Genomic DNA, 57,671 nt, shown 5'->3' on the forward strand with positions numbered 1-57,671 from the left:
CAATGCCTCTGGAAACCATTTCAGTCCACGCATTACCGGCAAAACTCATTAAACTTTGCCAAAGCTGTTCACTGCTGGAAAATCACCCAAATAAAGAGACAAAGGTAAATAGCAAAAAAACGCTTCTGGACTATGTAAACGATCATAAGGTCAGCCTTGCTGCTAGCAGGGGAGAAATCAGGGTCAATGCGTCCGCATATTTGAAGCGATATAAATACATGCAACAATATATTGAAAGACAGAAAGTGAGTGAGCCGACGTGGCTAGCTGATGTTGTTAAGCAGACATCATCAGTCAGAAAAAGAAGTTTGGACGAGGCATCAGAGCTGTTTACTGCGAAGAAGGGCTCTTTCGACCTTCCGTCTGATCACAGCTTTGCTGCACCAGCTTCATCATTACTAAAATCTCAAGTTTCCAATTCCACCGATAGTTCAGGCTATTGTAGTGCTGACGAACTGATGAATCATCAAACCCACCATAACGGTATACAAAATGTCTTTGAATCAATTGCTTGAACAAATCCGAAACCAGCCAGATCAAGTTGAGTTCCAGACAGTCATAACCGTGATTGCTGATCATTACGATTACACACCCACTTGTTTTACCAATGGCACGCAAATGAATGAAGCAGGCACGAACGAAGGTTCGTGCAAAATTCTGTCATTTGGGCAGCTGAACCAGTTAAGTTCTGAAGAGACTCTGGCCTGCTTTGGCAGCTTCTATCGGGACGAGGTTTTGAATGATCCCGCAGGAACCAGTCACGGGAATATCCGGGCATTTATGGAAACGGGTTGGTCCGGTGTTTCTTTTGATCACCCGCCGTTAGTGCTTAAAGAGAAATGAGTGGTCATCATATTTTAATGTGTCATAATTAATCTAATTTTAAGAATAATTATTCATTATTGCAGTGAGAGTCTACAGATGATCAAAGTGGGCATAGTCGGGGGAACAGGCTACACCGGTGCTGAGCTGCTGCGGCTGTTATCGGTTCATCCTGAAGTTGAGCTGAGCATGATCACTTCCCGCTCTGAAGCTGGGAAATCCGTCAGTGAATTATTCTCCGGGCTGCGTGGTAAGTGCGATATCCAGTTCTCGCAACCGGATAATAAGCTGCTTTCATCTTGTGATCTGGTCTTTTTTGCCACTCCTAATGGTATTGCCATGGAATCCGTTCCTGAATTGCTGGATGCGGGAGTGAAGGTTATTGATCTGGCGGCTGACTTCCGCCTGAGCGACACTGACACCTGGCAGCAGTGGTATGGTGTAGAGCACGCTTGCCCAGATGTTCTCGCAGAGGCGGTATACGGCTTGCCAGAAATGAACCGTGATTCGATTTCCAGCGCACGTTTGGTGGCGAACCCGGGCTGCTACCCCACTGCTACTCAGTTGGGTTTATTACCCCTGATCCGTGAAGGTCTGGTAGACGGAAATGTTATCGTAGATGCCAAGTCGGGTGTCAGTGGCGCTGGCCGAGCGGCCAATGTCGGCACGTTATTGTGTGAAGCCTCTGAGTCATTCAAGGCTTATGGTGTACCAGGACATCGTCATCTACCTGAGATTAAACAGGGGATTTCCCGCATGGCAAAAACGAGCGTTGAAGCATTTACTGGCGAGTTGGTTTTTGTGCCTCACCTGACGCCAATGATCCGTGGTATCCATTCGACAATGTACTGTTCCGTCAAAGATCACAGCATCGATCTGCAAAAGCTCTTTGAAGCGACGTTTGAAACTGAGCCATTTGTGGACGTTCTGCCAGCTGGCAGTCATCCAGAGACCCGTTCAGTGCGTGGCTGTAACCAGTGTCGTATGTCTGTGCATCGCCCGCAGGGTGGCGATACCGTGGTGATTCTCTCCGTCATTGACAATCTGGTCAAAGGTGCGGCTGGCCAGGCTATTCAGAATATGAACATTATGTTCGGCTTTGATGAGATAACTGGTTTGGATTTCCCCGCAGCCATGCCGTGAATAATGACAGAATCAAAATAACAGTATTTTGATTCTGTCATTTCCATGAATTATTTTTTGTTTAATGATATAAGCGCAATGTCTTATACCAATGGCGCTTTTAAATTATGGAGTGAGCAAGTTATTTTGGGTGACTGGTCAATACCCACAGGGCATAAAGGCGAAGAGACAAGTCATAGCCAAAGCTATGGCGAGGAACTTCAACGCAGATCCAGTCGGTCAAAATGGCTGCGCAGCCCATAATTTAAAAGCAGAATTGGTATTACCCAGAGGAACTGTATCGTGGATATGCGCTTGTCCCTGAACGAAACCCGTGTGATTGGCTGCCTGCTCGAAAAAGAGAGCACCACTCCGGATCAATACCCTCTCTCCCTCAATGGCTTAACCAATGCCTGTAATCAGAAAAGTAACCGCGAGCCAGTACTTAACCTTGCAGAATCGGAAGTTCTTAATACCCTTAATCAATTGAAGACTGAACGATTGATCAGTGAAGAATCCGGTTCAAGAGTCAGTAAATACCGCCACCGTTTTTGCAACACTGAATTCGGTAGTCTCCAGTTAACGGATCAAGAACGTGGCATCGTCTGCGTACTTTTCCTTCGCGGCCCACAAACCCCTGGTGAATTGCGCAGTCGTACCGGTCGTCTTGCCGAATTTACGGATGTTCGACAAGTGGAAGAGGTGTTACAACAGATGGCTGAGCGGGAGATGGTGGTGCAACTTCCTCGGGAAGCAGGAAAACGGGAAAGTCGTTATGCCCACTTGTTCTCCGGTGAAATTGATGTGTCGGCAGTGAATCAGAGTGATTTGATTGCTGACGATAAAGCCCGAATCCGCGAACTTGAACACGAAATAGTGATTCTCAAAGCCGAAGTTGAACGATTGAACCGGCTGCTTGAAAGCACTTCTTAAGACAAAAAGCGGATAAATTGATGACTGAACCTTTCTGGCAGAAAAAGACCTTAACAGAAATGACCCCTGAAGAGTGGGAGTCGTTGTGCGATGGCTGTGGTCGCTGCTGTCTGAATAAAGTCATTGATGCGGATACAGAAGAAGTTCATACGACAGCAATAGCCTGTCGTTTGCTGGATCTGGAAACCTGTCAGTGCAAACAATACAAACATCGTCGTAAATTTGTGGATGACTGTATTAAATTTACTCCGAAAACCATGCATGAGCATCTTGTGTGGCTGCCAGATAGCTGCGCATACAACCTGCTGTATCACGGTTATGATTTGCCAGAATGGCATCCTTTGGTGACCGGTGATCCGAACTCCGTCCATGAAGCCGGTTTTTCTGTGTGCGGTAAAGGTATGGTTTCTGAAGAAGAACTTCCGGACCCTTCAGAATGGTTTGATTACATTATTCGCGTGAAGTGAGTTCGCAAACTGTGATTGATGTAAAAACTTGTCAGGCTATAGAAAAACCTTAGACTTAGTGACCCTATGAAAGTTCACAGTTCGCTTTATGGGCTGGTGTTGGCTGGCGGTCGTTCATCCCGAATGGGGGAAGACAAATCCCGGCTGCTCTGGCAAGGCAAACCGCTCTATCAGCATATGATTCATCTGTTGCATAAAGCAGGTATTGAGCAGGTGTTGTTAAGCGGCGCGGGTTTTCCTGAAAAAACCGTGGAAGACCTTATACCTGGAAGAGGCCCCTTAAGCGGTATTCATGCAGCTCTGATGTCGCTGGAATACGGCGATCGCCTTCTGGTTATTCCGGTGGATATGCCGTTGGTGCCACTAGAAGCCATACAAACACTTTGCGAGCAAAGTGATAAACAACAGCTGTGCTGTTTTGACGGCTTCAATCTGCCGGTTGTGATTCCCGTGACGGAAGACTCCAGACGAGTGATTGCAGAGAAAATTCAGAGTGATAACCCCAAAGATTATGCCCTTTGGCGGCTCTATCAGGCATTAGGTGGAAAGACGATTCCTTTGCCTGAGGATAGGATTCAGCTTTTCAGTAATGCGAACACGCCAGAAGAGTGGCGTCGTATAAACCATTGATTGGAGGTAGAGTGGCACATGGCTCATCACCACGTAGACGAGTTTATCCCTGTAAATATTGCGGTATTGACCGTATCAGATACCCGGACTGAAGAAACAGATACCTCAGGAAAGCTGCTGGTGGATCTGTTGGCTGAAGCCGGACATCAGTTGGTGGATAAGGCGATCGTTAAAGATGATATCTACAAAATCCGTGAAATAGTGTCTCGCTGGATTGCCACCGATGGGGGAACGCCTGACTGTGTTCAAGCCATCCTCGTCACTGGTGGCACTGGCTTCTCTGGTCGTGATTCTACACCAGAAGCTCTGCTCCCTATTTTCGATAAGCAGATAGACGGCTATGGTGAGCTGTTCCGTCACCTCTCCTACGCACAGATCAAAACCTCAACCATTCAGTCCCGCACGGTTGCCGGTATGGCGAATGGTACAGTGATCTTCGTGATGCCTGGTTCCAATAATGCCTGCAAAACCGCATGGGAAGGCATTATTCATGATCAGCTTGATAGCCGACATCGCCCTTGTAATTACATTGAACACCTGAAAAAGGCGGGCTGATTGTGTCTCTGACCCATACCGACAGTGAAGGTAAGGCCAGCATGGTAGATGTGGGTGATAAAGATATCACCCGCCGTGAAGCCAGAGCTGAAGGTTATATTTATATGGCGCCAGAGACGCTGGCGATCGTAAAAGACAATGGCCTGAAAAAAGGCGATGTTTTGGCTGTAGCTCGTATTGCTGGTATTCAGGCAGCCAAGCAGTGCAGTCATTTAATACCGCTGTGTCATCCATTGATGCTGAATTTTATTGGTGTCGAGTTTCAACTGGATGTTGAGCATTCAAGAATCCGAATCGAAACCTGCTGTCGTTTAAGTGGCAAAACCGGTGTTGAAATTGAAGCACTGACGGCCGCTTCTGTTGCCGCCTTGACGATCTACGATATGTGTAAGGCAGTGGACAAAGAGATGCATATTGAAGGAATTCGTGTACTGGAAAAAAGTGGCGGGCGCAGTGGTCACTATGTATACGGCACTGAACAGGTGGAAGCATGATCAAGGTGTTATTTTTTGCCAGCTTCCGGGAAAAGCTCAAGTGCGAAGAGCTGCTAGTAGATGAAGGCAGTTATCCCGAGTTACTTTCCTCTCTAAAAAGTCAACTGGCGGAAAAAGGCGACGACTGGCGTGAAGTAATGATGAGTGAAAGAACATTGGTGGCTGTGAATCAAACCATGACTCGAAAAGACGTCAGTTTGAAATCCGGCGATGAAGTGGCTTTTTTTCCACCGGTTACCGGAGGTTAACGTCGTTGATTTCCATACAGGCTGAAGACTTTATTCCCAGTGAAGAATATGCACGACTGGAGGGCGATAAGTCCTCCGGCGGTATCGTCACCTTTACGGGTACCGTTCGTGATATGAATCTGGGTGATCAGGTAGGTGGTTTATTTCTGGAGCATTATCCGGGCATGACCGAAAAAGCGCTTCAGGAAATTATTGATGAAGCGAAACAACGCTGGGAACTGATTGAGGTTCGGGTTGTCCATCGTATCGGGCAAATGTATCCCGGTGATCGTATTGTGTTTGTGGGTGTTAGTAGCGCTCACCGGAAAGAAGCATTCGCAGCTTGTGAGTTCATCATGGATTACCTGAAAACCAAAGCGCCGTTCTGGAAAAAAGAAACGACAGATGACGGGGATCGCTGGATTGAAGAACGTGCCTCCGATCAGGAAGCTGCGGATAGTTGGAATAATAAGTTAGGTTAATAAATAGTTGGATCAATAAGTAGAGGTTGCTCAGGTTGAAAAAGCTTGTTCTGGTAGTATCCCTGCTATTTTTGTCGATAGCAGGCAGGGTGGCTATAGCGGACATATTGAAGGTAGCGGTAGCGGCAAACTTTAAACCAACACTTGAAGATTTGGCTGAAAAGTTTGAGCAGGAAACTGGCCATAGGTTACTGATTTCAGCGGCATCTACCGGCATTCTTTTTAATCAGATAGTGAACGGTGCTCCGTTTGATATTTTCCTGTCGGCAGATCGTCAACGTCCAGAAATGCTGAAGGAAAAAGGTATGATTCTGCCTGGCAGCCAGCACACCTATGCAATGGGTGAGCTGGTGCTCTGGAGCCCGGGCGAGTCGACGACACTGGTCGAATTGAGAGATAACAAGGCGCGTCTTGCCATCGCCAACCCTGCCATTGCACCTTATGGTTTGGCAGCGCAACAGTTGCTGGAAAATCTGGGCATTTGGTCGTATGTTGAATCCCGGTTAGTGAAGGGCGCCAGTATTCAACAAACTTGGCAGTTTGTGGCCAGCGGGAATGTGCCAGTAGGTTTGGTGGCAAAAGCGCAGATGGTTGATGGTGATCAGTATACGGTGATGCCCTATGAATATTATGATCCAATTCAACAGGATATGGTGATACTAAAAAGAACACCGCACCCTGATGCAGCAAAACAATTTGTAGAATTTATCCTGTCAGAGTCTGCACAGTCATTGATTGAAAGCCACGGCTATTTCTCTGTTGTCAAAAAAGATAAAGACGGCTCTCTGATAGAAAAAGCGCTAATAGACAAAGCTCCAATAGACAGAGCTCGAATAGAAAGTGCACTGATAAAGGATTAATTCTAACGTGCTGATCACGGCCATCTGGGTGACTTTGAAACTGGCAACCATTACCACAATTATTCTATTGTTGTTGTCTATCCCGTTGGCTTGGTGGCTGGCCAACATGCAGAGCCGAATCCGCCCGATTCTGGAAGCCATTGTCGGATTGCCGATGGTGTTGCCGCCCACTGTGCTCGGTTTTTATTTGCTATTACTCTTTTCCCCTAACTATGCCGCGGGGCAGGCGTGGTTATCATTGACCGGTTCTACCCTTGCTTTCAGTTTTACCGGGCTGGTGGTTGCTTCTGTTATCTACTCCATGCCATTCGTGGTTCAGCCGTTGCAGCGGGCATTTGAACAGCTGGATAAAGGGCTGCTTGAAGCCGCGGCTATGATGGGCGCCGGCGCAATGGATCGTTTTTTCAACATTGTATTACCGTGTTCCCGAAGAGCATTGGTGTTGGCTGGTTGCATGGGTTTTGCTCATACCATCGGAGAGTTTGGTGTTGTGCTGATGATCGGCGGCAATATTCCCGGGGAAACCCAGGTATTGTCCATTGCGCTATTTGATGCCGTTGAATCCCAATCCTTTGAGATGGCGCATCAGATTGCCGGTGGATTATTGTTGTTTGCCATGGTGCTTCTGGTGTTTCTCTACAGTCTGGATCGCCGCTCCGGAAAAAGCTCAGGTAGCCGTGTATGTTGAATATAAGCCTTCAATTACCACGGGATCGATTTCTGCTGGACGTTGATATCAGTCTTGATGGTGATTCAATCTGGGCAATTATGGGGCGTTCGGGATGTGGTAAAACCTCATTGTTGAGGGCGATTGCAGGCTTGGAATCTGGTGCGAAAGGGAAAATATCTTTTCATGGCCAGGTTTGGTTGGACACTGATACACAGATGTGTGTAGCACCCGAACAGCGTCGTATTGGTTATATCTTTCAGGAAGCGCGATTATTTCCAAATCTTGATGTTATGGGTAATTTGCAGTTTGCTCGCCAACGAGCCTGTCGGCGAGACAATACGTTTTCTTTCTCCCACGTTGTTGAGCAACTGGGTATTGACCATTTATTAGGTCGCCGCATTCAAGCACTGTCTGGCGGCGAAAAACAACGGGTAGCCATTGCCAGAACATTATTAAATACCCCTGATTTATTATTGATGGATGAACCTCTGGCCTCTCTGGACTGGACATCAAAAACCACGATCCTGCCAATATTAAGAAATCTCCAGAAAGAATTTGGTATTCCGGTAATCTTTGTCAGCCATGCCAGAGAAGAGGTGGCAAGATTGGCGGATAACATGCTATTGATTGACCATGGGCGAGTAAAATTGCAGGGTGAGTGTCGTCGATTATTCATCAGTATGGACTCTGACTTAATTAGCGATGATGGTGCATTATCTATCTTAGAAGCTGACGTTACTGATCATGATGAGGATCATGGTTTAACAGAACTGTCTCTTGGCCGTCAGAAGCTATTGGTTAACTGGGTGAATGCGGAAGTCGGGACGCGCCTGCGAATACTGCTACCAGCACAGGAAGTGAGTATTGCAACAGAAGACCTTGATTGTTTAAGTATTCAGAACCGGCTCGCTGTTACGGTTGAGACAATGAAAGAGCTTGGTAATAGAAATGTTCTACTGTCATTATCTACAGAAGGCCAAACCGTTCAGGCGGTGGTTACTTGTCGAGCGGTAGATATGTTGGGAATATCCATAGGCAAACCCGTGTTTGCCTACTTCAAAGCATCGTGCCTGAATGTGGTCTGATTAGTTAGTCGTATGTGTTTCAACACTGTCGTGTTCAGTGTTTTCCATAAGAACTTTGGATGCTTCAGCTACTTTGTTTTCGACATCGTTATAGAGCACCAGAAAACTTCCGGCGGAAAGGGAGTTCTCATATCGTACGATGCTGTCTTTTGGAATCCCCATGCCAGCCAAACCACCGCCAAGTGCAGAAAGGCCTCCCATAACAGCAGCACCTTCCAGGCCACCAACAATGGCGGCCGTCAGAGGGCCTGCAATCACCAGTGGTCCAATGCCTGGAATGACAAAGAACGCAGCGCCGACAAGAATACCCCAGAGACCACCCCAGAAAGCACCGATCTTTCCCCAAGCTTTCATTCGGTCACCAGTGTTGTAATAACCAACAACGTGCTCGTCGGTATGGTAATCATTGCCAACTACCGAAATCTTTTTCATATCAAAACCCGATTTCTGCAACTGTTTAACAGCGTCGTCTGCAGCATGATGGGTTTTATACGTCGCAACACAGGTATTTGGAGTATCCATAGTAGTGCTCCAGCATTTGGGAGGGGAGTTTTCTTAAGGTGTTCCAGGAGCCTGTCGGACTTAGCCGAAAGGCTCCTAGCCTTATAAAAGTAGAAGACGATGATTATCCGTCAAACAATTTGAATATATGGAGTCGTGAAAGTGATGAATTAATATGGGGGAAACGGATGCATAAAAAAAGAGCACCGATGTACTCTTTTTTGGAAGTTCAGGCCAATAGAAAGCTTAAGATCTTTCTACGTTTGCAGCCTGAAGACCTTTTTGACCTTGCTCTACTTCAAAGGTTACTGGTTGGCCTTCAGCTAGAGTCTTGAAGCCGTCGCCAGCAATAGCGCGAAAATGAACGAAAACGTCTGGACCACCGTTGTCCTGAGCGATAAAGCCGAAGCCTTTCTCTTCACTGAACCACTTTACCGTTCCGGTCGATTTAGACATGCATTGTCTCCTAATTTTTCTATAAAAATGCGCTATACACGCGTTAAGCCAAAGGTGTAGTCACATCTTCATAATTCTATTTAAGAGTTGAGCATTTAGAGCAAACTGTACTTAAAATAAGAAGTGGTGTGACGATCAGGAAGCACTAAAAAAGCTGTACGATTTTCGTTCTTCTCTTTGATGGCTAATAGGAACTCTAATAGCTGTCACAAGGGATGTCAAAGAAATTATCAAGATTCACAAGGCAAAAAAATGCGTTAACAAATGGTGGTTTCAATCGCGGGATTTACTAGCACGAACATATAATCAATTCATTGATTTACATGCAGCTTTCTATACAAGTAGTTAATCGGAAAGTCCTTTTTTGAGTAATATTTCTGCAATGATTTTCTGGCCAATATAAACAATGCCCACGACTGAAATGGTCGTTCCTGCCACCATCAGAATCATGGGCAGATTATTTTGTGTTGGGTGTTGGAGCAAATACACCAAGTCTCTGGCCTGAATGCCAATCCAAAGTGAAGCCAGTGTTCTTGGTAACATTCCAGCTAAACCCGCAATGAGGAATACCTTAAGGGGGACTTTGATCGCAGGCAAGATGAGATTCATCAGTGAAAATGGCAACACCGGAGATATTCTGACCAAAACCATCATCAACCAATGATGATTCTTTAATTCCACAAGCGCTAACCGGGCATTTGATTGAAGCGGTAACGAATTAATCAGTTGGCCATTATCCAATTGTTTACCAAGCATAAAGCCAATCAACGAGGCAGTGGGGTAGGAGAGTAATATATAGAAGAGCGCTTGCCATCCAAGAAAGTAACCGCTAATTAACGCAATCAATGTTGATGGCGTCAGCGCCATGCTCATGGTGAATGTACTGGCTAGAAAAAGTAAGCTCCATTGAGCAATCGTCAGATTATTCAGAGCACTTTGAAAGTGAATCGCCATGGTTGTTACTAATGTACTTCCAAATAGGGAAGCGATACTGACCAAACCCATCAACGAAAAGATGCGCCGGTTTTTGCGGATAAAAGCGCGCTGTGAAAAAAGGGTTTTGATCGAAAAATATTTCACGGTCAGACGTTGTTTATGAAGTTACGACATCCTAGTAGGTTTTATGAATAAATAACAACCACTCTTACACTCTCTTAACATGCATATTTTAAGAGCTGCAAAGCCCAGGTGTAAAGTGGCTGTGTTTGTACGACTGCGTGTAGGTAATTTCACTAACTTGCTGATTTTTATGGTGAAAATAATTCGAACGCTCATATAATAATTTTGAACGAACGTAGTCGTTCTTTATTCCACCATTGAGCCATTCGAGTTTGTAATGACCACTGCGACCCTTGAAGCATCTCGTCATCTCGTTGATTCCCAATGTCCGCCACCGGAAAAAACCGGATGGATAGAACGTCACTTTCAACTGCAGGCGAATGGTACCCACCTTCGTCAGGAAGTGATGGCGGGCATCACTACCTTTATGACGATGGCTTACATTATCTTTGTGAATCCGCAAATCCTGTCTGCTGCAGGGATGGATGCACAGGCCGTGTTCGTCACCACCTGTTTGATCGCCGCCATCGGCAGTATCGCCATGGGCGTAGTGGCGAATCTGCCCATTGCCATGGCGCCGGCCATGGGGTTGAACAGTTATTTTGCTTTTGTGTTAGTGGGTGGTATGGGGCTGGCCTGGCAAACAGGCATGGCAGTGATTTTCTGGGGCTCCTTATTGTTCGCTGCGGCGGCGGTATTTCGAACCTACATTATCACCAGCATTCCACTGAGTTTGCGCATCGGCATTGCCACGGGTTGTGGCTTGATGATTGCTCTGGTCGGATTACACAACGCTGGCATTATTGTTGCCACGCCCAGCACGATGGTGACCATTGGGGATGTGCGTTCTATTCCTTTTGTGTTGGGTTGTGGCAGCTTCTTGCTCATGATGGTGCTGGTTCAGCGTGGGTTTAAAGCCGCGGTGCTGATTTCCATTATGGCGATCACCTTTATTGGCTGGTTACTTGGCGACATTGAGTATCAGGGAATCGCTTCGCTGCCACCGAGCATTGCACCTGTTTTTGGCCAACTGGACTTAATGGGAGCACTGGATATCAGTCTGGCTGGCGTCATTATTTCCGTTATGTTGGTCAGCTTGTTTGAATCTGCCGGCACCTTTGTTGCTGTGACCGATAAAGCGGGTCTGGCTGATGAAACAGGCAACTACCCTAATGCGACAAAATCATTGTTTATCGACAGCCTCAGTTCTGCCGCCGGTGCTTTTATGGGAACGTCTTCCGTTTGCCCGTATGTAGAAAGTGCAACAGGTGTCGTAGAAGGCGGCCGTACCGGATTAATGGCCGTGGTTGTGGGTGTGCTGTTTCTGCTGGCCATTTTCTTCTCACCATTAGCAGGCATGATTCCGGGTTATGCCACGGCGGGCGCATTGATTTATGTCGGACTGTTGATGACCTCCGAGTTGACCCGGGTGCAATGGCACGATCTCACCGAGGCTGTTCCTGCGTTTGTCGCCACCGTCATGATTCCTTTCAGTTTTACCCTGACGGAAGGCATTGCTACCGGTTTTATTACTTACGCGATTTTAAAGTTGGCTTCAGGACGCAGAAAAGAAGTGTCCCCCGTTTGCCTGTTACTGACTGCGGTATTTATAGCTCGTTACGCTTTTTTATAACAAACCACTCTACGTTTTAAGACCATTTAAGTTGAGCAAACCATGATTAAAGAAAACCTGCGTGACCTTATTGACGCTGGCGCTGCCCGTATCCCTGCTGATCTGGTGATCAAGAATGGACAGCTGGTGAATGTTACCTCTTCTGAAATCTATCCTGCGGACATTGCCGTTTATCGCTCCAGAATTGTGGCGACAGGTGACGTGGAAGCGTATATCGGTGACAACACACAAATCATCGATGCCGAAAATAAGTATCTGGTACCGGGCTTGATTGATGGTCATCTGCACATTGAGTGCAGCAAAATGTCCATGACCAGTTTTGCCAAAGCCGTTGTGCCCTGTGGCACGACCAGCATTGTTTCCGGTCTGGATCAGTATCTGGTCACCGCTGGTTTGGAAGGCGTTCGGGAAGTACTGGATGAAATCAATGAAGGCCCTTTAAAGGTTTTCTGGGGCTTGCCATTTACCACGCCTTATACACTTCCAGAATCCACCGTTGGCTTTAATGTCACGCCGGACGTGCATCAGGAAGTGCAGAAATGGCCAGAAGTATTTGGTGTATGGGAAACCGTTTCCGAGTTTGTGGAAAACAAACACGACGGAGTGATGAAAGCGATCGAATATGCGGGTGAAAACAATCTTCCTGTCTTCGGTTGTGCGCCCATGACGACGGGCACACGTTTGAACTCTGTACTGTGTGCCGGCGTTCGTCTGGATCACGAAAGTTATGACCATATTGAAGCTATGGAAAAAATCCGCAAGGGCATGTTCCTGCTGATTCGTGAATCCTCTATTTCTCACTTCCTTAATGAAAACATGAAGGTCGTGACGCACATCAACCCACGGGTTACCCGTCGCGTCAGCTTCTGTACCGATGATGTGATTCCTTCAGAAATTCTGGAAAACGGGCATATGGATAAACTGATTCGTATGACCATTGCCGCTGGTGTTGATCCAATCACTGCCATTCAGATGGGCTCGTTAAACAGTGCTGAAGCGTATCGGATTGATCACCTCGTCGGTTCCATCTCTCCAGGAAAAATTGCCGATATTCTTCTGGTAGAAGACCTGCGCAAGTTCAATATTGATAAAGTGATTGCCAAGGGCAAGCTGGTGGTGGATGGCGGAAAAATGGCCGTTGATCTGCAGGCTCCTGCTCGCAGCGATATTCTTTCTTCAAAGCTGAAAATCCCGTCCATCACACCGACAGATATGAAGGTGTATACCGACCTGAAAACGGACAAGGTGAATGTCCTGTCCATGGAAGTGGACTTTGATGTGCCATTTGTTCGCCGCCGTCGTGATGTGCAGCTGAAGGTTGAGAATGGTGTCGTGCTTCCGGATGTGGAAAACGACGTACTCTATGCAACAGTGGTTGAACGATTCGGCAAAAATGGCAACAAGCCAGTTGCCTTTGTGTCAGGCTGGAAGCTGACTGCTGGCGCTATGGCCAGCTCCAAAGCGCCAGACGACAACAACATTGTTTGTATTGGCACTAACTCAGAAGATATGTCCATCGCTATTAACTATCTTGCAGAAAAAGGCGGTGGTCAGGTGATTGTGAAAGACGGTGAGGTAGTTGATTTTATCCATCTGCCTATCTGCGGTATTACGTCTGATATTAGCCCCGAAGACATGGCAGCGGCAGAATTGAAAATGAAAGCTGTGGCTCGTGAACTGGGCTGTGATTTGCCGGATCCGGTGTTCTACATGTGCTGTCTGGAGATTACTGCGATTCCTGATTACGCCATGACCGACCTTGGAGCGGTCAGCTTTGCCGATCAGGCGGTGTTTAACCCTGTATTGAGTACTGCTGAATAGTCCTTGTGCATTCGTTCCCATGCTCCTGCGTGGGAACGCATACGACATCTATACATGCATTCCCACGCAGCAGCATGGGAACGAGAAAACAGTCAAAATATGAAACAATTGATTGATATGGCGGCTGGCCGCACCCCAGTAGATACGCTGATTATTAACTGTCAGGTCGTTGACGTCTTTAACCAGCGGTTGGTGGATGGCCCTTTGGCGCTTGGCTTGGGAAAAGTCATTGGCATTGGTCAATACGAAGCCAAAGAAGTGATTGATGCCCAGGGCGGTATCGTCATGCCGGGTCTGATAGACAGCCATGTTCATATAGAATCATCGTCTATTACTCCTCCTCAGTTTGCCCGTATAGTTTTGCCTCACGGCACCACCACTGTAATTGCTGACCCCCATGAAATTGCTAATGTCTGTGGTTTGGATGGCATCCGTTACATGTTGGATGCCTCTAAAGATCTGCCATTAAACGTCAAAATCATGCTGCCATCCTGCGTACCGGCCACACCGTTTGAAGCAGCAGGCGCAAAATTAATGGCGGAAGATCTGGCAGAACTGATCAGTCATCCGGATGTACTGGGTGTTGGTGAAGTGATGGATTTCCCCGCAGTGATTAATGGTGATGAAGCCATGTTGGCCAAATTGAAGTTGGCTCATGATTACGGCTACATTGCTGACGGCCATAGTCCGGGGTTAAAAGGTAAAGACCTGCAGGCTTATGCCATGTCGGGCATCAAAACCGATCATGAATGTTCCAGCGTTGACGATATGCTGGCTCGTATTCAAATGGGAATGTACGTTCAGATTCGTGAAGGTTCGGCCTGCAAAGATCTGGTTGAACTGGTTAAAGGTGTTAATGCTGGTAATGCACGACGTTGTCTGTTTTGTACCGATGACCGTGAGCCTAAAGATATTATTAATGGCGGGCATATCAATAAAAACCTGCGTCTTGCGGTAGCAGAGGGCATTGATCCGATCACCGCCATTACCATCGGCTCTTTAAATGCAGCAGAGTGTTATGGGTTAAAGAAAAAAGGGGCGCTGGCTCCAGGCTATGATGCGGATGTGGTGATTGTTGAGGACTTAATCTTATTTAATGTGCGTCGTGTCATCTGCGCAGGTCGTGAAGTCGTCCGTAATGGCGAGTTGTTGGTGGATATTAAGGACTATCATTGTCCATCTGTTTTGAATACCGTCAATTTGGCGCCTATCAGTTTTGAGGATTTTAAGCTGCCATTGACGTCTGAAAAGGCACGAGCCATTGGTGTGCTGCCAGGCGGAGTATTAACCCAGGCGCTTGAAGTGAGTGTGTTGTCTGATAAGCACGGTCTGTTTGATCCAAAACTCAATTCAGGCCTCAATAAGCTGGCAGTGATTGAACGTCACAAAGCATCTGGCAATATGTCCATGGCTGTTCTGGCTGATTATGGTTTAACCAATGGGGCGATAGCGACTACGGTTTCTCATGATTCCCACAATATTGTGGTGGTGGGTGATAATGATGAGGATATGCTGCAAGCGGTTAAGCAGGTGGAATCCATTGGCGGCGGGTTTGTTCTGATTCACAATGGTGAGGTAATTGGTGAGCTGCCATTACCGATTGGTGGATTAATGTCCGATCAGAATGCCGAATCTGTTGCGAAGACTATGGGTGAATTATTGGAAAAAGCACGAAGCGTTCTAAAAGTGAATGCGGATATCCAGCCAATAATGACGCTGGTGTTTATGAGTTTGCCAGTTATTCCTGAACTAAAGCTGACGTCAAATGGATTATTTGATGTGCGTAGTTTTTCGTTTACGGAAACAAATATTTAATTAGCAATACTAAAAAAGGGAGTTAGTTTGATGGCTAACTCCCTCTGTAGAAAAATCTGTAAGTACCCGGCCATATGGAATCGAATATTTCTGGCTTGTTGATCAGGTTCTCTGCAAGGCGCAACGGCGGGAGCATAGCGAGCTATGTGACCAGAGTTGCAACGCAGTCAGAGGGTCTGATCAATGAGTCAGAAAATATGATTTCATATGGTTGGGTACTTAATTAAACAGCAACTTTCACTTTAGTTGCTGTTTCTACTCCAGCGGCTTCTGCTGATAGTTCACCATCCTTATTGAACAATCCTTCCAGCATCAGTGTAATAGCGCCGTCGCCTGTTACGTTACAGGCTGTGCCAAAGCTATCCTGCAGTGCAAATACCGCAAGCAGCAGAGCAACACCGGCTGGATCAAAGCCAAGTACGCCAACAACGATACCCATGGAGGCCATGACCGTACCGCCAGGCACGCCAGGTGCGCCCACCGCAAAGATACCGAACAGAACAATAAAGACGATCATGGTGCCGAAAGATGGCAGGCTTCCGTAAAGCATCAGGGAGATAACCATGCAGAAGAAGGTTTCTGTCAGCACAGAACCACAAAGGTGGATGGTGGCGCCCATGGGAACCATGAAGTCTACGGTTTCTTTACTCAGCACTTTAGATTTGCGGGCACAGCTTAACGCAACCGGCAGAGTGGCGGCACTGGACATGGTGCCAACAGCGGTCAGATAGGCGGGGCCATAATGCTTAATAACTTCCAGAGGATTCTTGCCAGAAATAGCGCCGGCAATGCTGTACAGAACAAACAACCACACCGCATGACCCACCAGCGCCAATACGACAACTTTCAGGAATACTGGCAATTGTTGAGTCAGCGTACCTTCGTAGGCAAGGCCGGCAAAAGTAGTGGCAATAAAGAATGGTAGTACAGGGATGATCATATTTTTTACGACCATCATCATCATATTTTCAAACTCAAACAGCGCTTTTTCGATGGCTTCTGCTTTTGTTGCCAGCGCGGTTACACCCAAAACAATGGCGGTCACCAGCGCCGTCATGACGGACATAATAGGCGGTATATTTAGCTGAAATGCAGCTTCAGGTACATGGCGCAGAGTTTCCATGGACGTAGGAACGGACATGTGAGGAATGATCAGAAGACCCGCCACGAATGCCATGGTGGCAGCGCCAACAGCTGACAAATAGGAAATAGTTAAGCCAGCCCCCAGCATTTTATTGGCATTCTGTCGTAATTTGGTGATCGCTGGTGCAATGAACGCAATAATAACCAAAGGAATGGTATAGAAAATAAATTGACCAATGACGTATTTTATTGAGCTGACAACGCTCATTACTTGTTCATTGGCAATCAGGCCAATAACAATACCGACCACAATACCAATCAACAGTTTGTTGATCAGGCCCCATTCGCTTTTTGATGTATTTTCACTCATAACGGCATTCCTGAGATAAATGAGTGCTAGATGAATAATTAATGATCAGCTGAACAGTGAAAAGTTGATCACTATATTATGCTTGAGAGTATGGCTTGGTTTTTTAACGGGGGGATATTATATTTTTGTAAGTTTTAAGTGTTGATAAATGTCAGTGTTTTGAAAGCTTCTGTGAGGCAGCCATATTTAATTTACTCTATTTTTTGGTTTAACATATATTTGATTATTATTTAGATGTTTTTTATTTGGATTTTGAATTTCCAGTTGATTTTACTCTTTTGTCAGGTGAGTGATTATTCTCACCTGATTCACTACGTTTCAGGGTTTGATGCCCGTCTCAATATAACAGCTAGGTTTCTGTATTACGCGAGAATTTATAAAAAAGGTTAGGTTCGCTGAGGATGTAGATGTTCCCATCATCATCCATAGTGACGCCTTCGGCTTGAGGTATGAACGCTTTGAGGCCGTGCCAGCCAGTATCAAGTTCCAGAAAACTCAGCTGTTCACCATTGCTATTAACTTCGGTCAACAAGCGGGACTCGTGGCTTAATACCAGCAAGTGGCCGGATTTCTGATCATAGTGTAAGCCAGAAAGGTCATTGTTATAAGCTTTGGCGGCTTCACTGAGAGCGTCTGACTTTTCTATACTGATGACCGGTGGTTGTGAAGGGTTGGTCAGTCCTGCAACTTTATAGAGACGCATTGGGTCGCGTTCTCGGACAACAAAAATGCTGTCGTTTTCCAGGTCCCACGCAACGCCTTCAAAGCCTTTGTTATCACCTGCATCAACCCCAAGGGTCACGCTTGGGAAGTCGTCTTTTTTGAGAGATTCCGTGTTGGGTGTGATGGTTAATTGAATCAGACTTTGCTCTCGCTCATCGGCGACAACAAAATGGTTGCCGCCAACCCAGGTGATGGCTTCTACATCCCGAAAGCCTTTCATGGGTATGCGACGAAGTACATCACCATTGTTGGAGAGTTCTACAACCTGATTAATGCCATTCAGTACAATAAACAGTGAGTGGGTCAGAGGGCTCCAGGTGATGCCTGAGGCATCGTCTTCAATCCCTTCCAACACCATGGCGTCAATCACAACGTGATAATCCGGTAACCAGATAGATTCTTCACGGGTGGTTTCTGAGGTGGTTTGCTCCAGATACCAGTCGAATAGGTGATCTTCAACGTCCAGCTCTCTGAGTGCTAAGAAGCCTGTTACCAAAATGACAAATAGAATAAGTGTTTTCTTAAAATAAACTGCGTTCAAAATTCAACCCGGAGAAAAGTCATTGATGCATTATAGACAACAGAAGTCTTTTAAAAGTTCCCAGGTATAAGAAGTTGTGCAAATGGAATCGAATATTTCTGGCAGAGTGGATGTCCACTTGGTCAGAAAATACGATTTCATTTAGTCAACTGCTTATGCAACTGAGATAGAAAGGAGATGCTATTTAGGAAATGAAAACCATCGACATGGGTCGATGGTTTTAGGGGGGCAAATCAGGCGGTCAGAAAAATAATGATGCCTGGCAGGATAAAGAACGCAATGAACAGATAACCAAAAGCGTACATTCTGTTTTTTACTGCCAGATCAGACAGCTTGTCTGCCATATAGAGCGGAATCTCTCTCAACCACTTGATACCGTAAATCAGTACAACGGCAGATAAGTTAAAGAAGAAATGAACCATCGCGATGGTTAACGCCGGCAGAGCTGCTGGCCCCGTAATTGCTGTGGCCGCCAAAAGTGCAGTAATAGTAGTACCGATATTGGCACCCAGTGTGAAAGGGTACATCTGTCGTACGGTAAACAAACCATTCGCCACCATGGGAACCATCAGACTGGTGGTGGTAGAAGAAGACTGAACCATCACTGTCATAGTCATACCAGACAATATTCCGCTGACAGGACCACGACCAATCGACTTGTGAAGCGCATCTTTTGCTCTGCCCACCATGACTTTCTTCAGTAGCTTGCCAAGACGAACTACCGAGAAAAAGATCAGAACGATGCCAATACCAATCATCGCGATACCAGACAGAGTACTGTCAGGTAAAACAGTAACGAAGCCTTTGATAATATCTTCAGCCGGTGCTGTCAGTGGCTTGATAAAGTTCAGGCCTTTCATGGACATATTCTGACTACCAACCAGCATACCAGCGACGTATGTTGACATCTTGGTGAGGAAGCCGGTGAACAGTTCCAGAGGCAGAAGGATCAGAACCGCCAGCCAGTTGAAGAAGTCGTGTACTGTAGACGCAGCAAAGGCCTGTTTGAACTCTTTATGGCAGCGAATATGGCCAAGGCTGACAATCGTGTTGGTGATGGTCGTACCAATGTTGGCACCCATGATCATCGGGATAGCCAAATGTACCGGCAGGCCGCCTGCCACCAGACCAACGATAACAGACGTCACTGTGCTGGAAGATTGAACCAGTGCTGTGGCAAGAGTACCGGCTAGCAGGCCCAGAATGGCATTGTTTGCGAAACTAAAAAGCTGTGCTGCCGCTTCACTGCCGCCGACTGCCATTTTAAAGCCGGAGCCAATAATACTAACAGCCACAAGCAGAGCGTAGATCCAGAGAACCACACGTAACCAAATACGACCATAGTGTCGTGTGGTTAGTGTTTCAAAGTCGACGCTCTGTTCAGAAGTTGATGTCATTTCAGACATAGAGTGTGCACCTGGTGCTTGTAAAGATGTGTGTAACTTAGCTTTTGTTTATGACAGTTTTATTACAAAATCTTCATTAAGCTGACATATTTGAGCGGGAGCACGTTTATAAAATATCCGGGCTAATCCTTAACATAAAGGTGGAGTGTTCAGGCAGATCAGCTATTGGTTCAGAAATAGAAAAAGCAGCTGTAAGTCTAAACAGCCGCCTGTTAACAAGAAGTTATTTCAAAAGTTCATCAAACAGCTGAACTTTTACGGTGCTTTCTGCATCAATATTTCCTTCCTCCTCAGCCAGAACAATATAGCAATCTGACTGACTGAGAGTGCTCATCACACCTGAACCTTGATTGCCGGTGGATATGACTTGCAGTGACCCTGCCTGATCTTGAACTAGCTTTCCTCGCTGAAAATCACGGCGGCCAGATCTCTTTTTCAGGCCAGATTGAGAAGTCAGTGTTAATTCCACTGGTTTTTCTGGCGCTTGGTTCATCATATGACGCAGAGCAGGTGCTGTCAGCTGCTGAAAAGTAACAGTTGCCGATACTGGATTACCCGGCAAGCCAAAGAAGACACTGTTCGGTAGCTGACCAAAAGCAAAAGGTTTACCGGGCTTGATCGCCAGTTTCCAAAATCCGGTTTCGCCCAGTTCGTCCAGAATGTCTTTCGTGTAATCAGCATCACCAACAGACACACCGCCGGAGCTGATTACTGCATCGGCATGCTTATCGGCTTTAAGAAATGCGTCTCTTAACTGGGCTTTGTCGTCTGCTATTTTTCCAAGGTCGAGAATGTCGATGTTCATTTTCTGTAACATCGCTTTGATAACAAAACGATTGCTGTCGTAAATATCACCTTGCCCTAATGGTTCACCGGGCAGCTTGAGCTCATCACCTGTGGAAAAAACCGCAACCTTTACTTTGCGATAAACCTTTACAGACGCCACCCCCAAAGAGGCCAGCAAGCCAACGTCTTGTGGACGAATTCTGCGCCCGGGGGTAAATACCAAACTGCCACCGGGGATATCTTCACCAGCGTGACGAATGTTATTACCGGTTTTTTCTGGCTTATTGATGAATCGGATATGGTTGCCAACCGTCTCGGTTTGTTCCTGCATAATCACCGTATCGGCACCTTCAGGGATGCTGGCGCCGGTCATAATCCGGATGCAGCTGCCTGCAGGCATCGCTTCCTTAAAAGGGTGGCCGGCAAGAGACTGTCCAACTAATGGCAGAGTATCATTCGACTGTAAATCCTGAAGTCGAAGCGCATAGCCGTCCATGGCTGAATTATCATGGGATGGCACATTAATGGGTGAGATAACTTCTTGTGCCAGCACTCTGCCCAGACTGTCTTCCAATGAAACGTTGTCGATGTCGGTAACAGGGCGGACACTGCTAATAAGAATATCCAGAGCTTCTTCCAGCCGCATTAATCCATCGGTTGCGCAGCAATCACTCATAGTGGTCCTCGTTGGGATTTTTGTAGGCATTGTTATTGAAAACAGAGCCATTGAAAGCAGAGCCATTGAAAGCGTGACAAAACTGTTCAATAAAGGCAGCAATGTTTGCCGGATTGTTGATGTCCAGCTCCGTAATGGTGCTTGGTAGCGTAATACCGTCGTTTATATCCCAGGCTATCGCAATGATGTTTGGGTCTGATGGAAACAGGTAGGGTTTGTCATAATCACTGCGGTGCAGTTCGATTTTCGGGATGGGCGCTTCACGAAAGCCTTCGACAATGATCAGGTTCAATGCGTCATGATCCAGAAGGTTTAGCTGTTCTTCAAGGCAACGCTCATGGCCTTGAGCGTATTCGGTGTAGCAAATTGAACGACCAGGGGTGCTTAATACCAATTGGTGCGCGCCAGCCTGCCTTAAGCGAAAGCTGTCTTTACCCGGAGGATCCGGCTCAATGGTGTGGTGTGAGGCTTTTACCATCCCGATACGAAAGCCACTATTCATCAGGATAGGAATAAGCTGTTCAATCAGTGTGGTTTTACCGGTTCCGCTATGGGCGGCGATACCGAGAACAGGGATAGTCAGTTTAATCACAGAAGTTGCCATGCAATGTCAGGCTTCACGTTTTCTCAGGTAATGACGTTGTCGCAAAAAACGGTAGGTCGGAAATTCTGAAAGAATTGCCGACAAAGAAAACACACTTCGATGCCAGTTCGTCGGCAACCCTTTGGGTTACCGACCTACGGCGCACTTTGTGCAATATAGCCAATATTGGCCACAGCCAGTCTCCTCTATAACCAGGTGGCAATTGTATAGAAGAATTACGTACTGTACGAACGAAACAATAGCGTCTCAGGCATGGTTTTGCAGCGGATAAGCGGGTAGGATTCGGGGTAAATCGTTTAATCGCGAGCGCCGAGCTTTAGCACCTAAAGAGATGCATTCTTCACAGAGCAGTCTCCATGGACTAAAAGCCGCAGCCTTGGCTGCCAGGGTAATGGAAGAAACTCTATTGCCTCCCGCATTTGGAAAGGTGTTCTATGGAATCTACTTCTCGCTCTATGCCCGAGGGGTTGCAGGATATTCAGGGTCGAACGTTTCCCTACCTGCGCCTGTCGTTGACTGATTTATGCAACTTCCGCTGCAACTATTGTCTGCCGGACGGTTGTGTTGATCATCATCACAATGATGCCCTGTCAGTGGACGAGATTCGTCGTCTGGTAACGGCGTTCGCTTATCTTGGTGTTCAGAAAATACGTCTCACCGGTGGTGAACCGACTTTGCGTCAGGACTTTACCGACGTGGTTCATGCCATACGTCAGGTGTCCGGTATTAAAAAGCTGGCAATGACCACCAATGGCTATCGTATGGATAAAAGGGTTACCAGCTGGATGGATGCTGGCATCAATGCCATTAATGTCAGTGTGGATAGTCTTGATCCCCGCGCTTTTAAAGCCATTACCGGGCATGATCGGTTACGAGAGATTTTGTCAGGCATTCAAGCTGCATTTGATCATGGATTGCCGTCCATTAAGGTTAATGCGGTGGCCATGAAAGGGGTGAATGACGATCAACTGGATGCGTTTCTGGAATGGATACGCAGTCACCCAATCTCTATCCGCTTTATTGAATTGATGCAGACTGGTGGGAATCTGGCGTTCTTTCAACAGCACCACTTTCCGGGAAAAACGATCCAGGAACTTCTGCTGGCGCGTGGCTGGGTGCGGAAGATGAGTGCGGCTGATGCCGGGCCGGCTCAGGAGTATTGTCACAGTGACTATCAGGGCACTGTTGGTTTGATTATGCCCTACAGTAAGGATTTCTGTAATGACTGCAATCGCCTTCGGGTGACCAGCCTGGGGCAGCTACAGCTGTGTCTGTTTGCAGAATCGGGCATTGATCTTAGAGATTTGTTGCAAAGTGATGATCAACAAGGTGCGCTGGTGATGCGTATTCGTGACTCTCTAAGATTGAAAGAAAGCGGCCACTTTCTGGACCAGGGGCTTACCGGTGGAACCCGCAACTTATCTCAGATGGGAGGTTGAACTAAGGAATTATTTAAAGGCTATGTGGTCAATTAAATAAAAGCCAGTGCATTAGCCAGAGGCTTGAATTATACCCTCATTGGAGTTGACCATGGATCTAACAGTTGGACAGGGGAGCTTTGCCCAAGCCGATCATATCAAACATCAACAGAAGGAAATCAAACGCCCCGCAGTATTTAGTGATAAATCAGTACACATTACCAAATCAGAGTGCTTTATCAGTCGTGCGGCTAAAGCTGTTGCTCATGGCGCCAACGTTGCAGTAAAGGCGTTGGTGTCTCTGTTATCCCGAATGATATCTGTGGTTCTCTCTCCTGTTATCTGGCTGGTTGAAAATCGATTGGGTATTGCCAAGTTGTTGGGGCGGCGTTTGTTGCCGAGCCAGAGTAGAGAGGCAGTCGATGCAACTGCACTGGTTAACAGCAAGCAGAAAACGGGAGGTAATCGTTTTGAGGTTATGGATGTCGTCGATGGCTCTACGCGACTGAAAGCCATTATCTGTTACCCGCCAGGCTGGGATAAATCACAAGACTCCATAAGTCGCTGCGCCATATTTAATAACGGTAATGACATGTGCGTCGATGATTCTTTCGATAAAAATGGCGATCTTGATAAACGCAGCCTTCCAGGCTACCTACAGCATGAATGTCAGTGCCCCGTAGTGCTTTATGATTACAATGGTGCAGGCATTAATAAGTCTTCTAGCAGCCCCATGGCAACTAAAGCCACTATTGAAAGAGATGGGCTTGCTGTACTCAAACATGTTCAGAGCAAGTTTGATAAGGTTATCGAAGCTGGGACTTCTCTTGGCGGTGGGGTGGCTACCACCAGTCTGGAAAAACTGTTGAGTACTCATAAAGACGTTCGCGTTGATCGCTTTCAACTAATCAATCATGACTCATTCACTACCACCGCCAGGGTCGCGATGCCAGGTTATCCACGACTGGCAGACGCTCTTGGCGGGCTATTGGGTATCAACTTGAATGCAAAGCACAGCATCAAGAAACTGGCAGGTCAGGATGTTTCAATGATGGTGTTGAATAACCAGAATGATTACTGCATTCCTCAGGGGGCGCGTATGTCTGAATTCGCCAAAGAGCTGAAGAGCAAGCAGTGTTGCACGATTGAAGATCCGCACGGTACTGGGCATTGCCATCTTACAGAGAGGTTTCAACAAGCGTTGAGAGCAAAAAACTGATCTTTTCTATCAGGTACTGACCTAATGTCGGGCTAATATTGACTTGCATACCCGCAAGGAAACGATAGAAATGAAAACAGTATTAGTGACTGGCTTTGAGCCTTTTGGTGGTATGCCCCTGAATCCTGCATTGGAAACAATCAGAGCACTGAACGGCACGCAGATCATGGATGGTTTTGCCGTTTTTCAAAAAGTCTGTGTACCGGCTGTTCATAATAAGTACCCGATCATATGAAATCGAATATTTCTGGCTTAGTGGTTGGTTACTATGCAAGGCACATCGGAGCGAGCATAGCCGTAGCTATGTGATCGTAGATGTAACGCCGCACGACTGCATGGATGCAGGAGGTAGAGCAACGCAGGAGCAGGTTGCCGGGAGTGGCTAACCAATGAGCCAGAAAATATGATTTCATATGGTTGGGTACTTAAGTGCATTCAGAAGGTCTTGGCTGCCATCGACCAGTGTCAGCCTGAATTGGTTCTGATGTTAGAGCTTGCTCCCGGGCGAAAGGGGGTTACCAGAGCAAGCAGTGAAAGGTGATGAACCTTCAATGTCACTGGAACACATTGTGAAAGCAATAAGGGTTTGCGCAGAAACGGCGCTGTCTGTTACAAAGGATATGGTAATTACAGGCACAGAGATTGCCTGAACCTATTCCCCCATAATAATTGCATAAGTTGCCCAATGGGTCGGAGTCTTATGAACAGAATTCCCTTAAATATTTTTTTACATCATTCCAGTCGGATTGCTGCGGGTTGCATGGGTTTGGGCGGAAGCTGGGACGATGCCCCAGTGACTGGCAATGATGTGCGTCTTGCTCATGAGCTGGTGGATCATTCATTGGATTGCGGCATTAATTTTTTCGATCATGCCGACATTTATACCCGTGGCAAGGCTGAACAGGTATTCGGGAACGTATTGTCTGAACGACCAGAATTAAGAAGAGATATTTTTATCCAAAGTAAGTGCGGTATTCGCTTTCAGGAAAATGGTGCACCTCAGCGATACGATTTTTCCAAAGAATGGATTATCAGCAGTGTCGAAAACAGTCTTGCCCGATTAAATACTGAATATCTGGACCTGTTGCTGCTGCACCGCCCTGACCCGTTGATGGAACCAGAAGACGTCGCTGATGCGTTTCAGCAGCTACAGAGAGCAGGCAAAGTGAAGCATTTTGGTGTTTCCAATATGAATGGACACCAGATTAAATTCCTTCAGGGGTATCTTGAGCAACCCATTATTGTGAACCAGCTGGAGATGAGCCTTTCTCACCTGGACTGGGTCGATGAAGGGGTTGTGTTTAATTATCCAGACAGTGCTGCCATCAGCTTTACGCCGGGCACCATTGAGTACTGCCGTACTCATAACATTCAGTTGCAGGCCTGGGGCTGTTTAAGTAAAGGGTTGTTCAGTGGCAAAGACATCAGTGGTGAATCCGAATCGGTGAAAGCAACGGCCCAGTTGGTTGCGAGTTATGCCGAAGAGTTGAATGTCTCGCGAGAAGCGATTGTTCTTGCCTGGCTGATGCGTCATCCGGCAGGTATTCAGCCGGTGATTGGCACCACCAATGGTGAGCGGATTCGAGCCTGCCAGCAGGCGGAAACGATAGAGTTAAGCAGAGAGCAGTGGTATCGACTATTTTTAAGTGCCAGAGGCAGAGCTATGCCTTAATTTAAACTAGAACTCTAGCGGTCGGAGCAATAAGTCACATTATGATCAATACCTTATGTGCAAATTGTAATAAGTTCACCAGTCCGGAGCGAGGGGCGCAGGCAGAATTTCAAACGAAAGTTATTGGTGTGGTAGCCGGTGCTGCAGCAATTGGTTTATCGTCGTGTGCCGCTTACGTCTTTTGCAATTTCAGTATAATTAATATTGACGTGGCGGTTTTACTGGCAGGATGTGCGGCAGCGTGTGCGAATGTTTCTTATGGGGCATTTGCTAATTTATTGGACCGATCTGTGAGTAGTTGTAGCTGTCCCAACAGAATGACCAGTATTTCTCACTGAGAGTAATACCAATGGCGTTTTTTAATTGTGGAACGAGCAAGTTATTTTGGGTGACTGGGCAATACCCGAGGGCATAAAGGCGAAGAGACGAGTCATAGCCCCCTTGTGCCCTGTGGGTATTTACGCCCTGTGGGTGGAAGCTATGGCGAGGAACTTCAACGCAGATCCAGTCAGTCAAAATAGCTGCGCAGCCCATAATTTAAAAACAGAATTGGTATAATACCCTGTTGCTTGAAAGGGTGAGTTAGCTCGAAATAAATAGGTAATGTTCATCAGGGCTGTTGACGCCTTTCTGAGTCACTGAACCTCGTAACGAAACGCCAACTGACCATAGTGACTCAGGTTCTCTGATTCATTGACCTGAGTCATTGAAATAAAAGAGTATTCACTATCCGAAAAACGCGCTAGAATACGCGATCTTTTTCTTGTCCCCTGTATTTTGGCTTTGTTCCACAAGGCAGGGGTGTGTGAGAAGTCCTGGCACTTCGTTTCCTGCATCTCATTAAGTTGATTGTTCGAATCAACGGTTAACCGGCGGATCTGGCTGATGATATAGCCCCGTCAATGCAGGCCAAGCTTGTTTACTCAAGCCTCTTCAAACGCAGTCATGGACCTAACCGGCGATCTGGAATCAGGAGTCATATCTCCTGATCCGGATACCAGCACCAGGAAGTCCATGGCGAGCCACCTTTCCGAACATCTCTCGGTAATGTGCATTGCCATTTTATTTCTGCTTGTTCAGGGCGTCGCCAGCCCAAAGCAGCCGTGGGTCAGAATTGCCTGTGAGCCGCTTTTTTAGTACAGAATTCATTTTTGGAGTTATTAATGACAGATACCAATGACGCGATCACCTTTGCGGATCTTCCCCTGTCAGAAGCGGTACTCAAGGCGGTTCAGGACGTAGGCTACGAAAGCCCATCCCCGATTCAGGCCCAGAGTATTCCTCATCTTCTGGAAGGCAAAGACCTGCTGGGTCTGGCGCAGACCGGTACCGGTAAAACCGCAGCTTTTGCTCTGCCACTGCTTTCCGGTATTGATCTGAAGCAGCGCGATCCACAGATTCTGGTACTGACACCAACCCGCGAACTGGCCATTCAGGTAGCGGAAGCATTCCAGCGTTATGCTCGTCATATGAAAGGTTTCCACGTATTGCCAGTATACGGCGGTCAGGATATGCGTGGTCAGCTGCGTAGCTTGCAGCGCGGTGCTCACGTTATCGTGGGTACGCCTGGTCGTGTAATGGATCATCTACGTCGTGAAAGTTTGAAGCTGAGCGGCTTGAAAACGGTGGTTCTGGATGAAGCCGACGAAATGCTGCGCATGGGCTTCGTAGACGACATCGAGTGGATTATGGAGCAGACACCTGCTGAGCGTCAGGTAGCCCTGTTCTCTGCCACCATGCCTTACCAGATTCGTAAGATTGCTGATACGCACCTGAAGAACCCAGCAACAGTTGAAATCAAAGCGAAAACAGCCACCGTTGATACCATCACCCAGAAAGTCTGCATGGTCAGCGGTTTCCACAAGCTGGATGCGCTGACTCGTATTCTGGAAGTGGAACCTTTTGATGCCATGATTATTTTCGTGCGCACCAAAACGGCCACCGTTGAACTGGCAGAAAAGCTGGAAGCCCGTGGTTTTGCGGCCGCTGCACTGAACGGTGATATGAGCCAGGCATTGCGGGAAAAAGTAGTCGATCGTCTCAAGAAGAGCTCTCTGGACATTCTGATCGCTACTGACGTCGCCGCCCGTGGTCTTGACGTTGAGCGCATGAGTCACGTGGTCAACTACGACATTCCTTACGACACAGAAGCCTATGTACACCGTATTGGTCGTACTGGCCGTGCAGGTCGTACCGGTACAGCGATTCTGTTTGCTACCCATCGTGAGCGCAGAATGTTGCGTGCCATCGAAAGTGCCACACGACAGCGCATCGATACAATGCGTCTGCCTTCTATGAGCGATGTGCGTGATATCCGTATCCGTCAGTTCAAGGAAGAAGTGGGCAAAGTGCTCGAAATGGGCGAAGAGCTGGATATGTTCCGTGAGCTGGTTGCAGAAATGGAACAGGAAAATGCTCTGAGCTACGAAGATATGGCGGCTGCGCTGTGCTTTATGGCTCAGAAAGAGCGTCCATTCCCGGACGGCAAAGAGCCAGAGCAGCCACGACGTGAAGGTCGTGATCGTGACCGCGGTGATCGCGGAGACAGAGGCGATCGTCGTGAACGTGGTGGCCGTGAGCGCGGTGGTGAAAGAGGCGAGCGTCGTGAGCGCAGCAACGAAGGCATGGTTCGCTACCGTGTTGAACTGGGTCGTGACCAGGGTATCAACCCGGGCGATCTGGTGGGTGCTATTGCTAACGAAGGTAAGATTTCTGGCCAGAGCATTGGTCATATCAAACTGTTCGACAGCTGCTCTTCTGTCTACCTGCCAGAAGGAATGGATAAAAACATTATTCAAACCTTGCAGGGTGCCAAGATTCGTAACCGTCCAATGGAACTGAAACTTTGGACTGGTGAAGAGCCTCCGGCATCAGAGCGTCGTGACGGTGGCCGCAGAGACGGTGGTCGTGGTCGTCGTGAAGGCGGAGCGCCACGTCGAGAGGGTGCTCCTCGTCGTGAAGGCAGTCGTGGTGGTGATCGTCGTCCGCGTCGTGATAACAGCGCCTGATAGTTAACGTTTTTTTATGTCCTCTTCTTTAAAAAGAGAAGAGGGCATTCAAGCAGCTAATCTCTGCGGGTTCGTAATCCTTGCAGGTATTGGCACAAATTAAGTTGTGCTGTTTGGCTTGATAGCAGGATCAACTCCTGGATTTGAGTTAGGGAATAATATTTCCCATGTCTTTATTGTAAAAAAGTATGGGAAGATCTTTACCTAACTTATTTTTAATTTGCTTTTGGAATTCTAATGCCAGAGCTTTATCTTTAGGTTCAAGCTGTTTTTGTGAGTCGGGTTGATTAACTTGTACTATGCCAACTACGTCGTTTAGGCCATAATCCAGAACAGCTTCATTAATATATTGTTTACCGTTTGGGTTTGTTTGTTGTGACTCATGAATGATTTTTTTGAAATCAGAAAAATCTTTCTGCATAGGTGAAAATTTAGTCTGACCATTGATATCAATCCCTATATTAGGGTTTATGAGCTTGTAATGGTTAAACTCTCGTTTAATTTTATCTGAATTTTGATCGCCACCGACAGTTCTCTCATATTGGTGTCTTTCTATACTCCACCCAAGAGAATGGCCATCTCTATCACATGGAACAGTACCACAGTCACCAACTGAGGCTTCCTTAACAATTTTTCCATTACCAGTGTCAATTAATAATCCGATAGTTCGACCTAAATAAAAATGATGGAAAGGTACTCCTTTTGGGGCGTATGTGGCAGAAGCTGCCTGATTTCTCTGATATCTGAGTTGATCTAATTCGTGCTTCATTGGTTCTGTGTCTTTATATACTCCCTCTATTGGGTCAGTGTTGAACCCCGCTAGCATTCTGAATGTTGCACGATTATTATTGAAACATTCCATTGCCTTTTGTCGACTAATATCTGTAGATTGAGTTGTTGTCAGTTGTTCAATGTGTTGTCGGCTAATATCTAAAGGTTGATTTTTTTCCGGGTTTTTAATGTTTTGGTAGCTTGCATTGGCGTTGGAGCTTTTGTTTTCTAGTATTGGTTGAGCCACTGATGATTTGTTTATACAACGGTCATAAAGGCTAATGAAAAATTTTTTGATTTCGGTCCATATTTTTTTAAAAAATAATTTGATGCTATCGATGATGGATACTTTTCTATCCTTAAATGCTCCCGAGTTTATCTTTTGATTTGTTGGGTTCCCGTATGTGAGTGCAGATGTAGGGTTGATAGCCAGTGAGCTCATTTTTTCTACTCCTTGTAATATTAATAAACGGAGCCTGGCAGCTAACTAGCCAGCGATAGTCTTATGTAACTGATAACAAGGCTGATAGAGTAACCGCGGTTTGAATGGTTTCTAATAACAGCGAATATAATATTTATTGGCCAAATTGCACTAACAAGGCTGTTAGCATTGCTAACATAGTGTATTTTTTTGGACTGCATTCTTCTGAATGCGATTTTGATTACCATCAGCATTAGGCTGATGGTAAAACATGAAATAAGATAGAAAAAAAGTGACAGATTGCTCCGCCAAGAACAAATACGTGCCAGATCGCATGATTAAATGGCAGCTTGTTCCATACATAAAAAACAACACCAAGCGTATACAGCAAACCTCCGCCAAGCAGCCAGTACATGCCAGCCACTGATAAACTTTCCGATAGCTCGCCCATGGCAAATAAAGCCATCCAGCTCATCAACAGATAAGTGCTTAATGACAGCTTCTTATATTTAGAACCCAGAACGACTTTGAAAATAATACCGGCGACAGCCAGGGTCCAGACAAGGGCAAAGAGAACCCAGCCCGTAACACTGTTCATGCTGACCAATAAAAATGGGGTATAGGTGCCGGCAATTAATAAATAGATAGAACAGTGGTCAAGTATTTTAAAAACCTGTTTGGTTTTTGGGTGCTGAAAAGCGTGGTACAGGGTAGACGCCAGAAACAATATGACCATGGACGTACCGTATACACTGAAACTGACCACTTTCCAGACGTCCGCCTGATGAGCTGCGTAAGTCACCAGCAGTGTTAAACCCGCAACGCTGAGCAGAGCCCCAAGCCCGTGGGTGACGCTGTTAGCAATTTCTTCTGCCAGGCCGTAGCTAGGACGAGCGGGTGTGTGGGGTTCAGGGGTACTCAAAGTCAGCATCCGTTGTCTTGTTAGACAGCTGATGATACTGAAGAACATCATCAGGGTCTGTTAACGTTTCGTTACGAAGCTTAGAAAATAAAAACCATCCTAACCCGGCACTGAAAGACCAGAAAGAATGGCAGTGTCGGGTAATGTTCGACTACTTTTATTTTGTCGGCTCCTTTGTTTCTGTTTGGTTTCATCAATGCAAACTCTTCAGATTCTGGTAGCTATTCCCGTTTGGTTTCCGTACCTGGATTAAGAGATGAAACAGATAATTGGTTTTTGTGCAGTAATCACCGTTGGAATGTTGTTAGCAGGCTGTGCCCATGATCTGACGGGCATTGAGCCGAGCCAGGTGGAAAACAAACGATGGATATTAATCTCTCAGGATGGGCGGCCGGTATCCGGGCCAAGGGTGACGATGGAAATGAGGCCCGTCACTGCACAGGATGGCCGGATTGGTGGGCAGGCTCAATGTAATCGATATTTTGGCAGCTATCAGGTAACCAACAATACACTGCACTTCTCGCCTATGGGGGGCAGTCGTGCAGCTTGCCCGGCACCGTTCATGACCAAAGAAGCGGAGTATCTCTCAGTCTTTCCAAAGTTAAACGATATTACTTTCAAAGATAACTCATTGGAATTGAGCCATTCTGGCGGATATCCAAAGCTCTCTTATGTCTCTGAATCTGCCAGCCTTGGTGGTCAGATCACCACTAGCCAGGGTAATTTTCCTGCGGGATCCGATATTATTATTGTGCTTCAAGATAGCAGTATGCCTGAAGATCCAGCAGGCATAGTGGGTATTGAAAGTATACAGGTAGGAAGGGACGTTGATGTTGTGGACTACGTTGTAAACTATGCACCAGAACTGGTGAAGGCGAATGGTCGGTATGAACTGATTGCAGAAGTCATACAGAATGGTCAGTTAGTGTATATGACAACCATAAGGCCAGCGGTGCAGCTCAAATCTGCTCCGGTAAAACAGTAAGGGTTTGCCCTGAAATAACTTACATATTTCAATTGACGTTTTCCGTTTTCCGCAATCCGAAGAAGCTAGAGCTACTTGCGCTTTTGCGGACTACGGATAGCGGGCAACGGTCTCAGTAAATGCAGAGTAGTTCCTAGTGCAGCCAAGCGTTATAAGACATACATCCCCGTTCATCCTGAGCGGAGTCGAAGGATCAAAGCACCACACTTCGACTCCGCTCAGTGCGAACGGTATGGGTATTAACGCTTCCTTGCACTAGGCAGTCATCGCCTGTGGAGTCTCGCCCGCCCCAATCTGGTGCGCCGAAGGATTTCCATGGGCATCAACACAGACAAAGACGATACGATCCACAACAATAATCACCTGTCGTGTGACTTTGTTTCGTACACAGCAGCACAGTGTCAGTGATGTCGTCCCGACATTAACCACTTCCAGACCAAACTCAAGAACATCACCACAGGCTGCGGAGCTGACAAAATCAATCTCCGACATGTACTTGGTGACCAGCAGTTTTCCTGGTCCCATTTTACAAGAGGCGTAAATGCCTGCCTCTTCATCAATCCATGCTAATAACGTACCGCCAAATAAACGGTACGCTGGGTTAAGGTCGCCCGGTTTTACTGCACGACGGGAAAAGTATTTCATCTTCAGATCCTTCTGATTGCCTGAGCAATCAATAATGGCAACGATTTATGACAAAATTTATACAAAATCGATATTTGGCTGTGTCATCAGCAATTTAAATGCCAATCAAAGGCAAAAGTCGTCTGGCCGCCTATGAGGTAAGTACCTGATCATATGAAATCGAATATTTCTGGCTTAGTGGTTAGTTACTGTGCAAGGCACATCGAAGTGAGCATAGCCGTAGCTATGTGATCGTAGATGTAACGCCGCACGACTGCATGGATGCAGGAGGTAGAGCAGCGCAGGAGCAGGTTGCCGAGAGTGGCTGACCACTGAGCCAGAAAATATGTTTTTTTATGGTTGGGTGCTTAAGCCCCAATTGGCTTAAATCAAGGCGTTGCAGTAGAATGCGGCTCTCAAATTTTTCATTGGTTCTTTGGATGCTCAACACACTCCGAAGGATCCGTTCATTGTCAGAATTTTCAGGTGAATATATGGGCAAATTTTATACTCAAACTAACCTTCAGATTGATGATAAGCAGGCTTGGCGGGTTTTTGATGGCAAGAAACAAGCTCGCCTTGGCTCTGAAAAGAACCCTGCAACCTTGATGGTTCAGACCGAAGAGCGCAAAGCAGAGCTGGAAAAAGAAGTGATTGAAAATGGCTGGTTTGCCAACTTTGAAGTGGATGAAGAGCAGCCAGAAGACATTTCTGCTCTGCAAACCCTGAGAAACACACCAAAGACGACCGTGCTGGAAAAGACTCCGGGTCGTAATGATGCCTGCATCTGTGGCAGCGGCAAGAAATATAAGAAGTGCTGTGCCTGATTACCGCATGCTTCGAAGGTGCGTGAAAGACTATTGAAAGCAGAAGTTGTAGGTCGGTAACCCAAAGGGTTGCCGACAATCAGCTCACATGCCAGCAGTGAATTTGCTGTCAGTAATGAATAAATATATATAGAAGGAAGCACCCTCAGGGATAGAAAAAATGCCTTCTGATAACTGGTTTGTCTATATTATCCTCGCCAGCGATAACTCTCTCTATACCGGAATAACCACGGACATTAAACGACGGTGGCGCCAGCATTCCGGTGACATCATAGGGGGTGCGCGTTTTTTTCGTGGCAGAAAACCAGAAAAGTTAGTGTATGTAGAAGAGGGCAGTGATCGATCTTCCGTCAGTAAACGTGAAGCCGCCATAAAAAAAATGACACGTCAGCAGAAGTTGAAGTTGCTGTCGAACCCCGCCAATAAAAGTGCCAACTGGTTAGCAACACTATAACAGACGCACGTTGTCTACCTCCATATAGAACAAAATGAAGCAGAAAATATCATTTTGGGTTCAAGAAATGACAAGAAAATAGTATGATGCACTTCAGTCTAGGGTAGTAACTAAGACTCTTCATTACCTTGGCATAACAACAAAAAAACGTATGAGGTGTTCATGGAAGCCAGTTTTTGGGACGGTAAGCGGGCCCCGGGTATCGCTGACAAGATCGATCTTGATCAGTTTCACACCCTAAGGGATGTCATTGAACATTCCGTAAAATCCTATGGCGACAGACCAGCATACACCAGCCTTGGAAAAACCATCACGTTCAACGATGTTGACCGGCTGAGTACAGAATTTGCAGCCTATCTGCAAAATCATACGACACTGAAACCTGGCGATAAGATCGCCCTGCAAATGCCCAACCTGATTCAATATCCAGTGGTTGCCTATGGGGCGATCAAGGCTGGGTTGGTTATTGTGAATACAAATCCGCTGTACACCGCGCGGGAAATGAAACACCAGTTTAATGATTCCGGTGCCAAGGCTCTGGTTTGTTTGAACGTTGTGGGTCACCTGGTTGAAGAAATCATTAAAGACACGCCGGTAGAGCACCTTATTGTTACCGAGCTGGCCGATATGCTGCCATGGCCAAAGCGTTCGCTGCTGAACCTTGCTGTAAAGCATGTTAAAAAAATGGTTCAGCCATACAACCTGCCTCAAGCTGTGCCCTTTACCAAAGTGATGAAGCTGGGTGCATCATCCACCTATACAAAACCAGCCGCGCCAGACCGGGATGACATTGCCGTATTGCAATACACCGGTGGCACGACAGGTGTCGCTAAAGGCGCCATGCTGACTCACCGTAACCTGGTCAGTAATGTGCTTCAGACGTCTAATGTCATGACTCAGTTTGATGAAAATGGCCAACCGATTATTGGTGACTCATCAACCACAGCCATTGCACCTTTACCGCTGTACCATATTTATGCGTTCACGATTCACCTGATGACGTTTTTCCAGTTGGGCGGGCACAGTGTACTTATCGCCAACCCAAGGGATATGGATACCTTTGTAAAAGCATTGGTGCCACACAAGATGAATGTCTTTGTTGGGCTGAACACTCTGTTTGTCGGGCTGATGAATCACCCTCAGTTTAAACAGCTTGATTTTTCTGCTCTGAAATTGACCCTGTCTGGCGGAACCGCTTTGCAGGCGGCAGTGGCTGAGCGCTGGAATGATGTAACCGGTTGCACCATTTCCGAAGGCTACGGTTTGTCAGAAACGTCGCCAGTGGTTTCTTTCAACCCGGCTGGAAAGTACACCAAGCTTGGCACTGTTGGTCTGCCTATGGTTGCCTCCGCGGTGAAAACCATTGATGACGAGGGTAATGACTTACCTTTCGGCGAACGCGGCGAACTGTGTGTTAAAGGTCCTCAGGTCATGAAAGGCTACCTGAATCGCCCGGAAGCAACGGCTGAAGTATTGTCCGAAGATGGTTGGTTCAAGACCGGCGACGTTGCTGTTATTGATGAAACCGGCTACGTCAAGATCGTTGATCGTTTGAAGGACATGGTTCTGGTTTCGGGCTTTAACGTTTATCCAAACGAAATTGAAGACGTTGTCTCCAAACTGGATAAGGTGATGAATTGCGCGGTGATCGGTGTGCCCGATGAGAAAACCGGGGAGGCCGTTAAGCTGTTTGTTATTCCTCAGGATAAAGAGCTCACAGCGGAAGCAGTGAAGGAATACTGCAAATTGAACTTGACCGCTTACAAGGTACCCAAGCAGATTGAATTCCGCGATGAGTTGCCGGTGACGGCCGTTGGTAAAGTATTAAGAAAAGACCTTCGTGCTGAAGAGTTGAAAAAGCGCGAGGCCTTGGCTTCCTAAAGCTTGAGCAAATAAAAAAAGCCCTGTTGGTTATTAAACCGGCAGGGCTTTTTTATTGTATTATTTGGAGTAAAGATAGATGGCGGGGTTTAATTCATTATAAATTATTATGAATATCGGTATGAGATGAAGAGGCTCACTGGCATAATTTTAGAAATGAATTAAAATGTTAGAGTTCATAATCGCTTACTCATGATGGTGGGTATTTTTTTTGATGCTTTCGAGTGTTTTCGAACAGGGTAGGCACACCAAAGGCTGATGTCATTATTAGCTGGCTAAAGAACTTTTTAAAAGCGTTTTTTGGTAGGAGTGGTGTCAATATGTTTATTAATGATGGTTTTTGTGATGACTGTTCAGTAATAAAATTCTTCGAGTTCAATAAATGGTTATATGTAAGAAATTTCACAGCTCTATTTTAAAGGTTGGTAGTGTGTTTATTAAAGCAAAGTGCCAATATTTCTAACGCGCTTCTATTTACAGAAGGCGCGGTAAATGATAATTTCCCAACGTTATTTTTAATCCCTTAATAAGATTGGTATATCTCATGAATATTTTTGATGAAGCTATCAGTGTGCTTAAATCTAAAGTTCAGGTTCGCAAACTCCTTCAGGATTTGCACGCCGAAGACATTCAGCGGATTATCAGCCGCCTGGAAGCCATTCATGAAGAAAAAATGTTGGCTCAACTGGAAATAGAAGAAGAACAGGCTCGTAAAAAAGCAGCGATGGATGCTGTCAAAGAGAAAATGAAAGAGCTCGGCCTGTCTGTTAACGACATTAAAGGCCTGGCTGAAGAGAAAGCGCCAAGCGCTCGCAAAGGCAAGGTGCGTCAGCGTTATGTTTTCAATTATGAAGCTACTGACGGCTCTGTTGTTAATTGGGAAGGTGCTACAACTGGCCGCATCCCAGCTGATTTCTCTGCTTACCTTGAGCGTACTGGTAAAGACCGTAAGGCCTGCATCGTTTCTGAGCTGTAGTAGTTCAGACTGGATCTAAAAAAGCCCTCATGCAGAGGGCTTTTTTATGAGGTAAGGATCTTACCCGAAATAACTTCTGTAGTTCGACAAACTAAACTCTGTTCGGGCTGAGCTTGTCGAAGTCCGTTGACACTACCCTTAGATGTTTCGTCAAACTCAGCACTCAGGGTGAACGGAAATGGTTAAGTTATTTAAGGTCAATTCCTAAGTTTTAATTCAAACGTTCTTCTATCATTTCTTTCAGCCTATCCTCGCGTGTGAATCCACCCATTACTTTGTCTGGGAATACCAGTGCTGGAGTGCCGGTAATTCCAAGTTTGTGGGCGAGTACAATATTATTATCTAATTGCTGGTTTATTTGATCATCAACAGACGCTTTTAGCATTTCAAGATTAAGGCCCATAGTATTGACTACGTTAGCAATCGATTGAGTGTTATGGGCGCCAGCGTATTCCATTAGATTTTTATGCAGCGAGAGATAGGTGCTATTGCCAATTTTAGCGGATGCTAAAGCAATTGCGGCTGCTTCCCTTGAGCTCGGGCCAAGAATGGGAAGGTCTTTATAGATAATTCGCACTTCAGGGTAATTTTTAACAACACTTTCAAGAATTGGATCCTGGCGTTTGCAATAACCGCAATTGATATCACCAAAATAAACAATGCTTAATGTTGGATTCTCTGCGCCAGCGTAGGGGTCAAGGCTATTCTTGAACAATTCAGTATTGTGATTGGTTAATGCTGAATGTTGTGCCTGATTTCTAGCCGCTTCATCCCGTCTTTTTAATTCGTCAATGACCTCAACAATTATATCCGGATTTTGCAGCAGTGTTTCACGAACCAACTGTTTCACATGCGCCTGCTGCTCGCTATCCAGTGGTTCCGCATTTGCAATTGGGGATAGCGCAATTGACGATAGCGCAATAGAGAGCAGCGCTGCCTGAAAAATGAGTTTCTTCATATAGACTCCAACGTTAAGTAGTTGACCATTTGAAAACGAATATTTCTGGCTGAATGGATGGTTACTATGCAAGGCACAACGCAGGGAGCATAGCCGTAGCTATGTGACCGGAGTTGTAACGCAGCAGAGTGACTGTCCATTCAGTCAGAAAATGTGATTTCATTTGGTTAACTACTTATGTAAAAAGATGGTTTGGTTATTAATAGGGCTCTTCCTTCTTTTACTTAGAGCCATTACATAAGGCCTGAAGCGGCGAAAACTATGTCATAAGTCAAAAAAACTTATCTACATAGGGCGTATGGTTAAATCGTGAGCAGAGGTGTCAAGACCATTCAGGCGGCAGACAGCACAGAATATCGGTGGCATCCGGTGCTCTATATAAAGGTGAATATACTTCAAATCAGGCGTTGTCATTGGTTTCGGGATGTTTCGCAGTGTTCCATCGTAAGCCTGCTAAATGAATTGAGAAGAGGCCGATAACAACAGTTCCTAAATTCAACGTAAAAAGGACTGAAACGATGAAAGTATTAGCTGTTGCTGTAGCCGGACTGTTATTGGCAGGTGCTGTGCAGGCTGGCGAGAAGGCTGAAAAAGAAGGCATGGTTTGTCATGCTATGGGTTCTACCAATATTCATCACCAGCCTCGCTTTGGTGATGGTATGTCTCCTAATCTCTCTGTTCCGGTTACTCCAAAATTTTATGTGACTAGTGAGCGTGATTATAAGGCTTGCCGTAAAATGGCTGCGGAAAAAGGCGCTCATGTGATCATTGATCCGAATGCCTGAATATCAGATTTGATTTAGCTGGCTAAAAGAAAAACCGGTAGCTCTTGGGAGTTACCGGTTTTTTTGTGTTTGCCGTAAAGTGCGGATCGTAGGTCGGAAATTCTGAAAGAATTGCCGACGATTGTGCGGGTTGTTGGGTTTTATTGTCGGCAACCCTGTGGGTTACCGACCTACCTTAGAAGGTGTAACCAACAGTACCTGTGATGGTTCCCTTACGCAGTACGGTATCGGCATCACCACCCCAAGCGAGCTTGGCAGTCATGTCGTCGTACTTGGCGGTCAGGCCGAGGTTGATCTTCTTCTCACCTTCTTCGAAACGGCCAGTCAGATGAGAGTTGCCATCTACATCATGAGTGAAGCGGAAGGTGGATTCCAAATTCAGGCCAGGCATTGCAACATCATTCCAGTTAGCGCCAACCATCAGGTTGTAGCCCCAGCTTGAACGATCTAAACGATCATCAGCATTCAGTTCAGAGTCTTCTCCAGACCATGCACTGGAGCCTTTAGCAACATAATTATCGTAATTGTCCAGCCCGGAAACTTGTTCAAATGCCATTTCACCAACAACGTACATCAGATCTGTTCCAAGTACGGCACCGAATGGTTGAATAACGGAGAGAGATGCGTCCCACATAGGTACGCGCTCAATGTTTTGATACCACATATCTGCTGTAGTCGTCCTATCAGTAGCTTGTGAAATATCAACATCAGCGCCCTGCGCAAAACCTCCAACCCCTTCCGCGGCTTTTGCAAGGATGTCATCTGGATGATCTACCCAGATAGGAGCATTTTCTCTGTATGTTATTTCACCGGCAATCTGAGTGTATCCCCAAACTTTGGTATTAAAGCTAGCCCCCCAAAGCTTAATATCTTCTGGGTAGATTGTTTGGGCATCAACGCCATTTGATAACATGTGAAGCGCAGCAAGACCTTTTCGAACATTGAGGTTGTCAGTAGGGTCTGCAATCTGGCTAAGCAAAGCATTGATGGCTGCCGATGGAGAAGCTCCCGGAACCCCTGTAGCAAGACCTGCTAAGCCAAGGCCGTTGGCTGCAGATGCTTGAGTAACTTTTGCTTCAATAAACGGAACACTTGAATGATAATTCGCATAGTAAAGAGCAAACTCTGTATCAGGCAGCGCTTCTGGTGCAAATGTAAACTTCATGCCCCACTGACCAGAGTCACTGGCATCAACTGATTCACCAACGTTTGCAACTTTTCCATAATCGCCAAATGTACTAATATTAGCTGCTTCTAAGGCGCCGGCTAACAAGGTATCGAAGCCAACGTTTCCAACTGTGTTAAGCCCAAATTTCTCTAGTTCGTAGTATGCAAAATCAGATCCGGGAACAAAAATATCTTCGCCTGAACCATAAGTACCACGTCCCGGCATAATGGATCCTTCCCAATCATACTGAGCAAAAGCCGAAAGGGTCATTTCATCATTGAACTGCAGGTCTGCCATGAGCATACCCTGAGCGATGTTAAGGTCTCCATCTGAACCAGGAACAGTGGTTAGGGCTACGTCGTATGCATTAAGATCTCTCATGCCTCCAGCGTAGAATATACTTTCACCCCAGTTATGAGCCTGATTGCCTAATTTCAGGCTCAGCTTTTGGCCACCATCAAATTCCCAGTCGCCATAAACATAAGCGCTTTGCAGTTTAACACCCCGACCCTGATTATCTTTTACTTCATCAGACCAACCATTAAATGTGCCAGCTTCATCATCAAAGCCTTTTGCAACATCGCCAGCGTTATTTGAGTCCCACTTGTTGCTACCATTCATCAATACATGATCATAATAAGCAGTAGCACGACCATAGAAACCGTAGTTATCTTTTTTCAGATCCAGCTCAGAAGTGAGCTTTAGAGCTTTGCTTACAAAACCTTTGTCAAATGAACGATCACCGTCATTCTCGTTTTGTTCGCGTCCATCTGGAGTAACATACCCTTCTAAATCATACTTAGCACCCAGCGAGATAGTGGTGTTCAAAGTCCCCTGAACTTCACCATCCATCGCTTCGAATTCATAAGCGTAAACAGAAGAGGCGCCCATCATCATTGCGCCGGTTAAAACAAATCCAGCGGCAGCTGGAGCCAGTTGCAGTCGTTTTTGTGATGTTAACATCGAGAGCTCTACCCTTGCCTTATTATTATTAGTGTTATTTTGTGTGTGTTGTTGTTGTTTGTGTGTCGGCATGCGTAGTTGTACTAAAGTGCATACCGGTATGCAAGATATTTATACCCTGTCTTGTATTTTGTGTGATTGTTACCGTGTTCTCCTGTTTCTTTGCGGTTTATGTAACACTTTTGTCGTGTAGTTTTGGTGCATGGCACTCATATTCTCGCTCCCATGCTGTGAGGCTGCTGAGAAATCCGTAGGTCGGTAACCCAAAGGGTTGCCGACAATTAGCACCTACAGGCCGGCAATTCTTGCAGAATTATCGACCTACGGGTTTCGCTACCACTTTGGAAGCTTCGTAAGACCGTAAGAACGAGAGGGAGGGTTACAAAACATACCCACCCGCTACACAAGGTTTGTCGTCTGTACTCATGCCGTTAATCCATTCCGTGATCAACTCAACACCTTGGTTATGGCTAAGAGACCGACCCAGCTCCGGCATCATGGCGCCGGGTTCTACCGATTCTATGCGGTAGACCAGAATCGATTGATCCGCATGGCCCGGCATAATATCCACAGGACGATTGCCCGCGCCCTTGCCTGCAGCAATGGGGCGTTTACAGAAGCCGTAGTTTTCATCCAGTGGTGTATCTATGGTTAAGAACAGTCCACTGGTGCGCGCCGCGCCATTTGGATTGTGGCAATGGCTGCAGTTAGCGTCCAAATAGCTTTTTGCCTGATGTTCGAGGGTTTCATTTTCCCTGGCATTGGGCCACAAAGCGTTCTGTGGCGCGCCGTTGATATCGTCCAGTCCGGTTAATAATCCTGCGTTCATCAAGTAAGCAAGCTGATTTTCCGTGCCGGAACTGTAGGTGAAGTCCCGGTTAAGGTGGCGGATTTTTGGTCCGAGGGGTTTGACTGCCTGCCGACTGTCTTCTTCGGCGTGGCATCCTGCGCATTGGTTAGCGTCAGGAATGATGTAAGTAAACGATGTTTGCTCTGGGTTGCCATCAATGTCGGTAACGGTGAGCTGTTTGTAGTCACCTGCCCATTCCAATACGGCTTCTGTCTGCTGTTGGTTCCAGACATAAGGCAGTGCAACCCAACCACTTTCCTGATGGATTAATAAACGGGTTTCAACCAGTTTAACTTTGTCCCGAGGCAACCCGTCTTCCGGAGAAAACAGAGATTTATCACCTTCCGATGCTTTCAGTACTGTGCCTTCTGCAGCTTCTGCAACGGGGTAATAAAACGTTTTGCTGATGATGGTGCCAACGGGGTATTCAATTTCTCCATCAACGACAGTGGCCTGCTTTCCTGGTGGCACCCACAGGGTGCGCAGTTTGCTGGCGTAATCCGTAAACAGCGGTGTGTTCAATGTATACGGCACAACACCTTCAGCCAATTCCAGATGGCTGTCACTGAACGATAACACCTGCCACTGGCTTAGGTTGTCTGGATAGTTATCCCCGGAGGTCATCAGCAGTGGCTGCGGCTTGTCGCCACAGCCTGCCAATACCAGGGAAAACAACAAGACCAGTAAAGCCCTGACCCTGATAACTGCAGTCATGATTTATCCTTCCATCGTCGGCAAAGAAATTGCGGCCAGCTTTGGTACTTTACAACGATGTTGCGTCATATCAGTGGTGATGTTGCTATAGCCGTTACCTGCATCCACATTCACAACACCACTGTCGCCATTATCGATACACAGAGCCGGCACGGTGCTGTCAGGATTGACAATGCCATCCCACAGAATATCTGGCAGGCTGCCGGTGAAACCGAATTCAGCGATTTTCAGAGCTTTCAGTTCCATGCGATCAGGGCTGTCGCCACCGCCTTCAAAACGGTTGTTGTAAACAAAGATGCCTTCTGGATAAGGGTCGAAGTTATCCGCCTGCTTGTAGTCTTTTTCGTAACCGGCGGTGAAGTAACTGCTCACAATCACGTTGGCGGTTTTGTTGTCTTTGATATCGTTATCAAATATCTCAACTTTGTCGTTTGAGTTGATCAGGATGCCAGAGCCGGCAGGCACAGCGGCCACGGCAGTTCCGGGAGTACCGAAGTTGTCATAGTTGTTTTCGAACACCTGATTTTGATAAATCCGGGTGCTATGACCAGGCTGAGTCAGCTGAGGCATGTTGAAAATCAAAATACCGCCGGTGTTGTTGGTGGCTACGTTACCGTAAACATCTGCACCGATGGTGTTTTCAATTTCAATACCGGCAACGTTGTATTCTGCGCGGTTGTTGCGAACGATCACGTTATTGGATTGCCCAACGTAAATACCCGCGTCGGAAGCGCCAATGGCGACAGAGTCTTCTATCAATGTGTTTTCGGTTTGAACCGGGTAAAGGCCGTAAGCGCCGTTTTTGTTATCCGGGCCATTGGTCCATTCAACCCGTACACGACGGATAACAATGTTTTCACCCTGATTTACTTTCAGTGCATCACCTTTGGTGTCTTCAATAGCCAGATCTTCCACCACAAAATCGTTGGCGTTCACCAACAGGCCTTCTGCGCCGGCAACCTGGCCTTTAAAGGACAGAATGGTTTTATCCATACCGGCACCGCGAATGGTGACACCATCCACATTCAAAGAGAGGCTTCGATCGATAGTGAACGTGCCTTCCGGAATTTCAATCACATCGCCGGCTTTGGCCTTAATCAGTTTGGATTGTAATTCTTTGCGGAAATCATCGGAGGTTTCGGTGGTCTGGGTGACGTCCTGACCATCCTGACCGCAGGCGGCCAATAAAAAGGACGTGGCAGTGACTGCCAGTAAAGAACGAATCTTCAAAGTCGCTTCCTCATTGTTGTTATTGTTTTCGGTAGTCCAGTGGACTATACGGTGAGGAGCGAGGGAGTGTCTGACTGAAAATAAAAAAGTCAGACTGATTTTAAAATCAGTCAGGCGGTTTCAGAATCAGTAGGTAGGCATTCATGCTACTGCGGGTAGCCTGAAAGGATTGGTGTGAATGTCGGCAACCCTTACAGGGTTACCGACCTATCTGCTCTTTTCGGTATGCGCTGGGTGTCACACCGGTTCTTTCTTTAAACGCACGATTGAATGCACTCAATGAACGAAAACCGGTATCCAGTGCAATAGAAAGTACCGGCAAACTGTATTCCTGTTCAGAAATCAGACGACGGCAAGATTCTTGAATGCGATACCCATTAAGAAAGTCATTAAAATTCCGGTAACCCATTTGCTGATTGATGAGTTGTCTTAACCGGTATTCCTGAATGTTCATTGCATCGGCGAGATTGCTGATGGTTATCCCTTCCTGCTTATACAGCTTTTGTTCTTCCATCAGCTGTTTTAATTGATCAATCGAGTCAGCTTCAAGAGCGGTTTCAGGTTCGTTTTGTGAAAGCTCGCAATCATCACGAAGCAAAATATGTGTGACGGGTGATTCTTGTGATATCGATTCGGTAAACAACAAACCAGAGCGAAATTTTAGCAGGCGGCCATAAAAGGCAAACAGAAACAGAGCCAGCATAACGGGCTGAGCTAATTTAAACGCCGGTGGTCCGCCATTGAAAAATTGCTCCATAGTGACGACGACGGCGATATAAAAACCAACGCTGCCCAACAGCCACACCCGAAGTTGCCGGCGGGATTCCACCAGATCATCCCGCAGGCTACGCACGACGGTGAGCAATGCATGGGCAATCAGGCCAAATTCAAGCCATTGTGGCAGCTGAAACATCGCCCAATTGAAAATATAGGAGCTGTCCAGCCCAAACAGGTAAGCAGTCACTCTGCCGATGGCTGGCGAAAAAATAATGATAAAGGGAATAGCGAGTGTTTTTCTATTCAAGCGGAAACTGTCGTCAAATAGTAGCAGACAGACCATCCAGAACAGGGTTGGAATCATATTGCGGAAGAAACCGCAGATCCAAAGCAGCCAAAAATTATCCGTTGCTGCCTGAAGTATGGGTTGCAGCAGGTAACCCAGTAAACTGATTTGCAGTAGTGCGAAGCACAGTGCTCGTTTATCGCGACCTTTTAGTTGAACTGCTGGAGCCACCTGAAACAAGGTCATCAGTGCCAATGCAAGGCTGAAAAAGGTAGCGGCAATTTGGTAATCGGGCATCCGGATCTACACTCTTTATTATCACTTCTTATTATAAGTTTTATCATGCCTTTATAGACGTCATGGTATACGTAAAAAGGTGGTATAGAAAATAGTAGCTGAATAAATTCTGAGGTATGCATTCCAACGCTAGAGCGAGTCTGTCTCAATAGTTCTGGTTCCCATGCAGAGCATGGGAGCGAGATGTTTGGAGTTTTGCGACAACCTCGGAGCATGGAAACGAGATGTTTGGGGCAATACGACAGCCTAAAAGCATGGGGCTGATGTATATCGACGAACCAACTTTATTATTGCTCTTCTGCATTGTTTATCCACCATTCTGCACCGGATTCAGGGTCAGTTCCCAGGTGGAAAGGGTAGCGATCTTTCACGCTGTTACCTTCTTTTTCGAGATAAAGGTTGATCACCACCGCAGACGCATTGCCTGTGGATTCTTTCAATCGATGAGTATTTTGCCCTTCCGCGGAAAAATACTCGGCGGGCTCAAACCGCAGTAATTCACGACGGTGTGGTAGTAACGCCAGTTTAACTTTGTTTTCCGTCAACTGATCAGAGTAACCATAAAATTCTGTGATATGGCCATGCACTAACAGTGGGCCGCAATCCACAAAATGATCATGGGTGACGGTCGCTTCTCCAGGTGACAGTGTAATAGCGACCAGGGAAAATATGTCTGTTTGGATATCAAGCTGCTCAGCTGTTTCACTTTGGAACAAAATTTCTCGATGACAGGCCTTCCGCTGTGCCAGTTGGGCTAACGGGGTAAGGTTAATGTTGCTATTGGCGAGCGCTTTACCGAGGTTTTTCCATACCCACTTTGGCATTTGGTGTTTTGGAATTTGTGCGTTGGTGCCTTCATCCAATAGTTTGCAGGTGAGGTCGTTTATCTGCCGCCGGATCTCATTGATGGGGTCTGTTAATGTAGCTGGCGGTTTGCCAGTCTTGAAACAGGGTGCTGTATGACTCAAACCGTGATGCCTCTCACACAAAATACAAATGCGTTACCACTATATCCTTATGACGAATGATTCCTGTGTGCAGTGAATATAGTCTGAGCACCGGGATTTGCTCAGATGGGATAGGTATCAATCACGATAGTAGCCAGAAGTTTAATAAGTCTTTGGTCCACCAGTTCTGGTCGCAGCAGGTTTAGCGACCATTTTTCATGCCCACCGGATGATCTTTTCAAGCTGGCAATTTGAATTCTTGGGTTCTCATAAGCCGCGATTCTCAGCTCTCCAGTGGCTTTGTTGAGTGTTGCTTGAGCGACGTAACGACCGTCTTTATTTTGCAGGTAGAGTTTTGCGTCTTTCACTGTGAGTAATGTGGCTTTGATATCGCCAAGATGGGTGCCAGTAGAATCATTCACATAATATTCATGCCAATAAAAGCTAAGCGTGAAAGGTAGATAGGAAGACCAGGTGAACTTGGCGGTGGCATCCCAGAATCCGTTGCTGTTGTAGAGCTCATAAGAGCGGAAGACCCGGAATTTTGATTTATACACAGTGCTGGTTATTCCGCGGATAGCATCTTCGAAAAAGAAGTCTTCGCCAAATAGGTCGTTGTCTTTGGTGATTCTCATGCTGTTGGGTGATGTGGTAATGAAATGTTGTTCATAACATCCGACGTCCAAACAGGCTGATGCAAATGTGCTGATGAAGGTTAGCGCGATGATGAGTGCGGTGAGTGTTCGTTTGACCATGCTGACACCTGATGTAAGTAAGAAATATTTTGGTCAATCTTTGATGTGATCTGGTATGAAAAGTTCGCTGAATAGTAATAGCATGCAATGAAAAATGGTGTTGGTTAAAAAATGAACAGGTTTCTGCGAGGGTTGCAATCAAAGACGAAAACACACTTATCCACAGGTCATTCAATAGGTTGATCAATGAAATTGTTGATTAATATCAATATTGCGATAAGTGGTAGTTTTTATATTTCAAGTGGATATATTTTCAGGGCAAACAAAAATGCCCGACGGGTGTCGGGCATTGATCATTAGAAAGTGAAGATGGTGTGAGAGTGCCTAATGGCGGGTTTCACTGGCGGGTAGGATATTCGGGTGATCCAGCCATTCTTCCGGGTTGTCATCAATAGAATCGATGGTCTCCACTTCGTCCAGCTCGCCACGGGTAGCAAGAACAGCCAGCTCTTTGGCAAACTTTTGCAGCACTTCGATCACATCATCCCTGTGGATATTCATGCTTTCATCAATCTCGATACTGAACAGCGGCGCTGCATCATCAAGATCTTCATCTTCTTTGCGGATGAGCACCATGTGCAGACCGTCAAATTCGTCGTCACTGACTTCCGCCAGCTTAAAGGTAATGGATTGCGCATCCCGTAATATCGAGAGCAGTTTTAGCGCTTCTGCGGCACTGAGATCGCCGGCATCGACACGTTCTTCAACGTATTCTCTGGCAGAGAGGCCGGAATCGATATAGCTATCTACCAGATCTTGAATACTCTTATATTTTTCTTGGCTCATAGACCCTCCGTACAGCTGTGTAAGCTGATGTCTGACGGCGTTTTCGTCAGACTTCAAGGCCAGAATCATCAGGAAAAATTGCACGACATAATCCTGATTCCTGATTTCAGTGTACCTGAATGATGATGAATGTATAGGGGTTACTACTGATGAAGTTTGCAGGCTATGACTATAGTCTCGACAGTGATAAGTTCCTTGGCTCGAACAATGCTAGGGTCTGTTGACGTTTCGTTTCGAGGCTCAGTGATTCAGAAAAACGTCCACCGCGCGAAAGACTTGAGAAGTGCGTAGTCATTCTACGTCGAGCAAGTCTGACAAAGCGGAGGACGTTTTTCTGAGTCACCCGAAGGGCGGGTCAGGGCGCCCCTATGTCGTTGTTCCAGTACCTTGAAAGGCAATGAGCATTCCTGCGGCACTGCGCCTAGCCATAGGAGCGCCCTGACCCGCTGAGCACGTAACGAAATGTCAACAGACCCTTGCATCTCAGGCAAACAACGCTGTACACAAAAAATAGTATGAATTTATATCGACTCAACCTGAATCTGCTGCCCGGCCTTAAGGCATTGCTGGATACCCAGAGTGTATCCCTTGCGGCCAAACAGATGCACGTCACCCAGTCCGCCATGAGCCGGACGTTGGCACAACTTCGTGAAGCACTTCATGACCCCATTCTGGTGCGTCAGGGAAATAAGGTGTTCCTCTCAGAAAAAGCCCTGGCGCTGAAAGAAGATGTGAACCGTGTGGTGACTGAAGCCGGGACGATTTTTGAGAATCAGCAGTTTGATCCATGGACAACAGAAAAGAATTTCACCATTGCCGGTAGCTATATTCTGCTTGAGCAGTACTTGCCCGATATTCTTCATCAGTTTTGGAAGCAGGCGCCTAATTTCAACTTTGAGCTGCTTGACTTCAGTCCGCAGCTTGATCAAAAGCTGGAGGCAGGGCAGGTGGATCTGGTGATGGCTTATGTGGGTAAGCCGCCAGCGGGTTTCAGTTATGTGCCTCTGATGGAAGATACGCTCTGTGCCTTGATATCAGAGGATCATCCAATTGGTGATAACAACATTACGGTTGAAGATTTAGAAAAATATGCCGTTGTACGGCACTCTTCCTGGTTGGGAAGTCCTCACTTTATGCGGGATTATCTGGATGGACTTAGCAGAAATATCCGAGTGGCAGCGAAAGCGCCAAGCTTCCCGGTTGCGCTGCAGCTGGTGAATGACAGCAATCGCATCTTGCTGACCATGGAAAAAGTGGCGGAAGCCAATACCTATGTAAAGAATATGAGAATGAAGCCGCTGCCCGGCAAGCTTCCCAAAGTTCAGTATTATATTGTATGGCCCGAGTACTGGGAACATAACCGAGCCCACCGATGGTTCCGGGAGTTCATCATCAACCGATTCCGCCAGCAACTGAAAGAAAATGATCGACGCAATGAGGTGTTAAGCGAAGTCATAAGTCGTTGAGGGTAGAGAAAGGTCATTAAGGTCAGGCTGAAGGTGTTGTGTACTCGAGTTTCAATCGTGGCAACACTATGCCCATCCAGGGAGAGAAGCTGATTTTTACAGCATAACTATCCGGGGATGCATCATCATTTTGTGATGTGGCTGTTATTTCCCGAGCCACAAGATCCACAACATCGCAATGTTTTCTAAGACATTGTAATAAAGTGCCAGTAGCACCTCCGATACCGCACCCGGTGACCATGTAATAGCTAAATACGCCAACACCTGCACCGCCCCCTGTAACGGCATAAGCAGCCGCAGCCAAGCCACCCCCAATGATTGATGAGTTTATAGCGAGAGTGCAATCTATGGTGTTGATGTTAGTGTTGTTATTCATAGTCGATTTTTCACAAACCAGGTTGTAAAAATAGAGTGCGATAATGAGAAAAAGTTCCATTATTACGCCACTTTTATATGTTTATAGGGGCTGACTATCACTCGCGATGTTGGTTTCGTTGCTATTTTGGCTATTTAAATGCAACACATCATGCAGTTTTTGCAGTTGAGCCGTTAGTAGATGCAAAGGTCTGCTGCTGGAAACGGTCACAGCCACTTCAATTTTCTCACCATAACTGGATGGCGCCATGCTCATGGCGTTCAGAGTGAAACCACGATGACGGATAACCCTGAGAATGCGCTCAACCACATCCGGTTGTTGACGGCAGTGTAGGTGTAATTGAACGCTCATATGGTTTCCTCCAGCATTTCGTGATTAGCAGCGCCTGGCGGTACCAGCGGCCAGACGTTTTCCATGGCATCAATTCGAACGTGTAACAGCCAGGATGAGGGTGATGCCAGCATCTCTTCTAATGCAGATTGAACTTCATTCTGGTGAGTGATGGTTCGACCAGGAATTCCAAAGGCACTGGCCAGTGTTACGAAGTCCGGGTTGTCAGACAGGTCCGTTTCGCTGTAGCGGCCTTCAAAAAATAGCTGCTGCCATTGGCGCACCATGCCCAGCTTTTCGTTATCCAATAAAACAATTTTTACGGGTAACTGTTTTCTTCGAATCGTATTCAGTTCCTGCACATTCATCATGAACGAACCATCACCAGAGACAAGAATGACCGGGTCCTCTGGTCGGGAAAGTACAGCTCCGATAGCCGCTGGTAAACCATAGCCCATGGTACCTAATCCGCCACTGGTCAGATGATTGCGAGGGTGATGAAAGCCCACGTGTTGTGCAACCCACATTTGGTGTTGACCAACATCACAGCTGACAACGGCATTTGCTGGTAAACGATCGGACAGTTCTTTTAGCAGCTTTGGGGCAAAAATATCGTCGCCGGGTTTGTTGTATTCCCAAGCGTATTGTTGAGAAAGTTGAGAGCAATAATCCGTCCAAGGCGAGACGTTTAGCTTTTCTGAAAGCTGTGATAAAACCCAATTCATCGGTTGATGCAATGTGACATCCGGTTGTCGGCGCTTATTAACTTCTGCCGGATCAATATCCATGTGGATAACTTTGGCGTTAGGGGCAAAGGTATCGAGTTTGCCAGTCACCCGGTCATCAAAGCGAGCACCAATCGCCAACAAAAGATCGCACTCCTGAACCGCAATGTTGGCTGCCTGAGTGCCGTGCATTCCCAGCATTCCAAGATACCCGTTGGTATCTGGTGCGACGGAACCTAAACCTTTGAGGGTGCAAACACTGGGGATGCCTGTGGTATTCAGGAAGTGTCGGAGTTCGTCAATGGCATCGGCCATCACGGCACCGCCACCGATGTAAGCAATGGGGTTTGACGACGCTTGCAAAAGCGTCAATGCCTGTTGAATGTTATCCAAATCAGAACTTGCGGGTTCAAACTCATTGCTAACCAGATCCAAAGGTGGGTGCCACTGCACATCATGGAGTTGAACATCTTTCGGGATATCAACCAAGACCGGCCCGGGTCTGCCTTCATTAGCCAGAACAAATGCTTCATGGAGCGTTTGGCAGAGCTTATCGCCATCGGTCACCAGAAAGCTGTGCTTGGTGCAGGCCATGGAAAGTCCGAGCATATCCATTTCCTGAAAGGCATCGGTGCCAATGCCTTCTCTGGAAACCTGACCGGTAATGGCAACAATAGGCACCGAATCCATCATGGCATCCGCCAGCGCGGTGATCAGATTGGTGGCGCCAGGGCCGGAAGTCGCAATGCAAACCCCGGTGCGATGTCCTGCCCGGGCATAACCAATGGCCGCAAAGCCGGCACCTTGTTCATGACGGCAGAGCACGTGCTCAACAGAGGAATCCAACAGCGCATCGTAGACTGGCATGATTGTGCCGCCGGGATAGCCAAATACGGTAGTTATCCCGTGTTCCTCAAGCGTTTTAACGATAGCCTGTGCGCCGTTCATGATTCTGCCCCCTTATACCAATTCTGTTTTTAAATTATGGGCTGCGCAGCTATTTTGACCAGCTGAACCTGCGTTGAAGTTCCTCGCCATAGCTACTACCCGAGGGCATAAAAGCTATGACTCGTCTCTTCGTCTTTATACCCTGTGGGTATTGCCCAGTCGCCCAAAATAACTTGCTCGTTCCACAATTTAAAAACGCCATTGGTATTACCTGTGAAGGTAAATGATTAATGTATAAAAAAACCCCCGGACCTTTCGGTGCGGGGGTTTTTGTCGTGACCTTTTGTTCAGCCAGACATTTCCCCCGCGGAGATAATAATCACCACGTTTATAAGTAGGCGCTGGCTGAAAGATGAAAGCATGTGTATTCCTGATCAGTTTTTATTAAAAATACTTACTGTGTACTTTTATAGCACAGCAACCATTGGTGGTCGAATTACCAATTAGTCTTGCCTCACCCAGTTCTTTACATAAAATGGCGTCACAAAAGAGACTAAAGACCCTGTAATTAATATGACAATCCAGACCCGTCAAAGTTCACCTGTTTTTAATGTGGAGCGTATCCGACAGCAGTTTCCCCTGCTGCAGCGAACGGTTCATGGGTGTCCGCTGGTCTATCTGGATAATGCGGCCACGACTCAGAAGCCGGCTTCCGTCATTGAATCTATTGATTATTATTACCGGGCGCAGAATGCCAATGTGCACCGTGCCGCACACTTTCTGAGCGCTTGTACCACTCATGCTTTTGAAGATGCCCGGGAAACCGCCCGGCAATTGCTCAATGCGCCTTACGCCGAAGAAGTGATCTGGACCCGTGGAGCTACTGAAGCCATCAATTTGGTTGCCCATAGTTGGGGACGAAACCAGTTGCAGGCAGGCGATGAGATTATGCTCAGCCGGTTAGAGCACCACGCCAATATCGTCCCATGGCAAATGGTGGCGGAAGTCACTGGTGCCATTATTCGAGTGATTGATCTGGATGACGCCGGCAATGTTGATCTGAATTCATACCGTCAGCTGCTTTCTGAAAAAACACGGCTGGTGGCTATCGCTCACACGTCCAATGCCATCGGTACTATTTTACCGGTACAGGAAATGATTCGCCTTGCCCATGATGCCGGCGCCCTGGTGCTGGTGGACGGTTCACAGGCAGTGGCGCATCAGAAAGTGGATGTTCAGCAATTGGGAGCGGATTTTTACGTTTACTCAGGTCATAAAGTGTACGGGCCAACAGGGATTGGTGTTCTTTACGGTCGGCGTGAATTATTAGAATCAATGCCGCCCTGGCAAGGTGGTGGTGAAATGATCGAGCGGGTCAGTTTTACCGAAACCCGTTATAACGCATTGCCATTCAAGTTTGAGGCAGGAACTCCCAATATTGCTGGTGCCATCGGGCTGGCGAAAGCCCTTGAGTTTTTATCTACAATGGATGTCGATCAGCTACAAAGTCATGAAAACAAGCTTCGACTGCTGGCGGAAGAAGGACTTCGGTCAATAAACGGCATCCGTCTTATTGGTGAGGCGGATCAGAAAGCGCCGGTAGTGTCTTTCCTTTCTGACCAGTACCACCATCAGGATTTGGGGTTGATGCTGGATCAACAGGGCATTGCTGTGCGTGTTGGTCATCATTGCGCCATGCCGTTGATGGAAAGCCTGAATCTGAAAGGAACGGTCAGAGCGTCCTTTGCGATGTACAACACGGAGCAGGAAGTTCAGCAGTTTATTACTGCTATGGAGCAGCTTCATCACTCGCCAGTGTTTGGCGTGGGCAGCGAAGAGTTGACTATTTCTGACAACGTTGAGCCTGCTGGGTTGTCGGAAGTATTCCAGACCCAATCACTGGATCGCAGGACAATAGAAAAACGACTGAGTGTTTTTACCAACTGGCAGGCTCGTTATCGAGAGATCATGATGTTGGCAAAAGAGTTGCCTGCATTGCCAGAAGCGTGGAAAACAGAAGATGCCAGGTTGCACGGCTGTGAAAGCAGCGTCTGGCTGCACTCGCACTATGACGATGAAACCATGCAACTGTATTTTGCTGCAGATTCCGATGCCCGGGTCATTCGAGGGTTAATTGCCATGGTGCTCTCGGTGTACAGCGGTCAGACGCCAGAAACGATTGAGCGTGAGAATATTGAGCAGTGGTTTCAAGAACTGGGGCTGTATAATCACTTGAGCCCTTCCCGCGGGAACGGACTCAGGGCAATCGTCAAAGAGATTCAGGCGATTGCCCATCGCTATCGTTAAACCGACTTTGTGATTTTCTCGATAATGCGAGCGGCCGCCACAAAACCAAAAGTAGCAGTGACTGCAGTACAAGCACCAAACCCGCTGGAGCAATCCATTTTCATGGAGCCTTCACCGGAGGGTTTGGTCTGGCAAATGGTGCCATCCGCCTGTGGATAAACCGCCTGCTCCGTAGAGAACACACAATCCACACCAAATTTCTTTTTGATGTCTTTGCTAAAGCCGTGACGATCCCTGAGTTGGCTTCTGACTTTCCGTGCTAACGGGTCATGCCAGGTTTTGGTCAGATCGGTGATTTGAATTTGTGTCGGATCAACTTGCCCACCCGCACCGCCGGTGGTGATGATTTTGATTTTGTTCCGCTTGCAGTGGGCAATCAGTGCCGCTTTGACCCGGAAACTGTCGATAGCGTCCAACACATAGTCAAAGTCTTTGGTGATGATTTCCTGAATATTGTCTTCAGAAATAAAATCTTCAATGACATTGCACTGGCATTCCGGATTGATCTGCTGAATGCGTTCCGCAACGACGTCCACTTTAATACGCCCGACGGTATCGCTCAACGCATGCAACTGTCGGTTCGTGTTGGTGATGCAAATATCATCCAAGTCAATCAGGGTGATTTTACCAACGGCAGTTCGTGCCAGTGCCTCTGCGGCCCAGGAACCAACGCCGCCAATGCCTATAACGCACACATGAGCGTGACGCAACGTCTCAACAGCGTTGTTGCCATACAAACGTCTAATACCGCCGAACCGTTGATTAAAGGTATTATCCGGAGAATTCATATTTGATCTGGTTTCATGGAGAGTCATGTAAGCGGCCTAAGTGCAAATGATGCGGATTATAAACCCGGTATCACTGTGTTGCATTGATTGGTCAAGTTTTTAGCTCATATTAGAATGAAAGATAGGTTTGATCTAAGGAGGAAGGTATGGGTGGAGTATCAGGAGTGTCGTCGGAATCTTTGCCTGTAAGTGGCGGGCGTGTAAAACAATTTCGAAAAGCAATGAGTGGATTTGGAAATTGGGTAGTCTGCAAAATAACCAAAAAAAGAACATATGCGTTTGAAAGTGCATCTTCAGAGCTGAAATTTAAAGAGCCTTGCGCTGATATAAAGGATAGGGATGCTGAATTATTTTGTCACCCTGAAAGTGGTTTGTCAGCTGATCCCAACAAAATATATTTAGGGAAAGAAGATAAAGCGGCAAGAGTTATTCAAAAAGCCGTTACCAATTGGCTTGATAATAAAACCTTAAAAAATGATTTCAAACATTTAGGGCTTCCCGAAAATATGAAAGACACTGCTTTCGGAAATCTTAGAAATCAGTCGGCGATAAACTTAGAGAAAATAAGAAAAGAATTGGGTGAGCTAACTGATGATGAAAAAAATATTTTGTCAATTATTCGATCAGTAAAAATGCGATTTAGGCATCAAACCGGTATACGTTTGGATGAAACTCGTTTGATTATGATGTCTCCCTCTTTGAGGCAAACAGAGGGTAGGCACGGTAACCATTACCATAATAATTATGTATTTTTTTCTGTGGAGTTTGCTCATGAATTTTCAAATGAAGAACCTTTGAAAACAAAGCAAACGAACGTTGATCAGGGGCCGATTGCTTATCTGCTGAGTACAAACGAAGTAGAGTCAAGGCCATGTCTTATAACCTTGTGCGACTCATTTACAAGACGTGTATTGTATTCCTCTTTTTGTAGTGGTTTTCCAATACCGTCTGAAAATACAGGAAAAATATGTTATAAATTCTATGATGAAATACCATTCTTTATACCTGATCATTTGCCATCGGCGATGGCTTTATATTTGATTCAGGATGTCAGGGGTTTTCAAAAATATAATCCCAGTTATGCTGACATGATTATTGAAAAAATATATGAATCAAGCTCTGAAAACAATAATGTTCAGGAAGTATTGAATTCATTAATGGAGCCGGAAGCGAAAGTTCCAAGGATGTTAAAGTCTAGCGATTTTTGTAAAAAGCAGTTTAGGCGATATAGCGTTTACGAAGCTCGAAAATTTCAAAAGATGGATGAGCTTTTATCATGCTTGAATAATAATAATGATTGTGTTGATCTCTTAGCTGAGATTTTGGAGGGTAATTATGCTAAAAAAAAATGGATGAAGCCTGTTTTTAAAAAGATTTTCTCGATGGTTGGCAGAGAAGATCTTCCTGCAATTAAAGAAGCATACGCCAAAATATCAAAGTGGAGTGAACCAGGAAAACCTGCCAATTTAGCAAATTATCTTTGCTATAAGTGGAATGATGACAATAGAAAGTTACTGCTCGATAAAGGGATTATTAAACTTTCTGATCAAATTTCTACGCCATATTTTGATTATAAGGCAACTAATATGAAAGAGTTAATAAAGGAACTGCGCAAGTAAAGATATCTGGATTGAATCGGTCAGCGCATATTTCATGTACTGACCGACGATGACAATCAAAAAAATCAGGCGTGGCTTTCTTTTGCCAGGTCAGCAATTTCCTGCAGACGTTCAAGCACCTTTTGATTGATTGAACCTTTAGGGTATTTGCCTCTGCTGTTGATAACACCTGGGCGATGTCCGGTGAGAAGTTCCAACGCTTCTTCTACATGAGAAACCGCGTACACATTAAACTTCTTGGCTTTCACCGCATCGACGACTTTACTGTGCAACATCAGATTGCGCACGTTCGCCTGAGGAATAATGACACCCTGTTCCCCCGTCAAACCTCGGGCATTACACAGATCAAAGTAACCTTCAATCTTCTCATTCACACCACCAATGGCTTGCACTTCGCCGTGCTGGTTCATGGAACCCGTAATGGCGTAGCACTGCTTGATGGGGGTATCGGTCAGTGCTGAAATCAGGCAGCAGAGTTCTGCCATGGAGGCGCTGTCACCGTCGATATAGCCGTAAGATTGCTCCATGGCCAGGCTGGCAGAAATGGCCAGTGGAAATTTTTGAGCATAACGACTGCCAAGGTAGCCGGTAAGAATCATAACGCCCTTGGAGTGGATCGCCTGACCAAGCGACACTTCTCGCTCAATATCCACAATGCCTTGTGAGCCAGGATAGACTGCTGCGGTAATACGAGCAGGAGAGCCAAAGCAGGCATCGCCAATGGCGAGCACGGTTAGGCCATTGATTTTACCGACTTGCTCGCCGTCGGTGTCGATCAGAATGCTGCCTTCCAGCATGTCTTCAAGAATCTGTTTACTCACCCGACCGGTGCGTTCCGCTTTGGCATCCAGCGCTTTATCAATGTGGTCGTGGTTGATCTTGCGACCATTCACGGTGCGGCGAATAAAGTCCGCTTCGGCCAGCAAGTCGAACAGTTCGCCAATTTTGGCGGAAAGCTGAGTCTGGTTCTCGGTCATGCGGGAACTTTGTTCCACCATTCTTGCCACAGCAGTGGAGGTAATTGGTGGGTAGTTTTCATCGTCAGCGCGATTTTTCAATAACTGCGCAAAGGCCTGAACGGTTTCAGGAATGCGGGGGAGCTGATCATCAAAATCCACGAGCACCCGGAACATTTCATGGAAGTCTGGATCAAGCTGCTGAAGGATGTAATAGATATCCCGTGAACCCACCAGAATGATTTTGACATGAAGCGGAATGTTCTCTGGCGCCAGAGTGATAGTGTTCATCAACCCCATTTCAGAATAGGGAGACTCGATTTTTAACTCGCGTTCCTTTAATGCGCGTTTCAGCGCTTCCCAAACAAAAGGTTCTTCAAGCAGTTTGTTGGCATCCAGTAATAAATAACCGCCATTTGCCTGATGCAATGAACCCGGGCAGATCTGACGGTAATTGGTGACTAACGCGCCCATGTCGCTGGCGTATTCGATGCGACCAAACAAGTTTTTGTAATTTGGGTGCGATTCGTAGATAACCGGAGCAGTGGCATCGTTCTCATGAGCAACCACAAGGTTTGGGCAATACAGTTCTTCCAGTGCCGAACGCTTGCTGGCGTCTTCTTTGGATTCCAGTGCACGCTCGTCCGCCAGATATTCAATAACAGTTCGGTGAAGGTGCTGTTTTACCGCTTCGAGGTAATCGAGAATGTTTTGTTCTTTGCTGAACTTCTTCAGCATTGGCTTTAATAAAGGCGCCAAAG

The 57,671-nt window shown here is 46.5% G+C and carries 54 protein-coding genes and 1 riboswitch (2 of these 55 cut by a window edge); of the genes, 30 read left to right on the forward strand and 24 right to left on the reverse strand.

Annotation, left to right across the window (positions count from 1 at the left end; translation table 11 throughout):
• The 13 genes from Q1B11_RS09580 to modC form a co-directional block, all read left to right on the forward strand.
• Positions 1–515: the 3' portion of a hypothetical protein gene (locus tag Q1B11_RS09580; protein WP_299731290.1), read on the forward strand. 1,135 nt of this gene lie to the left of the window's left edge; 515 of the gene's 1,650 nt are visible here — the last part of the coding sequence; its start codon lies off the left edge, out of view; it ends in the stop codon at positions 513–515.
• A complete protein-coding gene (locus Q1B11_RS09585; protein ID WP_299731293.1) occupies positions 493–843 on the forward strand; it encodes a HopJ type III effector protein in 351 nt (116 codons plus the stop codon). Before Q1B11_RS09580 ends, Q1B11_RS09585 begins: the two co-directional genes overlap by 23 nt.
• Positions 844–921: 78 nt before the next feature.
• Entirely contained in the window at positions 922–1,965 is a 1,044-nt protein-coding gene (gene argC / locus Q1B11_RS09590) for an N-acetyl-gamma-glutamyl-phosphate reductase (RefSeq protein ID WP_299731296.1), read from the forward strand.
• A 288-nt stretch (positions 1,966–2,253) separates the two neighbouring features.
• Positions 2,254–2,877, forward strand: a complete 624-nt coding sequence (locus Q1B11_RS09595; RefSeq protein ID WP_299731451.1) for a DUF480 domain-containing protein — start codon at positions 2,254–2,256, stop codon at positions 2,875–2,877.
• 20 nt (positions 2,878–2,897) lie between these two features.
• Complete coding sequence (locus Q1B11_RS09600) at positions 2,898–3,344, forward strand: YcgN family cysteine cluster protein (protein ID WP_067585918.1); 447 nt, start codon at positions 2,898–2,900, stop codon at positions 3,342–3,344.
• A 66-nt stretch (positions 3,345–3,410) separates the two neighbouring features.
• The gene (locus Q1B11_RS09605; RefSeq protein WP_299731310.1) at positions 3,411–3,974 is read left to right on the forward strand and encodes a molybdenum cofactor guanylyltransferase; all 564 of its coding nucleotides are present in this window, start codon (positions 3,411–3,413) and stop codon (positions 3,972–3,974) included.
• Positions 3,975–3,992: 18 nt separating this feature from the next.
• Positions 3,993–4,529 carry a molybdenum cofactor biosynthesis protein B gene (moaB, locus tag Q1B11_RS09610; protein ID WP_299731313.1) on the forward strand — a complete coding sequence of 179 codons (537 nt, stop codon included), beginning with the start codon at positions 3,993–3,995 and terminating at the stop codon, positions 4,527–4,529.
• A 2-nt stretch (positions 4,530–4,531) separates the two neighbouring features.
• On the forward strand, positions 4,532–5,023 hold the full coding sequence (gene moaC / locus Q1B11_RS09615) for a cyclic pyranopterin monophosphate synthase MoaC (protein ID WP_342669743.1): 492 nt from the start codon (positions 4,532–4,534) through the stop codon (positions 5,021–5,023).
• Positions 5,020–5,271, forward strand: a complete 252-nt coding sequence (moaD, locus tag Q1B11_RS09620) for a molybdopterin converting factor subunit 1 (RefSeq protein ID WP_299731316.1) — start codon at positions 5,020–5,022, stop codon at positions 5,269–5,271. The genes moaC and moaD overlap by 4 nt, the downstream gene beginning before the upstream one ends.
• 5 nt (positions 5,272–5,276) lie before the next feature.
• Positions 5,277–5,732 carry a molybdopterin synthase catalytic subunit MoaE gene (gene moaE / locus Q1B11_RS09625; RefSeq protein ID WP_299731318.1) on the forward strand — a complete coding sequence of 152 codons (456 nt, stop codon included), beginning with the start codon at positions 5,277–5,279 and terminating at the stop codon, positions 5,730–5,732.
• 35 nt (positions 5,733–5,767) lie between these two features.
• Entirely contained in the window at positions 5,768–6,592 is an 825-nt protein-coding gene (gene modA, locus Q1B11_RS09630) for a molybdate ABC transporter substrate-binding protein (protein WP_299731321.1), read from the forward strand.
• Positions 6,593–6,599: 7 nt separating this feature from the next.
• The gene (gene modB, locus Q1B11_RS09635; protein ID WP_067515124.1) at positions 6,600–7,280 is read left to right on the forward strand and encodes a molybdate ABC transporter permease subunit; all 681 of its coding nucleotides are present in this window, start codon (positions 6,600–6,602) and stop codon (positions 7,278–7,280) included.
• On the forward strand, positions 7,274–8,347 hold the full coding sequence (modC, locus tag Q1B11_RS09640) for a molybdenum ABC transporter ATP-binding protein (protein WP_299731329.1): 1,074 nt from the start codon (positions 7,274–7,276) through the stop codon (positions 8,345–8,347). Before modB ends, modC begins: the two co-directional genes overlap by 7 nt.
• On the opposite strand, the gene Q1B11_RS09645 is transcribed toward modC, so the two are convergent.
• The 3 genes from Q1B11_RS09645 to Q1B11_RS09655 form a co-directional block, all read right to left on the reverse strand.
• Positions 8,348–8,869: a general stress protein gene (locus Q1B11_RS09645; protein WP_299731332.1), complete on the reverse strand. Its 522-nt coding sequence runs from the start codon at positions 8,867–8,869 to the stop codon at positions 8,348–8,350. It lies immediately after the preceding gene.
• 225 nt (positions 8,870–9,094) lie between these two features.
• Entirely contained in the window at positions 9,095–9,304 is a 210-nt protein-coding gene (locus tag Q1B11_RS09650) for a cold-shock protein (RefSeq protein WP_299731335.1), read from the reverse strand.
• Between the two features lie 345 nt (positions 9,305–9,649).
• The gene (locus tag Q1B11_RS09655) at positions 9,650–10,258 is read right to left on the reverse strand and encodes a VTT domain-containing protein (protein ID WP_299731338.1); all 609 of its coding nucleotides are present in this window, start codon (positions 10,256–10,258) and stop codon (positions 9,650–9,652) included.
• Between the two features lie 382 nt (positions 10,259–10,640).
• Between Q1B11_RS09655 and Q1B11_RS09660 the strand changes: the two genes are divergently transcribed.
• From Q1B11_RS09660 to ade, 3 genes are all read left to right on the forward strand, one after another.
• A complete protein-coding gene (locus Q1B11_RS09660; RefSeq protein ID WP_299731341.1) occupies positions 10,641–11,996 on the forward strand; it encodes an NCS2 family permease in 1,356 nt (451 codons plus the stop codon).
• A gap of 42 nt (positions 11,997–12,038) precedes the next feature.
• Positions 12,039–13,817: an adenine deaminase C-terminal domain-containing protein gene (locus Q1B11_RS09665; RefSeq protein WP_299731344.1), complete on the forward strand. Its 1,779-nt coding sequence runs from the start codon at positions 12,039–12,041 to the stop codon at positions 13,815–13,817.
• 99 nt (positions 13,818–13,916) lie between these two features.
• Positions 13,917–15,632, forward strand: a complete 1,716-nt coding sequence (gene ade, locus Q1B11_RS09670; protein WP_299731347.1) for an adenine deaminase — start codon at positions 13,917–13,919, stop codon at positions 15,630–15,632.
• Between the two features lie 223 nt (positions 15,633–15,855).
• On the opposite strand, the gene Q1B11_RS09675 is transcribed toward ade, so the two are convergent.
• From Q1B11_RS09675 to mobB, 5 genes are all read right to left on the reverse strand, one after another.
• Positions 15,856–17,085 (reverse strand): dicarboxylate/amino acid:cation symporter, encoded by a 1,230-nt coding sequence (locus Q1B11_RS09675; protein ID WP_299731350.1) that lies wholly within the window; start codon positions 17,083–17,085, stop codon positions 15,856–15,858.
• A 349-nt stretch (positions 17,086–17,434) separates the two neighbouring features.
• Positions 17,435–18,349 (reverse strand): SdiA-regulated domain-containing protein, encoded by a 915-nt coding sequence (locus Q1B11_RS09680; protein WP_299731353.1) that lies wholly within the window; start codon positions 18,347–18,349, stop codon positions 17,435–17,437.
• Positions 18,350–18,582: 233 nt separating this feature from the next.
• Entirely contained in the window at positions 18,583–19,755 is a 1,173-nt protein-coding gene (locus Q1B11_RS09685) for a Na/Pi symporter (protein ID WP_299731356.1), read from the reverse strand.
• A gap of 223 nt (positions 19,756–19,978) precedes the next feature.
• Positions 19,979–21,217: a molybdopterin molybdotransferase MoeA gene (gene moeA / locus Q1B11_RS09690; protein WP_299731359.1), complete on the reverse strand. Its 1,239-nt coding sequence runs from the start codon at positions 21,215–21,217 to the stop codon at positions 19,979–19,981.
• Positions 21,210–21,809 (reverse strand): molybdopterin-guanine dinucleotide biosynthesis protein B, encoded by a 600-nt coding sequence (mobB, locus tag Q1B11_RS09695; RefSeq protein WP_299731362.1) that lies wholly within the window; start codon positions 21,807–21,809, stop codon positions 21,210–21,212. Before mobB ends, moeA begins: the two co-directional genes overlap by 8 nt.
• A 307-nt stretch (positions 21,810–22,116) precedes the next feature.
• A riboswitch (molybdenum cofactor riboswitch) is annotated at positions 22,117–22,267 on the forward strand.
• Between mobB and moaA the strand changes: the two genes are divergently transcribed.
• The 5 genes from moaA (at position 22,256) to Q1B11_RS09720 (ending at position 29,138) form a co-directional block, all read left to right on the forward strand.
• Positions 22,256–23,260 (forward strand): GTP 3',8-cyclase MoaA, encoded by a 1,005-nt coding sequence (gene moaA, locus Q1B11_RS09700; protein WP_366139450.1) that lies wholly within the window; start codon positions 22,256–22,258, stop codon positions 23,258–23,260. It overlaps the preceding riboswitch by 12 nt.
• A 91-nt stretch (positions 23,261–23,351) precedes the next feature.
• Complete coding sequence (locus Q1B11_RS09705; protein ID WP_299731365.1) at positions 23,352–24,458, forward strand: hypothetical protein; 1,107 nt, start codon at positions 23,352–23,354, stop codon at positions 24,456–24,458.
• A 70-nt stretch (positions 24,459–24,528) separates the two neighbouring features.
• Positions 24,529–24,693, forward strand: coding sequence for a hypothetical protein (locus tag Q1B11_RS09710; protein ID WP_299731368.1), 165 nt, complete (start codon positions 24,529–24,531; stop codon positions 24,691–24,693).
• Between the two features lie 465 nt (positions 24,694–25,158).
• The gene (locus tag Q1B11_RS09715) at positions 25,159–26,130 is read left to right on the forward strand and encodes an aldo/keto reductase (protein WP_299731371.1); all 972 of its coding nucleotides are present in this window, start codon (positions 25,159–25,161) and stop codon (positions 26,128–26,130) included.
• 1,163 nt (positions 26,131–27,293) lie between these two features.
• Positions 27,294–29,138, forward strand: a complete 1,845-nt coding sequence (locus Q1B11_RS09720; RefSeq protein WP_299731374.1) for a DEAD/DEAH box helicase — start codon at positions 27,294–27,296, stop codon at positions 29,136–29,138.
• A gap of 148 nt (positions 29,139–29,286) precedes the next feature.
• On the opposite strand, the gene Q1B11_RS09725 is transcribed toward Q1B11_RS09720, so the two are convergent.
• Entirely contained in the window at positions 29,287–30,351 is a 1,065-nt protein-coding gene (locus Q1B11_RS09725; protein WP_299731377.1) for a hypothetical protein, read from the reverse strand.
• A 232-nt stretch (positions 30,352–30,583) separates the two neighbouring features.
• Complete coding sequence (locus Q1B11_RS09730; RefSeq protein ID WP_299731380.1) at positions 30,584–31,252, reverse strand: hemolysin III family protein; 669 nt, start codon at positions 31,250–31,252, stop codon at positions 30,584–30,586.
• Positions 31,253–31,508: 256 nt separating this feature from the next.
• On the opposite strand from Q1B11_RS09730, the gene Q1B11_RS09735 reads away from it, so the two are divergent.
• Positions 31,509–32,237 (forward strand): META domain-containing protein, encoded by a 729-nt coding sequence (locus Q1B11_RS09735; RefSeq protein WP_299731383.1) that lies wholly within the window; start codon positions 31,509–31,511, stop codon positions 32,235–32,237.
• A 255-nt stretch (positions 32,238–32,492) separates the two neighbouring features.
• Here the strand turns inward: Q1B11_RS09735 and Q1B11_RS09740 are convergent, their stop codons facing one another.
• On the reverse strand, positions 32,493–32,882 hold the full coding sequence (locus tag Q1B11_RS09740; RefSeq protein ID WP_299731386.1) for a hotdog domain-containing protein: 390 nt from the start codon (positions 32,880–32,882) through the stop codon (positions 32,493–32,495).
• A gap of 473 nt (positions 32,883–33,355) precedes the next feature.
• Between Q1B11_RS09740 and Q1B11_RS09745 the strand changes: the two genes are divergently transcribed.
• The 4 genes from Q1B11_RS09745 (at position 33,356) to Q1B11_RS09760 (ending at position 36,999) form a co-directional block, all read left to right on the forward strand.
• Positions 33,356–33,688, forward strand: coding sequence for a PBPRA1643 family SWIM/SEC-C metal-binding motif protein (locus tag Q1B11_RS09745; protein WP_299731388.1), 333 nt, complete (start codon positions 33,356–33,358; stop codon positions 33,686–33,688).
• A gap of 160 nt (positions 33,689–33,848) precedes the next feature.
• Entirely contained in the window at positions 33,849–34,142 is a 294-nt protein-coding gene (locus Q1B11_RS09750) for a GIY-YIG nuclease family protein (RefSeq protein ID WP_299731391.1), read from the forward strand.
• Between the two features lie 162 nt (positions 34,143–34,304).
• Positions 34,305–36,023: an AMP-binding protein gene (locus Q1B11_RS09755; RefSeq protein WP_299731394.1), complete on the forward strand. Its 1,719-nt coding sequence runs from the start codon at positions 34,305–34,307 to the stop codon at positions 36,021–36,023.
• A gap of 544 nt (positions 36,024–36,567) precedes the next feature.
• On the forward strand, positions 36,568–36,999 hold the full coding sequence (locus Q1B11_RS09760; RefSeq protein WP_299731397.1) for an H-NS family nucleoid-associated regulatory protein: 432 nt from the start codon (positions 36,568–36,570) through the stop codon (positions 36,997–36,999).
• Between the two features lie 211 nt (positions 37,000–37,210).
• Here the strand turns inward: Q1B11_RS09760 and Q1B11_RS09765 are convergent, their stop codons facing one another.
• Positions 37,211–37,957 (reverse strand): DsbA family protein, encoded by a 747-nt coding sequence (locus Q1B11_RS09765; protein ID WP_299731400.1) that lies wholly within the window; start codon positions 37,955–37,957, stop codon positions 37,211–37,213.
• A gap of 518 nt (positions 37,958–38,475) precedes the next feature.
• Between Q1B11_RS09765 and Q1B11_RS09770 the strand changes: the two genes are divergently transcribed.
• Positions 38,476–38,742: a hypothetical protein gene (locus tag Q1B11_RS09770; RefSeq protein WP_299731403.1), complete on the forward strand. Its 267-nt coding sequence runs from the start codon at positions 38,476–38,478 to the stop codon at positions 38,740–38,742.
• A 175-nt stretch (positions 38,743–38,917) separates the two neighbouring features.
• Here Q1B11_RS09770 and Q1B11_RS09775 read toward each other — a convergent pair whose 3' ends face one another.
• The 7 genes from Q1B11_RS09775 to Q1B11_RS09805 all read right to left on the reverse strand — a co-directional run bounded on the left by Q1B11_RS09775 (position 38,918) and on the right by Q1B11_RS09805 (position 47,455).
• Positions 38,918–40,873 carry a DUF1302 family protein gene (locus Q1B11_RS09775; RefSeq protein WP_299731406.1) on the reverse strand — a complete coding sequence of 652 codons (1,956 nt, stop codon included), beginning with the start codon at positions 40,871–40,873 and terminating at the stop codon, positions 38,918–38,920.
• A 379-nt stretch (positions 40,874–41,252) separates the two neighbouring features.
• Complete coding sequence (locus Q1B11_RS09780) at positions 41,253–42,437, reverse strand: SO2930 family diheme c-type cytochrome (protein WP_299731408.1); 1,185 nt, start codon at positions 42,435–42,437, stop codon at positions 41,253–41,255.
• A 3-nt stretch (positions 42,438–42,440) separates the two neighbouring features.
• Entirely contained in the window at positions 42,441–43,667 is a 1,227-nt protein-coding gene (locus Q1B11_RS09785) for a parallel beta-helix domain-containing protein (protein WP_299731411.1), read from the reverse strand.
• 199 nt (positions 43,668–43,866) lie between these two features.
• The gene (locus tag Q1B11_RS09790; RefSeq protein WP_299731414.1) at positions 43,867–44,967 is read right to left on the reverse strand and encodes a helix-turn-helix transcriptional regulator; all 1,101 of its coding nucleotides are present in this window, start codon (positions 44,965–44,967) and stop codon (positions 43,867–43,869) included.
• 287 nt (positions 44,968–45,254) lie between these two features.
• Entirely contained in the window at positions 45,255–45,935 is a 681-nt protein-coding gene (locus tag Q1B11_RS09795) for a hypothetical protein (RefSeq protein WP_299731417.1), read from the reverse strand.
• A 101-nt stretch (positions 45,936–46,036) separates the two neighbouring features.
• Complete coding sequence (locus Q1B11_RS09800) at positions 46,037–46,669, reverse strand: hypothetical protein (RefSeq protein ID WP_299731420.1); 633 nt, start codon at positions 46,667–46,669, stop codon at positions 46,037–46,039.
• A gap of 324 nt (positions 46,670–46,993) precedes the next feature.
• Positions 46,994–47,455 (reverse strand): hypothetical protein, encoded by a 462-nt coding sequence (locus Q1B11_RS09805; RefSeq protein ID WP_157673380.1) that lies wholly within the window; start codon positions 47,453–47,455, stop codon positions 46,994–46,996.
• A gap of 515 nt (positions 47,456–47,970) precedes the next feature.
• Here Q1B11_RS09805 and Q1B11_RS09810 point away from each other — a divergent pair.
• Positions 47,971–48,921 carry a LysR family transcriptional regulator gene (locus Q1B11_RS09810; RefSeq protein ID WP_299731424.1) on the forward strand — a complete coding sequence of 317 codons (951 nt, stop codon included), beginning with the start codon at positions 47,971–47,973 and terminating at the stop codon, positions 48,919–48,921.
• A gap of 22 nt (positions 48,922–48,943) precedes the next feature.
• On the opposite strand, the gene Q1B11_RS09815 is transcribed toward Q1B11_RS09810, so the two are convergent.
• Genes Q1B11_RS09815 through ilvG form a run of 3 tightly spaced genes read right to left on the reverse strand, consistent with a single transcriptional unit; the run spans position 48,944 to position 51,300 of the window.
• Entirely contained in the window at positions 48,944–49,357 is a 414-nt protein-coding gene (locus Q1B11_RS09815) for a hypothetical protein (protein ID WP_299731427.1), read from the reverse strand.
• A 21-nt stretch (positions 49,358–49,378) separates the two neighbouring features.
• Entirely contained in the window at positions 49,379–49,648 is a 270-nt protein-coding gene (ilvM, locus tag Q1B11_RS09820) for an acetolactate synthase 2 small subunit (RefSeq protein ID WP_299731430.1), read from the reverse strand.
• Complete coding sequence (gene ilvG, locus Q1B11_RS09825) at positions 49,645–51,300, reverse strand: acetolactate synthase 2 catalytic subunit (protein WP_299731433.1); 1,656 nt, start codon at positions 51,298–51,300, stop codon at positions 49,645–49,647. Before ilvG ends, ilvM begins: the two co-directional genes overlap by 4 nt.
• 513 nt (positions 51,301–51,813) lie before the next feature.
• Between ilvG and Q1B11_RS09830 the strand changes: the two genes are divergently transcribed.
• Positions 51,814–53,547: a SufS family cysteine desulfurase gene (locus tag Q1B11_RS09830; RefSeq protein WP_299731436.1), complete on the forward strand. Its 1,734-nt coding sequence runs from the start codon at positions 51,814–51,816 to the stop codon at positions 53,545–53,547.
• On the opposite strand, the gene tcdA is transcribed toward Q1B11_RS09830, so the two are convergent.
• Entirely contained in the window at positions 53,544–54,335 is a 792-nt protein-coding gene (tcdA, locus tag Q1B11_RS09835) for a tRNA cyclic N6-threonylcarbamoyladenosine(37) synthase TcdA (protein ID WP_299731439.1), read from the reverse strand. The genes Q1B11_RS09830 and tcdA overlap by 4 nt on opposite strands.
• 146 nt (positions 54,336–54,481) lie before the next feature.
• On the opposite strand from tcdA, the gene Q1B11_RS09840 reads away from it, so the two are divergent.
• Positions 54,482–55,954: a hypothetical protein gene (locus Q1B11_RS09840; RefSeq protein ID WP_299731442.1), complete on the forward strand. Its 1,473-nt coding sequence runs from the start codon at positions 54,482–54,484 to the stop codon at positions 55,952–55,954.
• 65 nt (positions 55,955–56,019) lie between these two features.
• Here Q1B11_RS09840 and Q1B11_RS09845 read toward each other — a convergent pair whose 3' ends face one another.
• Positions 56,020–57,671, reverse strand: the 3' portion of a protein-coding gene (locus tag Q1B11_RS09845; RefSeq protein WP_366139451.1) for an ATP-binding protein. It continues 730 nt past the right edge of the window; only the last 1,652 of its 2,382 coding nucleotides appear in the window; the start codon falls outside the window, past its right edge — the gene reads right to left on this strand; the stop codon is at positions 56,020–56,022.

The sequence above is a fragment of the uncultured Endozoicomonas sp. genome, from assembly GCF_947495845.1.
In the GTDB taxonomy this organism is placed as follows: Bacteria; Pseudomonadota; Gammaproteobacteria; order Pseudomonadales; family Endozoicomonadaceae; genus Endozoicomonas.

Excerpts from the sequence above, each read along its gene's own strand:
- moaB (WP_299731313.1), top strand. The coding sequence starts at position 3,993 with ATGGCTCATCACCACGTAGACGAGTTTATCCCTGTAAATATTGCGGTA.
- Q1B11_RS09815 (WP_299731427.1), bottom strand. The coding sequence starts at position 49,357 with ATGGAACTTTTTCTCATTATCGCACTCTATTTTTACAACCTGGTTTGT.
- Q1B11_RS09725 (WP_299731377.1), bottom strand. The coding sequence starts at position 30,351 with ATGAGCTCACTGGCTATCAACCCTACATCTGCACTCACATACGGGAAC.
- moaA (WP_366139450.1), top strand. The coding sequence starts at position 22,256 with ATGGAATCTACTTCTCGCTCTATGCCCGAGGGGTTGCAGGATATTCAG.
- Q1B11_RS09665 (WP_299731344.1), top strand. The coding sequence starts at position 12,039 with ATGATTAAAGAAAACCTGCGTGACCTTATTGACGCTGGCGCTGCCCGT.
- Q1B11_RS09645 (WP_299731332.1), bottom strand. The coding sequence starts at position 8,869 with ATGGATACTCCAAATACCTGTGTTGCGACGTATAAAACCCATCATGCT.
- Q1B11_RS09655 (WP_299731338.1), bottom strand. The coding sequence starts at position 10,258 with ATGGCGATTCACTTTCAAAGTGCTCTGAATAATCTGACGATTGCTCAA.
- Q1B11_RS09840 (WP_299731442.1), top strand. The coding sequence starts at position 54,482 with ATGGGTGGAGTATCAGGAGTGTCGTCGGAATCTTTGCCTGTAAGTGGC.
- Q1B11_RS09770 (WP_299731403.1), top strand. The coding sequence starts at position 38,476 with ATGAAAGTATTAGCTGTTGCTGTAGCCGGACTGTTATTGGCAGGTGCT.
- Q1B11_RS09755 (WP_299731394.1), top strand. The coding sequence starts at position 34,305 with ATGGAAGCCAGTTTTTGGGACGGTAAGCGGGCCCCGGGTATCGCTGAC.
- Q1B11_RS09715 (WP_299731371.1), top strand. The coding sequence starts at position 25,159 with ATGAACAGAATTCCCTTAAATATTTTTTTACATCATTCCAGTCGGATT.
- Q1B11_RS09650 (WP_299731335.1), bottom strand. The coding sequence starts at position 9,304 with ATGTCTAAATCGACCGGAACGGTAAAGTGGTTCAGTGAAGAGAAAGGC.
- Q1B11_RS09600 (WP_067585918.1), top strand. The coding sequence starts at position 2,898 with ATGACTGAACCTTTCTGGCAGAAAAAGACCTTAACAGAAATGACCCCT.
- Q1B11_RS09660 (WP_299731341.1), top strand. The coding sequence starts at position 10,641 with ATGACCACTGCGACCCTTGAAGCATCTCGTCATCTCGTTGATTCCCAA.
- moaD (WP_299731316.1), top strand. The coding sequence starts at position 5,020 with ATGATCAAGGTGTTATTTTTTGCCAGCTTCCGGGAAAAGCTCAAGTGC.
- Q1B11_RS09675 (WP_299731350.1), bottom strand. The coding sequence starts at position 17,085 with ATGAGTGAAAATACATCAAAAAGCGAATGGGGCCTGATCAACAAACTG.
- moeA (WP_299731359.1), bottom strand. The coding sequence starts at position 21,217 with ATGAGTGATTGCTGCGCAACCGATGGATTAATGCGGCTGGAAGAAGCT.
- ilvM (WP_299731430.1), bottom strand. The coding sequence starts at position 49,648 with ATGAGCGTTCAATTACACCTACACTGCCGTCAACAACCGGATGTGGTT.
- Q1B11_RS09765 (WP_299731400.1), bottom strand. The coding sequence starts at position 37,957 with ATGAAGAAACTCATTTTTCAGGCAGCGCTGCTCTCTATTGCGCTATCG.
- Q1B11_RS09760 (WP_299731397.1), top strand. The coding sequence starts at position 36,568 with ATGAATATTTTTGATGAAGCTATCAGTGTGCTTAAATCTAAAGTTCAG.
- Q1B11_RS09805 (WP_157673380.1), bottom strand. The coding sequence starts at position 47,455 with ATGAGCCAAGAAAAATATAAGAGTATTCAAGATCTGGTAGATAGCTAT.
- argC (WP_299731296.1), top strand. The coding sequence starts at position 922 with ATGATCAAAGTGGGCATAGTCGGGGGAACAGGCTACACCGGTGCTGAG.
- Q1B11_RS09740 (WP_299731386.1), bottom strand. The coding sequence starts at position 32,882 with ATGAAATACTTTTCCCGTCGTGCAGTAAAACCGGGCGACCTTAACCCA.
- ade (WP_299731347.1), top strand. The coding sequence starts at position 13,917 with ATGAAACAATTGATTGATATGGCGGCTGGCCGCACCCCAGTAGATACG.
- Q1B11_RS09750 (WP_299731391.1), top strand. The coding sequence starts at position 33,849 with ATGCCTTCTGATAACTGGTTTGTCTATATTATCCTCGCCAGCGATAAC.
- Q1B11_RS09585 (WP_299731293.1), top strand. The coding sequence starts at position 493 with ATGTCTTTGAATCAATTGCTTGAACAAATCCGAAACCAGCCAGATCAA.
- Q1B11_RS09800 (WP_299731420.1), bottom strand. The coding sequence starts at position 46,669 with ATGGTCAAACGAACACTCACCGCACTCATCATCGCGCTAACCTTCATC.
- Q1B11_RS09685 (WP_299731356.1), bottom strand. The coding sequence starts at position 19,755 with ATGTCTGAAATGACATCAACTTCTGAACAGAGCGTCGACTTTGAAACA.
- Q1B11_RS09775 (WP_299731406.1), bottom strand. The coding sequence starts at position 40,873 with ATGTTAACATCACAAAAACGACTGCAACTGGCTCCAGCTGCCGCTGGA.
- Q1B11_RS09790 (WP_299731414.1), bottom strand. The coding sequence starts at position 44,967 with ATGCCCGATTACCAAATTGCCGCTACCTTTTTCAGCCTTGCATTGGCA.
- Q1B11_RS09595 (WP_299731451.1), top strand. The coding sequence starts at position 2,254 with ATGCGCTTGTCCCTGAACGAAACCCGTGTGATTGGCTGCCTGCTCGAA.
- Q1B11_RS09810 (WP_299731424.1), top strand. The coding sequence starts at position 47,971 with ATGAATTTATATCGACTCAACCTGAATCTGCTGCCCGGCCTTAAGGCA.
- tcdA (WP_299731439.1), bottom strand. The coding sequence starts at position 54,335 with ATGAATTCTCCGGATAATACCTTTAATCAACGGTTCGGCGGTATTAGA.
- Q1B11_RS09745 (WP_299731388.1), top strand. The coding sequence starts at position 33,356 with ATGGGCAAATTTTATACTCAAACTAACCTTCAGATTGATGATAAGCAG.
- Q1B11_RS09605 (WP_299731310.1), top strand. The coding sequence starts at position 3,411 with ATGAAAGTTCACAGTTCGCTTTATGGGCTGGTGTTGGCTGGCGGTCGT.
- Q1B11_RS09735 (WP_299731383.1), top strand. The coding sequence starts at position 31,509 with ATGAAACAGATAATTGGTTTTTGTGCAGTAATCACCGTTGGAATGTTG.
- Q1B11_RS09720 (WP_299731374.1), top strand. The coding sequence starts at position 27,294 with ATGACAGATACCAATGACGCGATCACCTTTGCGGATCTTCCCCTGTCA.
- Q1B11_RS09705 (WP_299731365.1), top strand. The coding sequence starts at position 23,352 with ATGGATCTAACAGTTGGACAGGGGAGCTTTGCCCAAGCCGATCATATC.
- Q1B11_RS09780 (WP_299731408.1), bottom strand. The coding sequence starts at position 42,437 with ATGACTGCAGTTATCAGGGTCAGGGCTTTACTGGTCTTGTTGTTTTCC.
- modC (WP_299731329.1), top strand. The coding sequence starts at position 7,274 with ATGTTGAATATAAGCCTTCAATTACCACGGGATCGATTTCTGCTGGAC.
- Q1B11_RS09710 (WP_299731368.1), top strand. The coding sequence starts at position 24,529 with ATGAAAACAGTATTAGTGACTGGCTTTGAGCCTTTTGGTGGTATGCCC.
- Q1B11_RS09830 (WP_299731436.1), top strand. The coding sequence starts at position 51,814 with ATGACAATCCAGACCCGTCAAAGTTCACCTGTTTTTAATGTGGAGCGT.
- ilvG (WP_299731433.1), bottom strand. The coding sequence starts at position 51,300 with ATGAACGGCGCACAGGCTATCGTTAAAACGCTTGAGGAACACGGGATA.